General features: G+C 66.6%; 41 protein-coding genes and 1 tRNA gene. 27 read left to right on the forward strand and 15 right to left on the reverse strand.

The window, feature by feature from the left end:
• Nucleotides 1-305 precede the first annotated feature (305 nt).
• The gene (locus tag F6X53_RS26470; RefSeq protein WP_151003996.1) at nt 306-3755 is read right to left on the reverse strand and encodes a DUF4214 domain-containing protein; all 3450 of its coding nucleotides are present in this window, start codon (nt 3753-3755) and stop codon (nt 306-308) included.
• Nucleotides 3756-4211: 456 nt separating this feature from the next.
• Here F6X53_RS26470 and F6X53_RS26475 point away from each other — a divergent pair, with 456 nt between their 5' ends.
• The 3 genes from F6X53_RS26475 (at nt 4212) to F6X53_RS26485 (ending at nt 9296) form a co-directional block, all read left to right on the forward strand.
• The gene (locus tag F6X53_RS26475; protein ID WP_151003997.1) at nt 4212-6485 is read left to right on the forward strand and encodes a polysaccharide deacetylase family protein; all 2274 of its coding nucleotides are present in this window, start codon (nt 4212-4214) and stop codon (nt 6483-6485) included.
• A complete protein-coding gene (locus F6X53_RS26480) occupies nt 6482-7855 on the forward strand; it encodes a tetratricopeptide repeat protein (RefSeq protein WP_151003998.1) in 1374 nt (457 codons plus the stop codon). Before F6X53_RS26475 ends, F6X53_RS26480 begins: the two co-directional genes overlap by 4 nt.
• A gap of 103 nt (nt 7856-7958) precedes the next feature.
• A complete protein-coding gene (locus F6X53_RS26485; RefSeq protein ID WP_191971016.1) occupies nt 7959-9296 on the forward strand; it encodes a polysaccharide biosynthesis/export family protein in 1338 nt (445 codons plus the stop codon).
• Between the two features lie 13 nt (nt 9297-9309).
• On the opposite strand, the gene F6X53_RS26490 is transcribed toward F6X53_RS26485, so the two are convergent.
• The 3 genes from F6X53_RS26490 to F6X53_RS26500 form a co-directional block, all read right to left on the reverse strand.
• On the reverse strand, nt 9310-11412 hold the full coding sequence (locus tag F6X53_RS26490) for a carbohydrate porin (protein WP_373875856.1): 2103 nt from the start codon (nt 11410-11412) through the stop codon (nt 9310-9312).
• A gap of 288 nt (nt 11413-11700) precedes the next feature.
• On the reverse strand, nt 11701-12549 hold the full coding sequence (sseA, locus tag F6X53_RS26495) for a 3-mercaptopyruvate sulfurtransferase (protein WP_151004000.1): 849 nt from the start codon (nt 12547-12549) through the stop codon (nt 11701-11703).
• A gap of 127 nt (nt 12550-12676) precedes the next feature.
• Nucleotides 12677-13687 carry an NAD-dependent epimerase/dehydratase family protein gene (locus tag F6X53_RS26500; RefSeq protein ID WP_151004002.1) on the reverse strand — a complete coding sequence of 337 codons (1011 nt, stop codon included), beginning with the start codon at nt 13685-13687 and terminating at the stop codon, nt 12677-12679.
• A 558-nt stretch (nt 13688-14245) separates the two neighbouring features.
• Here F6X53_RS26500 and F6X53_RS26505 point away from each other — a divergent pair.
• Both F6X53_RS26505 and tcuC read left to right on the forward strand, forming a co-directional pair.
• A complete protein-coding gene (locus tag F6X53_RS26505; RefSeq protein ID WP_151004004.1) occupies nt 14246-14479 on the forward strand; it encodes a hypothetical protein in 234 nt (77 codons plus the stop codon).
• A gap of 136 nt (nt 14480-14615) precedes the next feature.
• Nucleotides 14616-15923: an MFS transporter gene (gene tcuC, locus F6X53_RS26510; protein WP_151004010.1), complete on the forward strand. Its 1308-nt coding sequence runs from the start codon at nt 14616-14618 to the stop codon at nt 15921-15923.
• Nucleotides 15924-15949: 26 nt separating this feature from the next.
• On the opposite strand, the gene F6X53_RS26515 is transcribed toward tcuC, so the two are convergent.
• Both F6X53_RS26515 and fdh read right to left on the reverse strand, forming a co-directional pair.
• Complete coding sequence (locus F6X53_RS26515; protein ID WP_238296044.1) at nt 15950-16297, reverse strand: hypothetical protein; 348 nt, start codon at nt 16295-16297, stop codon at nt 15950-15952.
• Nucleotides 16287-19538: a formate dehydrogenase gene (gene fdh, locus F6X53_RS26520; RefSeq protein WP_151004012.1), complete on the reverse strand. Its 3252-nt coding sequence runs from the start codon at nt 19536-19538 to the stop codon at nt 16287-16289. Before fdh ends, F6X53_RS26515 begins: the two co-directional genes overlap by 11 nt.
• 288 nt (nt 19539-19826) lie before the next feature.
• Here fdh and F6X53_RS26525 point away from each other — a divergent pair, with 288 nt between their 5' ends.
• Genes F6X53_RS26525 through nrfD form a run of 3 tightly spaced genes read left to right on the forward strand, consistent with a single transcriptional unit; the run spans nt 19827 to nt 22040 of the window.
• Nucleotides 19827-20045, forward strand: a complete 219-nt coding sequence (locus F6X53_RS26525) for a hypothetical protein (protein ID WP_151004014.1) — start codon at nt 19827-19829, stop codon at nt 20043-20045.
• 7 nt (nt 20046-20052) lie between these two features.
• Nucleotides 20053-20967, forward strand: a complete 915-nt coding sequence (locus tag F6X53_RS26530) for a 4Fe-4S dicluster domain-containing protein (protein WP_151004017.1) — start codon at nt 20053-20055, stop codon at nt 20965-20967.
• The gene (nrfD, locus tag F6X53_RS26535; protein WP_238296042.1) at nt 20964-22040 is read left to right on the forward strand and encodes an NrfD/PsrC family molybdoenzyme membrane anchor subunit; all 1077 of its coding nucleotides are present in this window, start codon (nt 20964-20966) and stop codon (nt 22038-22040) included. Before F6X53_RS26530 ends, nrfD begins: the two co-directional genes overlap by 4 nt.
• A gap of 41 nt (nt 22041-22081) precedes the next feature.
• Here nrfD and F6X53_RS26540 read toward each other — a convergent pair whose 3' ends face one another.
• Nucleotides 22082-22702 carry a hypothetical protein gene (locus F6X53_RS26540; protein ID WP_151004019.1) on the reverse strand — a complete coding sequence of 207 codons (621 nt, stop codon included), beginning with the start codon at nt 22700-22702 and terminating at the stop codon, nt 22082-22084.
• A gap of 481 nt (nt 22703-23183) precedes the next feature.
• Between F6X53_RS26540 and F6X53_RS26545 the strand changes: the two genes are divergently transcribed.
• The 4 genes from F6X53_RS26545 to F6X53_RS26560 all read left to right on the forward strand — a co-directional run bounded on the left by F6X53_RS26545 (nt 23184) and on the right by F6X53_RS26560 (nt 27145).
• Nucleotides 23184-24032, forward strand: coding sequence for a Crp/Fnr family transcriptional regulator (locus F6X53_RS26545; protein WP_191971017.1), 849 nt, complete (start codon nt 23184-23186; stop codon nt 24030-24032).
• Nucleotides 24033-24334: 302 nt separating this feature from the next.
• The gene (locus F6X53_RS26550; RefSeq protein ID WP_151004024.1) at nt 24335-24583 is read left to right on the forward strand and encodes a ferredoxin; all 249 of its coding nucleotides are present in this window, start codon (nt 24335-24337) and stop codon (nt 24581-24583) included.
• On the forward strand, nt 24580-25860 hold the full coding sequence (locus F6X53_RS26555; protein WP_151004025.1) for an NAD(P)/FAD-dependent oxidoreductase: 1281 nt from the start codon (nt 24580-24582) through the stop codon (nt 25858-25860). Before F6X53_RS26550 ends, F6X53_RS26555 begins: the two co-directional genes overlap by 4 nt.
• Nucleotides 25861-25906: 46 nt before the next feature.
• Nucleotides 25907-27145: a cytochrome P450 gene (locus tag F6X53_RS26560; protein ID WP_151004027.1), complete on the forward strand. Its 1239-nt coding sequence runs from the start codon at nt 25907-25909 to the stop codon at nt 27143-27145.
• 2 nt (nt 27146-27147) lie between these two features.
• On the opposite strand, the gene F6X53_RS26565 is transcribed toward F6X53_RS26560, so the two are convergent.
• The 3 genes from F6X53_RS26565 to F6X53_RS26575 form a co-directional block, all read right to left on the reverse strand.
• The gene (locus F6X53_RS26565; protein ID WP_151004029.1) at nt 27148-30321 is read right to left on the reverse strand and encodes a multidrug efflux RND transporter permease subunit; all 3174 of its coding nucleotides are present in this window, start codon (nt 30319-30321) and stop codon (nt 27148-27150) included.
• 72 nt (nt 30322-30393) lie between these two features.
• Nucleotides 30394-31656 (reverse strand): efflux RND transporter periplasmic adaptor subunit, encoded by a 1263-nt coding sequence (locus F6X53_RS26570; protein WP_373875955.1) that lies wholly within the window; start codon nt 31654-31656, stop codon nt 30394-30396.
• A 345-nt stretch (nt 31657-32001) separates the two neighbouring features.
• Entirely contained in the window at nt 32002-32310 is a 309-nt protein-coding gene (locus tag F6X53_RS26575; RefSeq protein ID WP_151004033.1) for a hypothetical protein, read from the reverse strand.
• Between the two features lie 465 nt (nt 32311-32775).
• Here F6X53_RS26575 and F6X53_RS26580 point away from each other — a divergent pair, with 465 nt between their 5' ends.
• Nucleotides 32776-33345 carry a L,D-transpeptidase gene (locus F6X53_RS26580; RefSeq protein ID WP_151004035.1) on the forward strand — a complete coding sequence of 190 codons (570 nt, stop codon included), beginning with the start codon at nt 32776-32778 and terminating at the stop codon, nt 33343-33345.
• A 516-nt stretch (nt 33346-33861) separates the two neighbouring features.
• A complete protein-coding gene (locus F6X53_RS26585) occupies nt 33862-34665 on the forward strand; it encodes a TSUP family transporter (RefSeq protein ID WP_151004037.1) in 804 nt (267 codons plus the stop codon).
• A 27-nt stretch (nt 34666-34692) separates the two neighbouring features.
• Here the strand turns inward: F6X53_RS26585 and F6X53_RS26590 are convergent, their stop codons facing one another.
• Together F6X53_RS26590 and F6X53_RS26595 are read right to left on the reverse strand one after the other, a co-directional pair.
• On the reverse strand, nt 34693-35736 hold the full coding sequence (locus tag F6X53_RS26590; protein WP_151004039.1) for a MaoC family dehydratase: 1044 nt from the start codon (nt 35734-35736) through the stop codon (nt 34693-34695).
• 79 nt (nt 35737-35815) lie between these two features.
• On the reverse strand, nt 35816-36118 hold the full coding sequence (locus F6X53_RS26595; RefSeq protein WP_151004041.1) for a YggT family protein: 303 nt from the start codon (nt 36116-36118) through the stop codon (nt 35816-35818).
• Nucleotides 36119-36234: 116 nt separating this feature from the next.
• On the opposite strand from F6X53_RS26595, the gene F6X53_RS26600 reads away from it, so the two are divergent.
• From F6X53_RS26600 to F6X53_RS26610, 3 genes are all read left to right on the forward strand, one after another.
• Nucleotides 36235-36310 (forward strand) — tRNA-Ala (locus F6X53_RS26600).
• 110 nt (nt 36311-36420) lie between these two features.
• The gene (locus tag F6X53_RS26605; protein WP_151004043.1) at nt 36421-37434 is read left to right on the forward strand and encodes a site-specific integrase; all 1014 of its coding nucleotides are present in this window, start codon (nt 36421-36423) and stop codon (nt 37432-37434) included.
• Between the two features lie 151 nt (nt 37435-37585).
• Nucleotides 37586-37801 (forward strand): DUF6894 family protein, encoded by a 216-nt coding sequence (locus F6X53_RS26610; RefSeq protein ID WP_151004045.1) that lies wholly within the window; start codon nt 37586-37588, stop codon nt 37799-37801.
• Between the two features lie 64 nt (nt 37802-37865).
• Here the strand turns inward: F6X53_RS26610 and F6X53_RS34065 are convergent, their stop codons facing one another.
• Nucleotides 37866-38582 carry a response regulator transcription factor gene (locus F6X53_RS34065; protein WP_151004047.1) on the reverse strand — a complete coding sequence of 239 codons (717 nt, stop codon included), beginning with the start codon at nt 38580-38582 and terminating at the stop codon, nt 37866-37868.
• Between the two features lie 354 nt (nt 38583-38936).
• On the opposite strand from F6X53_RS34065, the gene F6X53_RS26620 reads away from it, so the two are divergent.
• Both F6X53_RS26620 and F6X53_RS26625 read left to right on the forward strand, forming a co-directional pair.
• Nucleotides 38937-39209: a DUF6894 family protein gene (locus F6X53_RS26620; protein ID WP_306426614.1), complete on the forward strand. Its 273-nt coding sequence runs from the start codon at nt 38937-38939 to the stop codon at nt 39207-39209.
• A gap of 259 nt (nt 39210-39468) precedes the next feature.
• Nucleotides 39469-41094 carry a Tle-like phospholipase domain-containing protein gene (locus F6X53_RS26625; RefSeq protein WP_151004049.1) on the forward strand — a complete coding sequence of 542 codons (1626 nt, stop codon included), beginning with the start codon at nt 39469-39471 and terminating at the stop codon, nt 41092-41094.
• Between the two features lie 387 nt (nt 41095-41481).
• On the opposite strand, the gene F6X53_RS34070 is transcribed toward F6X53_RS26625, so the two are convergent.
• Nucleotides 41482-41661 (reverse strand): ribosome modulation factor, encoded by a 180-nt coding sequence (locus tag F6X53_RS34070; RefSeq protein ID WP_425324704.1) that lies wholly within the window; start codon nt 41659-41661, stop codon nt 41482-41484.
• A gap of 385 nt (nt 41662-42046) precedes the next feature.
• Here F6X53_RS34070 and F6X53_RS26630 point away from each other — a divergent pair, with 385 nt between their 5' ends.
• The 5 genes from F6X53_RS26630 to F6X53_RS26650 all read left to right on the forward strand — a co-directional run bounded on the left by F6X53_RS26630 (nt 42047) and on the right by F6X53_RS26650 (nt 46185).
• Nucleotides 42047-42667, forward strand: coding sequence for a recombinase family protein (locus F6X53_RS26630; protein ID WP_151004072.1), 621 nt, complete (start codon nt 42047-42049; stop codon nt 42665-42667).
• A gap of 471 nt (nt 42668-43138) precedes the next feature.
• Nucleotides 43139-43399 (forward strand): hypothetical protein, encoded by a 261-nt coding sequence (locus F6X53_RS26635; protein ID WP_151004051.1) that lies wholly within the window; start codon nt 43139-43141, stop codon nt 43397-43399.
• Between the two features lie 38 nt (nt 43400-43437).
• Entirely contained in the window at nt 43438-43713 is a 276-nt protein-coding gene (locus F6X53_RS26640; protein WP_151004053.1) for a hypothetical protein, read from the forward strand.
• 507 nt (nt 43714-44220) lie between these two features.
• On the forward strand, nt 44221-45621 hold the full coding sequence (locus tag F6X53_RS26645) for a hypothetical protein (protein ID WP_151004054.1): 1401 nt from the start codon (nt 44221-44223) through the stop codon (nt 45619-45621).
• A gap of 168 nt (nt 45622-45789) precedes the next feature.
• Nucleotides 45790-46185 (forward strand): hypothetical protein, encoded by a 396-nt coding sequence (locus F6X53_RS26650; protein WP_151004056.1) that lies wholly within the window; start codon nt 45790-45792, stop codon nt 46183-46185.
• A 350-nt stretch (nt 46186-46535) separates the two neighbouring features.
• Here F6X53_RS26650 and F6X53_RS26655 read toward each other — a convergent pair whose 3' ends face one another.
• The gene (locus F6X53_RS26655) at nt 46536-46772 is read right to left on the reverse strand and encodes a DUF6894 family protein (RefSeq protein ID WP_151004058.1); all 237 of its coding nucleotides are present in this window, start codon (nt 46770-46772) and stop codon (nt 46536-46538) included.
• A gap of 272 nt (nt 46773-47044) precedes the next feature.
• Between F6X53_RS26655 and F6X53_RS26660 the strand changes: the two genes are divergently transcribed.
• The 3 genes from F6X53_RS26660 (at nt 47045) to F6X53_RS34075 (ending at nt 48283) form a co-directional block, all read left to right on the forward strand.
• On the forward strand, nt 47045-47326 hold the full coding sequence (locus F6X53_RS26660; protein WP_373876028.1) for a hypothetical protein: 282 nt from the start codon (nt 47045-47047) through the stop codon (nt 47324-47326).
• A gap of 304 nt (nt 47327-47630) precedes the next feature.
• Complete coding sequence (locus F6X53_RS26665) at nt 47631-47864, forward strand: hypothetical protein (RefSeq protein WP_151004062.1); 234 nt, start codon at nt 47631-47633, stop codon at nt 47862-47864.
• A 116-nt stretch (nt 47865-47980) separates the two neighbouring features.
• Complete coding sequence (locus F6X53_RS34075; RefSeq protein ID WP_425324705.1) at nt 47981-48283, forward strand: DUF6894 family protein; 303 nt, start codon at nt 47981-47983, stop codon at nt 48281-48283.
• The last annotated feature ends 352 nt before the right edge of the window (nt 48284-48635 follow it).

The raw sequence follows: 48635 nt of genomic DNA on the forward strand, positions 1-48635 counted from the left end.
CTCGGCGCGCCGGCGCTCCAGGCGCCCGTCCTCCAGGGTCGCGATCCCGGCCGAGTCGTAGCCGCGGTATTCCAGGCGCCGAAGCGCCTCGGTGACCTGCGCCGCCACGGATTTCTGCCCGACGATGCCGACGATCCCGCACATGGCTTGATGCTCCACGGATGAGAGGATGGTTCGCCCCCGGGCATCGCGGTAATCACGGGCGACAGGCACGCGATCCCACCGAGACCGGTCTTCGGCCGCCCCGCGACGTGCCTGACGTCGTGGGGCGGCGAGGGTGGTTCGAGGGTCAGGCGGAGAGAGGCTCAGGCGACGAGATGCCAGCCGCTCTCGATCTGCGACAGCAGGTGGTTCTGCGCCTCGCTGCTCTCGGCGATCCCGACGGCGACCTCCGCCCGCGTGGCGCCGTTGGCGAGCGCGCTCGTCCAGCCCTGCAGGCCGTTCGCCTCCGCGTGACGGCCGAGCGCCCCGTCATAGAGCGCCTCGATGTAGGCCGCATCGGTGAGGCCGGCGAACTTCGCGGCGTACTCGCCCGAGGCAAGGAAGCCCTGCGCGATGCTGGCGAGCGCGGTGCCGCCCTCGAGCGCCGCCGTCCAGACGTGCAATCCCGATGCATCGGGCGCGCGGTCCAGGAGGCCGTAATACAGGCGGGCAACCTGGGAGGCCTCGAGGTCGGGCGTGAAGATGCCGATGTCGAGGGCCGACTGGATGCTCGCGACATTCTCGGTCGAGAGGGCAAATCCGCCGGCGAGGTCCGCCCGGTCGGCGCCGTGGTCGAGGGCGGCGAGCCAATATTGCAGGCCTTCCGAATCGGAGCCGCGGTGCAGAGCGGATTGGTAGAGGGATTCGATGAAGGCCACGCTGTCGGTCGCCGGCAGATGCGCCTGCCCTTCCGGCGAGGCGAGCAATGTCGCGGCCAGCTCATGCAGCGACATGCCGGTATTCAGTGCATTCGTCCAATATTGCTGGCCGACCGGGTCCGAGGGCCGATCGAAGATCGCATCGTAGAGGGCATAGACTTCGCCGGCCGGGCTTTGAACGTCGTGGCTGACGGTGCCGAACGAGCTGCGGTTGGGCAGATCGCCCGGGCTCCCGCCGCCACCGGGATCCGTCGTTCCGCCGCCACCGCCGGTGCCGCCGCCCGGATCCGTCGTGCCGCCCCCGCCGCCGGTGCCGCCGCCGGGATCGGTCGTGCCGCCACCGCCGCCGCCGGTCGAACCGACCATCGTCACCGCGACGGTGTGGGACCCGAGCCCGGTCAGCGTGATGGCGAGCTTGTCGCCGGTCAGCGTCTTGACGAGGTTCGGATCCGTCTCGCTCTTGACCTCGACGGTGCGGCCGGCCGGGTCGGCCAGGTCGATCAGGTAGGTGCCTTCGCCGACGGCCGTGAAGGTCAGGTTCGTCCCATCGCCGGACACGTTGACGAGTTCGGCCCGGTCGGCGATGTCGTAGAGATGCGTGACGTCGTCCTGGGTCGCCCCGAGGACGATCTTGTAATCCCCGCCGTCCCGGTCGACGAAGACGCTGTCGTCGTCGTAGGCATACCAGCCCGTGACGCCCTTGATCTTGCTCGTGCCGAGATCGCCGAGATTGAGGGCGAATTTTCCGGCATCCGGCGTGTGCACCGAGGCGCTCAGGGTGCTGGTGGCGGCGTCGTAGCCGTAGGTCAGGCTCGAGGCATCGAAGGAGGCGACGCGCTGTGCCAGATCGCCGAGCGTCACGAATTCCGATCCCGCCTCATAGGCGGTCTTGATCAGGTTCGTGTACATCGCCGTGTTGTAGCTCGGCACGATGTTCTCGTCCGTCACCCAGTTCGTCGGCCCGTAATCGTGCCAGGGCCAGACCACGACCGGCATGTCGGAATGCGAGATCAGGCTTTTGAACTCGGCCTGCCACTGGTCCGACGCCTCCGCGGCGGTCTTCTTCTGGAAGCCGACCAGGGTGAAGTCGAACGACATGTTCGGGGCGATGTAGACCTTGCCGTCATCCGGTGTCAGGTGGCCGATCGCCCCCGGATATCCCGCGCCGACGAGCGCCGCGCCGCCCGAAATGTAGGAATAGTACTGCTCGATCGCCTTCGACGCCGGCAGGAATTCCGGCGCGCCCGGAACGGCGGCGCCCTGGATGGTGATGCCGAGTTTCGCGTTGATGATGTCGCGGGACGTCCCGAATTCGGATGCGTATTTCTCGGACGTCAACCCGTTGGTGTTGTCGGGATGCGTGAGCGAGTGTGAGCCGATCTCGTTGCCGGCGGCGAGGAGCTGCTTGTAGAAGGGCCCCGAGACGTCCCAATTGGTCTCCCGGCCGTCGGTGCCGTCACCGACATCGACGTAGTAGGACCCGACGAAGTTGTAGTCCTTCTTCCACTGGTCGAGGATCGGCTGCAGCTTCTTGTAGATCCCGTCGGATCCATCCACCGGCGTCACGTCGGCGATCTCCATGGCCTGGTCCATGTCGGTGCGCGAGGCGACGATGGCCTTGTCGCGGCTCATGTGCAGGCTGAGATTCGGCCCGCTCGCCGGATCGACGATGTAGTCGATCGCGTGCTGCAGCATGTTGTTGTCGCCGAGGAAGCTCTCGCTGGCGAAGTGGACGTTCTTGGCGCCCGTCACGGTGCCGATCACGGCGTTATGGGCGCTGGTCGCACCCGCGAGGGTGACGTTCTGCGTGGCGATCTGGCTCACCGCCGCGCCGTCGGCACTGCCGTACCAGGAGGTGCTGAAATTGTCGTAGTGCCGGATCTGCTCGTTGGCGGTGTAGCCGTCGAGCATGGGATTGGTCAGGTCGCCCGCCTTGACGTCGACGCCGGCGCCGCTCGCCCCGTCGACGCGCGTCACGTCGAGCAACGTCTTCATGCGGATATAGGGATCGCCCGCGATCGGATCGCCGAGGGGATTGGCGGTCGTCGCGACGCCGTTCGTCATGAAGTCGCCGGCCGTGATCAGGCCGACGTGATACTTGTAGACCGCGTCGGTGAGGACGTCCTGGATCGCCGCCACCTTGTCGGCCGGAACGTTGCGGAAGGACGGGAAGACGAGCGCGTCGTAGCCGGAGATCTTGGCGAGGTTGGTGAGATCGCCCTCGGAGAGGACGTCGAAGGGAATGCCGGCCGCGGTGGCCTGGTTCTGGGCCGCCATGAACAGGTGCGAATAGGACATCTCGCCCGCATCACCCCCGCCGAAATAGGCCTTCGCCGAGGTCTCCGAGTAGACGATCCCGATCTTGAGCGGATGCGCCGTCACCGGCGGCAGGCTCGCCGGGTCTTTCACCGTCAGGGTGTTGCCGCCGTAGCTGAGCGGCAGCGTCGCGTTCGCATCGTTGTTGACGTCGATCTTCAGGTCGAGACCGATCACGGTCTGCGCGAGGGCCGCGGACGGGACCGAGAACTCGACCGTCGTCTCGTCCGCGCTGTAGGCCGCCGTCATGGCGCCGAGGAAGGTCTCGGCCCCGGCGGAATCGAGCTTGTAGAGATACGGGACGGGCTTCGCGGTGGCGGGGTCGTTGCGGAAATCGACGTAGAATTCGGCCCCCGTCTCGGCCCCGGCGAAGGCCTGTGCGCCGGTCGCGGCATTCCGGTCGGTGTTGAGCCAGAAGGTCGTTCCCGCCCCGATCGCGGTGCCGGTGCTGAGGCCGAACACGTACTGGCCGGCTTCGTAAGTTCCGTAGAGCGCGAGACCCGGCCGGCTGAGGCCCGGGAGATCGAGACGGTCCGCGCTGGTCCAATCCGTGAGGCTACCGTCAATCGTGTGCGTCATCTCGATCTCCCTCGGGCCGCCAGGCGCGAGGGCCGACACCGGCCTGGGCGGCGCGGACGCGGCCCATCCGGAGCGCTCTCGTCACGAACGGCGCATGGTTTGGGATCCGAGCGGCAGTTCCTCCGGAACAGGATGCCGCCCGTCTCGTGATTAGTTAAACAAAGCCAAGTCCAGCCGAGCGTATTAGGAGCGATCTGCCGAGGCTTTCGACGCATTAAAAGAATTGTATTTTGTCGGAAAGATCAATGTAGCTCTTTGGTACTAAGGTACGGTAATCACTATGATTTCTGGATCAGGGACAGTAACGCGCCGTATCTGTAGACTAACGGCAGGGAGGCAACCCGTTCACGCGGGCTGCGCGCATCGCTTCGGGCATTCGGTTCTCCGACCTGCTCCGTCGCGGCACGAAAGGGGGCAGGGGCGATGGAGGTCCGCACGGCGTTCCGACCGGGGTCGATGGCGCGGACCGTGCCGACGGAGCCTCACGGTGCCGGCTGGCCTGCGGCGCTGCGGATCGGCGTGCTCGCGCTCGCGGCGCTGCTCCTCGCCTCGCCCGCCGCGCAGGCGCAGCCGGTGGCGCGCACGGTCCTGGCCCTCTACGACGGAGGCATCGAGGCGAGCCCGGTCGAGACGCGGATCCATCGCTACGCGGAGTTCCCGCTCAACCATCTCGGCTACACGCTCGAATACCGCGACATCCGCGCGTTGCCGCCGCGCCCGGTCCTTCCGACGGAGGTCGAGCTCGCGCGCTATGCGGGCGTGCTGACGTGGTACTCCACGCCGCCCGCGACGCGGAAGACCTATCTCGACTGGGCCCGCACGACGCTGCGCGCGGCGCGCCGCCTCATCGTTCTCGGCTCGCCCGGAGGTGCCTTCTGGACCGACGAGGTCGTGGCGGTGGACGCGATCCTCGGCAGGATCGGATTGCGCCATGGTCACCGCGCGGTCGCGCTGACCCTCGGGGCCGTCGCGCAGGCGCGGATGCGCAGCGCCACGCATTTCGAGGGCCCACCCGACCCGGTTCTGCCCCCCTTCGAGGTTGTCGAGGCGGTGCGGCCCGACGTGGAGCCCTGGCTCGCGATCGGCCTGCCGCCGCGCGAGGGCGGGGGGCGCAGCCTCACGGTCGCGGTAAGCGATCGCGGCGGCTACGCGGCCACCGGCTACGAGATCGCGGAGGATCCGGCCTCCGGGCGGGCTCGCTGGCTCGTCGATCCCTTCGCCTTCTTCGCGCGTGCCCTGCGGACGCAGCCCTGGCCGGTTCCGGATGTCACGACGCTGTCGGGGCGGCGGATCTTCTTCAGCCACGTGGAGAGCGAGGGCCTGAACCACGTCGTGCTGACGAAGACCCGGGAGCCGATGCTGGTGGCCCAGCTCTTCCGCGACGCGGTCGTGGCGCGCTATCCCGATCTGCCCGCCACCTTCGCGCTGACCCCCGGGGACCTCGATCCGGCCCTCGGCGGCAACGAGACGCCCCGCGAGGTGGTTCGGACGATCTGGTCCTATCCCCAGGTCGAGCCGAGCATCGCCTCCTATACCAGGCCCTATCGATGGGGCTTCTTCGCGGATTACGACCGGACCCGCGAGGAGGAGCTCGTGGCGGACGCCCGTGCGCCGGGCCGCTTCAGCCTGCGCTGGCTCACCGACTATATCAGCCCGGATTCCCGGGCCTCCCGCTACGTGGCGAAGTCGCGTGAATACCCGCGCAACTACCTCCTGAGGCCCTTCGACCTGACCGAGGAGACCCGCACCGCCCTGAGTGCGGCGACGCAACTCGCGCCCGAATCCAAGCCGATCCGCCTCTATCAGTGGACGGGCGACGCCAACCCGAGCGAGGAGCAGATCGCCGCGACACGCCGGATCGGCCTCTTGAACATGAATGGCGGCGAGTCGCGGCTCGATCACCGCTATCCCTCGATCACCCACCTGCTGCCGCTCGCCCGCCCGGTGGGGTCGCAGCGCCAGATCTACGCCGCCGGCGCCGACGAGATCCCGCTCGCGCGAGCTTGGCGGCCCGCCGTCGAGGCCTTGCGCGCCGCCGCCACGACGGCGGCCAATACTGGCGCGCCCCGCCGGCTCAAGGGGCAGAACCTGCATTATCACCTGGCCTCGATCGGCAACCCCCAGGCCCTGCACCTCATCCAGAAGAGCCTCGAGGCGGCACGCGCGGCCCCGGTGATCCCGATCCGGGCGAGCGACTACGCCGCGATGGCCGACGATTTCTTCGACCTCACCGTCACGGCGCTCGCACCCGACCTCTGGTCGGTCGCGCACCGGGGCGCGGTGCAGACCCTGCGGCTCGACGAGGCCGAGGGCGTGCAGATCGATCTTGCCCGCTCGCGCGGCGTGCTCGGGCAGAGCCGGCACGCGGGTTCCCTCTACATCGCCCTCGATGACGCCGTGGAGGTCGCCGAGGTCGCGCTGAGCCGTGAGATGACTTCGGGTCCCGCGATCAGCCTCCACGACAGCCGATGGCGGGTTCGGCGCCTGGAGCGGAACGCGACCGCCTGGCGCTTCGAGGCCGAGGGCTACGGCGAGGGCGCCTTCGCCTGGGACGGGGTGGCGCCGGGCCGCTACCGCATCGCGGCCGAGCGCGCCGGCGCGCTGCTGTGGACCGCCGAGGCCCAGCCCGACGCGAGCGGCCGGCTCGCCTTCACGGTGCCGGTGACGGGGATCGAGCCCCTGCACCTGACGATTGCCCGCCGCCTCGAATCCGCCGAGGGCACCCCATGACGATCACCAAAGGCCTCGCCGTCATCGCGATCCTGATCTGCGCCATCGCGGGCTACGCGCTGCAATCGGGCCCGGAAGAGCGGATCGCGATGCTCGTCCGCGACGGGCGCCAGGCCGAGGCGAAGGTCGAGATCGAGGCCATCCTGCAATCGGGGCAGGCCAAGCCCCGGGTGCTGATGCAGCTCGCGCTGCTGCAGGAGGCCGCCGGCGACCCGGTTCGGGCGACCGAACTCCTCGAACTCTACGTGCTGGCCCGCCCCCACGACCGGGATGCGCTGGCCTGGCTCGTCAAGACCTACGACGCCTCGGACAATGCCCGCGGCCTCGTCGAGGCGTTGACGAAGCTCGCGGCGGTCGAGCCGACGCGCGAGCGCATCGCCCGCTTGGCCGGGCTCCACCGGTACGAGGGCCGCTACGACGAGGAGCGCTCCGTGCTGGAGCGGTTCCCCGCCGTCGTGGACAAGGAGCCGGAGATGCTGGAGCGGCTCGGCGGGCTTCTCGCCGCGGAGGGGCGGGCGCAGGAGGCCGTCGCAATCCTGCGGCGCGCGGATGCCCTGGCGGGGGACGACGGCGAGCGGGTGCGCAAACTGCTCTTCGAACTCCTGCTTCAGACCGGCGCCTACGACGAGGCCGCGCAGCGGGCGCAGAGCTGGCTGACGCAGTGGAGGAAGCCCTGGCTCGCGAGCCAGCTGACCCTGCGGCTCGCGGCCAAGGCCCCCTTCGAGGCCGGGCGCAGCCTCGGGGAGGCGAGCGCCGCCCTGCACCCGGATGCCCGGCTCTATCTCGCCCGGATCCTGGCGGAGCAGGGCAACCGCCGCATCGCCGGGGCGCTCCTGGCCGGCTGGCCCTTCGCGGACCAGCCGCTCAACAAGCAGGAGATCGAAGGCTACGTGGCGGCCTCGGTCGCTGCGGGCGACACCGCGACGATCTGGGCGACCTTCGCACGGCTGCGGGCGCGGCCCGACCTCGCGGAGGCCCAGGCGCTCTTTGCCGAAGCCGCGGCCTCGCATTTCGGGATGACCTCGATCGCCCTGCTGCAGCCGCCCCTGCCGCTGCCGGTGCTGCGGGCGCGCCCGATCTTCGCGGCCCGCCTCGCCCTCCACCGCGGCGAGACGCGGATTGCCAGGACGCTGCTCGCGAGCGCCGATCCGGCCGCGATGCCGGAGGCCGAGCGGAGTGCCTGGCTCGACCTCCTCCTGCGCACGAACACGGCCCGGGCCGCCTTTCAGACGCTCCATGGCCTGCGCCAGCGGCACGAGCTGCCCGCGACCCTGATCCCGGCCTATCGCAGCCTCGCGGCGCAGCTTGGCCTCATCGCATCCGGCGGAATGACGCTCGCGAGCACCCGCGATGACGCGACCGCCCATTGAGCCGGGAGGCCGAGGGCCGGCCCGGGACGAGAATCGATGCGCGGGCACGGCCCGCGGACGAGATCCGGCGCCCCAGCACGGCGGCGCGACGAGGAGGTGGGTGATGGCAAGGCAACGGTGGTTTCGGCCGGCATGGATCGGCGCACGGGGGCGGGCAGCCGGCGCGCTCCTGGCGCTCGCCGGCTTGCTGGGATGCAGCCTCCCGGCGGAAGCCGCGGGTGATTCCGTGCTCCGGCTCGGCGACCGTCTCAAGGTCACGATCTTCGAGATGATGGAAGTGCCCGACACCTCCGAGGCCGAGAAAGCCGGCCCGCAAGAGAGCAACCCGGGGCTCCTGCAGACCGTCTATCCCCGCGTCGACCTCTCGGGCGAGTACGTCGTCGAGCCGGGCGGCACCGTGATGCTGCCGCTATTCGGTGCCATCGAGGCGGCAGGCCGGCCGGCATCCGCCTTCAAAGCCGATCTCAGCGAGGCGTTCGACCGCCTGTTCCACCGCCGCTGCAACATCACGGTCTCGCTGCTGCAGCGGGCCCCCATCTACGTCGTCGGCGCGGTGCGCAATCCCGGCTCCTTCCCCTACGCCCCCGGCCTGATGGTGATCCAGGCGGTGGCGCTCGCCGGCGGAGACCTGGAGAACGGCGCGCCCGCGCAGGCCATCGAGAGCACGCGCGAGCAGGAGCGACGCGACGGGACGCGGGATCGGCTCAAGGGGCTGCTGGTCCGCAAGGCGGCCCTGATCGCCGAGCGCGACGGCACGCCGGTGAGCAAGGTGCCGGCGCTGCGCGATCTCGTCGGGGCCGAGGCCGCGGCCGCCCTCCTCGCCAACGAGCAACGCCTGGCGCTCCTGCGCGCGCAGAACCAGGCGAGCGCGCGCGCGACCCGCGAGCGCGCCATCGTGGCCATCCACGACGAGATCGAGTTGCTGCGCCAGCGGATGGGCAATTTCGACGCTCAGATCAAGGTTCGGGGGGAGCGCCTCAAGATGATGGAGGCGCTGTTTGCCCGACAGGTCGTCGAGAACGAGCGCGTGGCCGACGTGCGGCGCGACTATGTCGACATGGAAGGCCGCCGCCGCGACATCGAGATCAGCCTGCTGCAGGCCGAGCAGCGCCAGGAGAATGCCAAGAAGGCCCTGGACCAGAGCGAGATCGAGCGCCGCCTCAACCTGGAGCGCGACCTCACGCAGGTCGAGGCGGAGATCCAGCTGGCGGAGCGCGCCTACGGGGCCCTCAACGCCACCGTCGCCCTGATGGCCCGCACCGCCCCGCCGGCGAGCCGGGACGCTGGCATCCTCGTCTACGACGTGATCCGGCGGACGGGCGACGTGACGGAGGCCGTGCGCGCGGCCGAGCTCGATGGCCTCGAGCCGGGCGACGTGCTGCGCGTTCGCGTCCTGCCCCCCGAGAAGGTGAAGGCCACCGATCAGGTGGCCGAGAAGTAGCGGAACGATCCGCTCAGAAATCCGCGTGGATACGGGTGCCGAAGAAACTGGCCGGCCCCCGGTCCCGGTTGTAGCCTGGGTTTACAACGTACTGATAGTTGAAAGACACGGTCAGGGCCTTGGTGAGGCCGAGGGCGTAATAAGCTTCGACCGCGCGTTCCGGCGCGTAGTTCAGACGCCCGTCGCCGATGAGGAGGCCGAGGCCGCCATTGGCGAAATAGGCCCGGTGCGCGGGCGAGAGCCCGTTCAGCGTGGTGCCGAGGCCCACCGTGTCGCCCGGCCGGCTCCAGGCCGTGCCCTTCAGCGACAACCCGCCCGAGACGCTGCGATCGACATCGGTGAAGGATAGGTTCTCGTTGCGCCCATCGGCGGCGCTCGCGCGGGCGAAGAGGCCGAGATCGGCGGTGAGCGCCTGTTCAAGGTTCAGGTAGAGGCCGCTCTTGCGTCGCGGGCGCCGGGTCGCGGCGGCGGCATCGTTGATGTCGACGAACAGGCCTGCCTCGGTCAGCGCCACGACCTCGCGGTAACGGGCGGTATTGCCGACATTCGTGAACAGCCCGAGCCGGATCCGCCCCGGCTGATCGAGCCCAGGCAACACGTGGCGCTCCTCGAACTCGATCGTGGCCCCGCCCCGGCGGAGGATTCGGGGATCGAGCACGTCGCTCGAGGGCTCCTTCGGGACCTGCGTGTAGGCGGCGCGGATCGCGAAAGCGGCCTGGTTGTACTCCACCATCACGCCCTGGGTGAAACCCGGGAGGTTCGCCGGGAAATCCCAGGCCGTGGAGGCCCAGAGCGACCAGTTCATGAAGTCGACGCGGGGATCGTGGGCGTAGCTGTTGCCGTCGAAGAAATCGCCGAGCGCGAACTTGCCCGCCACCACCGTGATCCGCTCGATGTCGCGCCGGGTCGCCACCTGGTTCGGCCCGTCCGGCACATCCTCCGACTCGCCGCCGAGGCCGAAGGTCTGGCGCACGAAGTAGCGGTTCGAGCGCAGCTTCGGGAACGGCGCCCCGGCCTTCTGGGCCTCGCCGTTGACGAAGCCCGCGATGCCGAGGGTGCGGCTGAGGCCGAAGCCCTGCGAGAATTCCGGGTTGTAGTAGAGCTCGGTGCCCTCCAGGAGCTTGAACCCGACGAAGGCCGTGGCGGTGGTCGTCGCCTGCGCCTGGTTCGGCACGAGGCTGTTCTCGCCGCGATAGGGCGAGCGGAACCTCGGCACCGCCTGGTTGAAGAAGGTGGTCTGGCCGTGCAGCGAGAACCGGCCGGTCTCGCCCGGATCGGCATCGCGGGAGGCGGTCTCGTCGGACTCGGGCGGCAGGTTGAGCCCGCCTGGATACCAGGACAGGCGTGCCAGCATCTGGTTCGAGGTGAAGCTGGCCCGGGTCGAGACCGGGCCGCCGCCCGGCCCGGGGACGCTTCCGAGATCGAAGCGGTCACTCCGCCCGAGATCGACGTAGCGGTAGTCGAGACCGAGGGCGAGGCTGTCGCTGATCGCGTATTGGAACCCGGCGCCGAGGGTGAAGCTGAGGCGGCCGAGATCGCGGCGTCCGGTGGCGAGAGGCCCGGCGGCGAGCGGGTTGCCGGACAGATCCGGATAGCTCGCGAGCAGCCGCGTCTCGGCGCCCGCAAGGCCGAACGTGGCGTAGACCAGCGCGCGCTCGAAGCTGTAGCCAAGCCGGGCGCGCAGGGTTCCGAAGAGATCCGTCTTCGCTCGGATCAAACTGAAGGCGGGATCGACGCCCTCGTAGCCGAAGCCCGGCGCGCTCGAGGCGACGGGGCGCTTCAGATTGGCGGCGGAGAGATCGGCCTCGATCCCGTAGAGCCAGGGGCCGGATTGCCAATTGTAGCCGCCGAAGGCGCCCCCCACCGCCGTCGTGGCATCGCGGCCCCGGTCCGAGCGCCCGGTGGCATCGCCGGTCTTGAAGGCCGGGATCGTGCGGCCGCCGATCGTGGTCGGCCCGAATCCGAGGGCGCCGAAGGAAGCGCCCGCGCTCCCCTGGAGGCCGAGATAGGGGCCTGACCAATCGACGAAGCTCGGGAGGGCGCGCGGGGGCGCTGGGTCGGCGGCGCGGACGAGGGCGGGCGCCAGCGCGACCCCGACGACGGCTAGGCCCAGCAGGCTCTGCCCTGCCGCCGCGATCGGTTCGCGCTTCGCGCCGTGCCGCCCCAAGACTCAACCCTCCGCCCTCATCCGGAGGCGAGATATAGCAAAGGCTATAAAGCAGGCAATCGCCGGGACTGCCCGGCAAGGCCATGCGCCCCCCACGTTGCAAAAATGACCCGACGCGATCCCCGTGACAGGGCGATGACGGGAGGCACCCGGCCGGCGCGTGGCCTGTCCGCCGTGGCATCGGCGCCTCGTTGCGGGGGCGGAGAGGCACGGGCTCCCAGGCTCCCGTTCCGGCGGTCAGGCCGGGCCGGTGGCGACCGGGCGGCTCTCGTCGGCGCCCCATTCCGACCACGACCCGTCATACAGGGAACGGGCCGGGTGCCCGAGGGTCTCCAGCGCGAGCGAGATGATGGCGGCGGTGACGCCCGACCCGCAGGTGGTGATGATCGGCCGGTCGGGGTCGACGCCGCTCTCCGCGAAGACGGCCCGGAGCTCGCTCGGGTCCTTCAGCCGGCCGTCCCGCTGCAGGGCTGCATAGTGCAGGTTGCGGGCGCCCGGCATGTGGCCGGGACGGACGCCGGGGCGGGGCTCGGCCTCCTCGCCGCGGAAGCGCGGCGCGGAGCGGGCGTCGACGACTTGGGTCGTGCCGCCCGCGAGGGCCCGGGCGATGTCGCCCGCATCCGCCACCGCCCCCTGATCGAGGCGGGCGGTGAAGTGGCGCCGCTCGCGCGGATGCGGCTCGCCCTCCTCGGTCGGGTAGCCCGCCGCGATCCAGGCGGGCAGGCCGCCATCGAGCACCGCGACGTCGCGCACCCCGAAGGTGCGCAGCATCCACCAGATGCGGGGCGCCGAGAACAGCCCCATCCCGTCATAGACGACGACGTGCATGCCGTCGCCGAGGCCGAGGGCGCGCATCCGCGAGGCGAAGACCTCGGGGCGCGGCAGCATGTGGGGGAGGGGCGAGCCCTCGTCGCTCATGGCATCGATGTCGAAGCGGACCGCCCCGGGGATGTGGGCGGCCCGGTACTCGGCCGCCGCATCCCGCCCGGCGGCGGGCAGGTACCAGGACCCGTCGAGGACGACGATATCCGGCGCATCAAGGCGCTCGTGGAGCCATGCGGGCGTGACGAGGGGTGATGGCGCCATGTGCGATCCGTCCTGAGGCATCGGGGGCGGCACTCAACCACATCCCGCGCGCGGTTGCACGAGGCAGGGTTGCGGGGGGCAGGGTTGCGGGGGCAGGGTTGAGGGGGCGGGAGAGCGTGGGATCCGCTCAGACGCCGTAATAGCGCCGGTACCACGCCACGAAGGCCGGGATGCCGACCTCGATCGGGGTCTCGGGCACCCGGCCCACGAGGGCCTGAAGCAGCGCGGTGCTGGCCTCGGTGCGCGCCACGTCGCCGGGGGGCAGGGGCTTGAGGATGCGCTCGGCCCGAGCGCCGAGCGCCCGCTCCAGCGCGTCGATCATCGCGTCGAGGCGCACCGGGCGCCCGCCGCCGATATTGACGAGACGGTAGGGGGCGCTCGTGCTCAGCGTGTCGAACGCGCCGACCGGCCCACCCCCGCCGGGCGAGGGCGGGGGCACGTCGGCAAGCCGCCGGATCGCGTCGACGAGGTCGTCGATATAGGTGAAGTCGCGCTCGGCCGCACCGCCCGCGAAGACCTCGATCGGCTCCCCGGCGAGGATCTTCCGGGTGAACAGGAACAGGGCCATGTCGGGCCGCCCCCAGGGGCCGTAGACGGTGAAGAAGCGGAACGCCGTCGTCGGAATCGCGAAGAGGTGGCTGTAGGAATGGGCCATCGCCTCCATGGCGAGTTTCGAGGCCGCGTAGAAGGTGAGGGGGCTCACGGCGCGGTCCGTCTCGCGGAAGGGCAGGGTGGTGTTGCCGCCATAGGCCGAGCTCGTCGAGGCGAGGAGCAGGTGGCGCACGGGATGCGCCCGCACCGCCTCCAACAGGTTGAAGCTGCCGATGAGGTTGGAATCCGCGTAGGCCTGCGGGTTCTCCAGGCTGTAGCGCACGCCGGCTTGCGCCGCGAGATGAACGACGATGTCGGGCCTCGCTTGCGCGAGCAGATCCCGCAGGAGGCCGGGGCTCTCGAGCCGGCCCTCCACGGGCTCGAAGGCCGGATGCGTCGCGAGTTCGGCGTGGCGGGCGCGCTTCAGCCCGACATCGTAGTAATCCGAGAAGCCGTCGAGGCCGATGACCGCGTGGCCTTCGGCGAGGAGGTGCCGGCCGAGATGGTAGCCGATGAACCCGGCCGAGCCTGTGATGAGGACGCGCATCCGGTTCCCTTCCGCCAGAGCGCTTCCGCGCCAGGAAAACTCGCCCGCCGCTCGACGAAACGCGATCACCCGAGAATGCCGGAGCCGATCCCGCCCGGACGGATCACGGCTCCACGGCCCAGACCCGCCCTACACGGTTCGGCCGGGCGCCTCAAGGAAGCCCTCGCGACACCACGGACGAATACGCAGGGAGGCAGGCGGCGGGCGCGGCGATCGGGCATGAGCCGGGTCGGCGCAGGTCGAGCGAAGGCAGGATCGCGAAAAATTCCCGCGAACGCCTGCAAAACCCAAGTTCCGGCAAGCTCGACGAACCAAAATGTCTGTGCGCGGTTGCGTCATGTGCATGCGGGACTTGTTTCGCGCAGGAAGAACCCCAGTTATAACAGCACGATGACGCTGTTGCGCCTCGTTCCCGCGAGGATCGCTCGGGTCAGGTTCTCGCGAGCGTGCGCTGGCGCGCGATCGGGAGCCGGCCCACCGGACGCACCACGCGCAAGACCGCAACGCCTGCCGGGTCTCGGGCCCGCGCACCCAGAACAGTTCACGAGCCGCCCCTTCATGAATCAACTCGTCCGCATGTCTCAGATCGGCGATGCCGAGCAGGTCGCAGAGCCGTCCGCCGAACTGCGCGTGCCGTTCGCGCAGTCGGGCGCCTTCGTCTGCAAGTTCATCATCGGCGAGCCCAATGACCGGGCCGTCTGTTGCGGCGCGCCGGTGGCCGACGGCAAGAGCTGGTGCGCCTTCCATCGCCGCATCGTGTTCGAGCCGGCCCGGCCGAGCCGGATCCGCTAAGACCCGGTCACAATCGCGGGATCACCGGGCTTCGCGCCCCGCCGGCCTGGACCGGCGGGGTCTTTGTCGTATGGTCGCACGAACGAGGATCCCGGCGTAATCCCGCGCAACGGGTCCCGATCTGCAAGAGACCCCGATGACCGACCCCGCAGGATCGCCGGCGCGCCGCTCGCAGCTCGCTACGGTGCTGCGCGTCACCGGCGGCAACTTCCTCGAAATGTACGACTTCTTCGTCTTCGGCTACTACGCCGCGGCGATCGGGCGTGTGTTCTTCCCGAGCGAGAGCGAGTTCGCCTCGCTGATGTTCTCCCTCGCGACCTTCGGGGCCGCCTTCCTGATGCGGCCCCTCGGGGCGATCGTGCTCGGCGCCTATATCGACCGGCACGGGCGCCGGGCCGGCCTCCTCCTCACCCTGGCGCTGATGGCGATCGGCACCCTCTCGATCGCCATCGCGCCGGGCTACGGCAGCATCGGCCTGATCGCGCCCGTGATCGTGGTGCTGGGGCGGCTCGTCCAGGGCTTCTCGGCGGGCGCGGAACTCGGCGGCGTCTCGGTCTACCTCGCCGAGATGGCGACGCCGGGCAACAAGGGCTTCTACGTGGCGTGGCAATCGGCCAGCCAGCAGGTGGCGGTGATCTTCGCCGCAGCCCTCGGCCTCGGCCTCCAGAAGAGCCTGACGCCGGCCCAGATGGACAGTTTTGGCTGGCGCATCCCGCTGCTCATCGGCTGCCTGATCATCCCGTTCCTGTTCGTGATCCGGCGCTCGCTGCAGGAGACGGAGGCGTTCCAGCACCGCAAGGCCCCGGCCTCCATGCGGCAGATCTGGGCCACCATGCTGGCCAATTGGCGTATCGTGCTGATCGGCATGATGCTCGTCACCATGACGACGGTCTCGTTCTACCTGATCACCGTCTACACCCCGACCTTCGGGCGCCAGGCGCTGCGTCTCGACGCCGTCGACGTCCTCATCGTCACCGTCTGCATCGGCGTCTCGAACCTGTTCTGGCTTCCCGTGATGGGCGCCGTCTCGGACCGGGTCGGGCGGCGCCCGCTGCTCCTGCTGTTCACGACGCTCGCGCTGCTCACCGCCTATCCGGCGATCTCCTGGCTCGTCGCGGCGCCCAGCTTCGGCCGGCTCCTCGGTGTCGAGCTGTGGCTGTCCTTCCTGTACGCGAGCTACAACGGCGCCATGGTGGTGCATCTCACCGAGATCATGCCGCCGGAGGTGCGCAGCGCCGGCTTCTCCCTGGCCTACAGCCTCGCCACGGCCATCTTCGGCGGCTTCACCCCGGTGATCTGCACCGGCCTGATCGAGTGGACCGGCAACCCGGCCATGCCGGGCCTCTGGCTCTCGGCCGCCGCGCTGATCGGGCTCATCGCCGCCTGGCTCGCGCGCGGAGCCGCCGTGCCGGTCCCGACCCGGGTGGCGGCACCGGCCGAGTGAGGGTAGGGTGCCGAGGCGCCGGGCCCCTATTCCGGCTCCACCGCCTCGACGAGGGCTTTCAGCCAGTCGCGCGCCTTGTCGAGTTCCCCCCATGGCACGTCGCCGAGCGGGAAGTGGCCGGCCAGCACGACGCTGATCACGCCGTTGAGATGCACGAGTTGTTCGCGGGTGCAGGCCTGGCGCCTGTGCGCGCCGATCAGCTCGTCGCGGAAGGCCGAGAGGCACTGGGTGGCTTGGCTGAAGCCGTGGTCGTCCTTCTGGGGGCGTTGCGCCAGCACCCGGTCGAGGGCGGCGAGCGCCCTGCGCCCGGGCCTGTCGACCGCCTGTCCGCCATGGCGATCGCCGGCAGGCGCCCGCGCCGGGTCACCCGCCATGGCGCGCCTCGCGTTTGAGCTGCGTGAGGCGCCCGGCCCGCAGGTTCACCGTGAGGGCCTTGGTGGTGTGGATGCTGGTATTGGCGTCGCCCGTGATGGCCAGGAGCACGTTGGCGATCGCGCCGCGCGCGTAGCCCTCGCGCCCGAACACCCAGGGCATGCCGATCTGGTGCACGACCCGGCCGGCCACCGTGAACGGCCGCACCCGCTCGGTCACCATCGCCCGCACCTCGATCTCGCCGCGCAGCGACGAGAGCACCGTCCAGTCGCGGTGCCGGATGCCGAGCTCGGCCGCAAGCTCCGGTGAAACCTCCACGAAGGCCTCCGGCTGCAGCTCGGCGGTGTGGGGCATCGCCCGGGTCGAGATGCCGCCGCAATGGAGCTCGGTCAGCCGGAAGGTGGTGAACACGTAAGGGAAGCGGGGGTCCTCGGGCGGGTGCAATTCATTGCCCGGCCGGCCCCAGAGCTTCGCCGTCGGGTTGAATTGCTGCCCGTAGAGTGGGTTCTTCACCGGACTCTCGATCGGCTCGTAATGGGTCGGGAGCGGCCCGTCCTTCAGGCCCGTCGGCACGAAGAGCTGGCTCTTGCCGTCCGCCTCCATGATGAACGGGTCGTTGCCCCCGAGCGCGTCCATGCCGTGCGGGCGCTTCGACCAGTCCGGGCGGTAGTCGGGCCGCTTGGTCTCGACGAAATCCGGCACGTCGAGACCCGTCCAGGTCTCCTTCTCCTCGTCCCACCAGATCATCTTCTTGCGCTCCGACCAGGGCTTGCCGGAGGGATCGGCGGAGGCGCGGTTGTAGAGGGTGCGCCGGTTCGAGGGCCAGGCGAAGGCCCAGCCGAGATGGGAGCCCGGCCCATCCGGTCCGTCGGGCTTTCGCGAGCGGGCGACGTTGTGGCCCTTCTTCGGCATGACGCCGCAATACATCCAGCCGCCGCAGGCGGTGGATCCGTCGTCCTTCAACTCCTTGTAGCTCGCCACCGGCTCCCCGTCCGAGACCGTGTAGCCGTTGATCTCGGCGAGCACCGCCTCGGCCTTCGGCTCCTGGATCTCGCCCTCGACCGGATAATCCCAGGTCAGCGCCTGGATGGCGCCGTCGCGGGTCTCGCGGCTATCCGCGTAGAGCTGCTTCAGGCGCCGGCCGAGGTGATAGATGAACCACAGGTCCGAGCGGCTGTCGCCCGGCGCCTCGCAGACCTTGTCGTGCCACTGAACGAGGCGGCTCGTATTCGTGACCGTGCCCTCCTTCTCCCCCGGCATCGCGGCGGGCAGGAAGAACACCTCCGTCTCGATGTCCTCCGGGCTCAGCTCGCCGCCCGCGACGAGGCGGCCCTTCGACCAGAAATTCGCCGTCTCCGTCATGGCGAAGTCGCGCACCACCAGCCAGTCGAGCTTGCCCAGGCCGCGCTCCACGAAGTCGGCGTTGACGGCGCCGACGAGGGGATTCTGCCCGAGAATGAACTGGCCCCGCATCACGCCGTCGACCATCGCCATGGTCATGGGCTCCTGGCTGAGATCGCCCGTGAGCTTCGGCAGGAACGGGTAGCCGTAATCGTTCGCCCTGGTGGCCGCCTCGCCGTACCAGGCCTTGAGCAGGCTCACGACGTATTTGGGCATGTTCGCCCACCAGCCCGTCGTCGGCGTCTCGGATTCCAGGTAGCGGTCGAGGGTGGCGTGGTCGTGGAACACGTTCGGCTGCGGCAGGTAGGTCGGCAGCATGTTGTAGAGGGTCGGAATGTCGGTCGAGCCCTGGATGCTGACATGGCCGCGCAGGGCCATGATGCCGCCGCCCGGGCGCCCGACATTGCCGAGGAGCGCCTGGACGATCGTGCAGGCGCGGATGATCTGCACCCCCGTCGAATGGTGCGTCCAGCCCACGGCGTAGGTGAAGGCGCCGGTGCGCTCGCGGCCCGAGTTCCTGGCCAGCGTCTCCACCACCTTGAGGAAGGTCTCCTTCGGGCAGCCGGTGACCCGCTCGACCATCTCGGGCGTGTAGCGCGCGTAGTGGCGCTTCATGATCTGATAGACGCAGTTCGGGTGCTGCAGGGTGCGGTCCTGCGGCGGCGGACTCTCGGTCATGCTCTCGAAATCGCCGCCGGCCTGCTCCTCTGTCTGCTCGCGGTGCTCGGCGATGGAGGAGGGCACCGTCTTGCCCTTGTACTGCCAGGTCTCCTGCTTGTAGGCGCGCGTCTCCGCGTCGAAACCCGAGAACAGCCCGTCATGGCTCTCAGGGTCGGCATAGCCATCCTCGATGATGTGGGCGAGATTGGTGTATTCGAGGGCGAAGTCCCGGAACCAGAGATCGTTCTCCAGGATGTGGCGGATCATGCCGCCCAGGAAGGCGATGTCCGAGCCGGAGCGGATCGGTGCGTAGATGTCTGCGAGCGCGCTCGTGCGCGTGAAGCGCGGATCGACATGGATGATGGTCGCGCCGCGCCGCTGCGCCTCCGTGACGAAGCGGAAGGCGATCGGATGGTTCTCCGCGATGTTGGAGCCCATCTCGATGATGCAGTCCGAATTCGCGAGGTCCCACAGCGCCATGGTGGCGGCGCCGCGCCCGAAGGAGGTACCCAGACTGGGCACCGAGGACGAGTGTCAAATCCGGGCCTGGTTCTCGATGTTCAGCATGCCGAGGCCGCCGCCGAACAGCTTCTTGATGAGGTAGTTCTCCTCGTTGTCCATGGTCGCCCCCCCGAGCGACCCGATCCCCACCGTGTGGTTGATGATGCGGCCATCCGGCAGGGTCTCGGCGAAGGTCTCGTCGCGGGCCTGCTTGGTGAGCTGGGCGATGCGCTCCATCGCCCAGTCGAGGGGCTTCACCTCCCACGCGGTCGCGCGGGGCGCCCGGTAGAGCACCTTGGTGACGCGCTCCGGTGACAGGAGCATGCCGAGGGTGCCGGCGCCCTTCGGGCAAAGGGTGCCGGCATTCACGGGCGAGCGCGGATCCCCCTCCACGTGGATCGGACGGCCGTTCTTGGCGTAGATGAGCTGGCTGCAGCCCACCGCGCAGAAGGGGCAGATGCTGGTGCCGACCCGGTCGGCCTGTTCCAGCCGCGGCCGCAGGCGCTCGGAGGCGGAGGATCGGGCGGCGGTCGACTGGACGTCCTCGCCAGCGAGTTGCCGCGGCAGAGACCAATCCTTCAAAAAGCCCGACAGACGCGCCCCGACGCCCTTGCCGACGATCCTGCCCACGGCCTTGCCGCGCTTGCGCCAGGGTTCCGGTCCATGCCCATCCCGCGCCATCTCGCCTCCGCTGCCCGAACGGGCCTTCGCCGCCGGCCGACGCGTGAAACGCCGCTCCGCAGGCATCGTGCCTGTCCCGGCAACCGTGAGAGGCCCGCAGGGTTCCTGAGGCCGGCTCTCGGCGCCGATGCGTCGCAGCGGTTCCGGGACGACGCGGGCCCATGCCCATGCCCATGCGGGGCGGCGTCGGCGCGATCGCACCCGGAACGGAAACATGCGCGTGCCTGGAACGTTTCGAAGCTGTCGGGCCGGTCGGTCACGCCATCCTGAACGCAAGGCCGGAACCGAATGCCCAAGATGCGCGGCGTCATCACCATCGCACAGGAGAGCCGCTTCCAGCTCACGGACGCGGACGGCGTCTCGCACCTCTTCGTCCTGTCCCCGCACATGCTAGCGGAGAACGACGACCTCGAGCCGCTGCAGCAGAGCCAGGCACCGGTTCAGGTGACCTATTCCCGCGCCCGCAACGTCATCGGCTACTTGGCCGAGCGCCTCGAGCGGATCTGAGGGCGCGATGAATATCCTGCACATGCATCCCCGCGCGGCGGAGCATCATCAGTCGAACCTGGACCGCCTGATTCCGGACGAGTCCGAACTGACGGCGGGCGTGAAGATCGAGGCCGGTCGATCCTACGGGTTCTTCACCGACACCACCGTCTGCATCGGCTGCAAGGCCTGCGAGGTCGCCTGCAAGGAGTGGAACAACCTGCCGGCCGACAATCTCGGCATGACCGGCCAGAGCTTCGACAACACGGGCGCCCTCTCGGCCAACACCTGGCGCCATGTCGCCTTCGTGGAGAAGTCCGGTGCCGGCGGCATCCGGGATGGGGTCGAGCAGCCGTTCCAGAGCGGCTGGCTGATGATGAGCGACGTCTGCAAGCATTGCCACCACGCGCCCTGCATGGAAGCCTGCCCGACGGGCGCGCTGTTCAAGACCGAGTTCGACACCGTCGTGGTGCAGCAGGACATCTGCAACGGCTGCGGCTACTGCGTCCCGGCCTGCCCGTTCGGGGTGGTCGAGGTGAGCAAGCTCGACGGCAAGGCCCACAAATGCACCCTCTGCTATGATCGCCTGAAGGGCGGCCTGGAGCCGGCCTGCGCCAAATCCTGCCCGACCGACTCGATCCAGTTCGGCGAACTCTCCGACCTGCAGGAGCGGGCGGCACGACGGGTCGAGGATCTGCACGCGCGGGGCGTTCCGTCGGCCTATCTCTACGGGACGCCGGGCGCGCCCGGCGCGACGGGGGGCATGAGCCACCTCAACGCCTTCTTCCTGCTCACGGACCGGCCCGAGGTCTACAACCTGCCCTCCGCGCCGACGCGGCCCTCGCGCCGGGTTGCGCCGAGCCTGTTCTCGGGCCTCGCGACGGTGGCGGGCCTGACGCTGGCCGCCGCCTTCCTGTTCGCCGAATCGGAGCGCCGTCCGTGACCGCCTCCTACACAGTGCTCGAGCGCGGGCCGGTCGATCCGCCGGACCGTCCGGATTCCGCGGCCGAGCGCGACATGCCGCGCCCGGCCGGCACCGACGCGGTCTGGCGCGGCCCGACCTATTACGGACGGCAAGCGCTGAAGCCCGCGCCCTTCGAGGCGAACGTCGTCGGCGGCTACGTCTTCCTGGCAGGATTGTCGGGGGCGAGCGCGCTGATCGCGACGGTCGCGGATCTCTCGATGGGGCGGCGGGCCGAGGCGCTGGTGCGCCGGGGCCGCTACACCGCGATGCTGGCGCCGACGCTCGGCTCGGCCCTCCTCGCCTACGACCTGCACACGCCGGAGCGCTTCTACAACATGTTCCGGGTCGCCAAGGGCACCTCGCCCATGTCGATCGGCACCTGGATTCTCATGAGCTTCTCGGGCGCCGCGAGCCTCTGCGCGGCGGCTCAATTCGCGGCCGATCGCGGCGTCGGGCCCGCGCGGGGCATCGCCCGCGCGGCGAGCCTGCCCGCGGCGCTCGCGGGGGCGGGCCTCGCGACCTACACGGCGGCGCTCTTCGCCGCGACCTCGACCCCTCTCTGGGCCGCGGCCCCGCGGGCGCTGGCGGTGCGATTCGGCTCCTCGGCCATCGCCAGCGGAGCCGCGGCCCTCTGGCTCGGCGAGCGCGACGGGGGCCTGACGCGGCGCCTCGAAACGCTGGCCGCCGCCGCACTCGCGGTCGATCTGACCGCCGACGCGGTCTCGGCTTTGATCTATCGGCGCACCGGCGTCGCACCGGCTCTGTCGGGCCCCGCCGGGATGGTGGAGAAGGTTCTGGCGACGGGGCTCGGCGCAGCCTTGCCCCTCGGCCTCTACGCCGCGTCGCGCCTCGCCGGGCATCGGCCCACCCGCGGCCAGGGCGCCCTCGCGGCGCTCGCGGTGCTGGCAGGCGGCGCTCTCCTGCGCATCTCGATGATCAAGGCCGGCGAGACCTCGGCCCGCCGGCCCGACATCAGCTTCCGCTTCATGCAGCCCGACAACCTGCCCGAGGCTGACCCGGCGCGGGACCGGCCGACGATCGGGCGCGGCTGAGACTCGCGCCTCCGGGCGGGTGCGGGACCCGCCCGGCCGGCTCAATCCTCCTCGTCCGGCTCCTCGTAGGGCCGGTAGGTGCGAAGCGTCCGCCCATCCGGGAACTGGACCGAACGGCTATGGACCACGATGTAGCCGGCCCGCTGCGCCGCCTCGATCCGCCGCGCGCGGTCGTCGCTGAGCGTGTAGCCATAGACCGGGGGAGCGACGCGACCGACCGGGTAGGCACCCGGATACGGCGTGGCGTAGCGGCCGGGCAGGGGCGTGACCGCATAGGGACCGAAGCGCGGCACCGCGAGGGGCCGGACCCGGGTCGGGTGCAGGGTCGCAACGCGGGCGCGCCTCGCCTCGCGGCGTGCCACGCGGGGGCGCGGGCGGGCCTCGGCCGTGACGGTCCGGCGATTCGCCCGGCGGGCGGCCCGAATCCGTCGCGGAGCCTCGGCCCGGGCGGCGGATTTCTCGGCAGCGGCCTCGGCGGCCCGGCCGGCGGGGGCCCGCTCCACGGGATTCGTGCTGCCGCGGACCGGGGGATCGGTCCAGGGGCGCGCGGCCTGGGGGGCGGATTCGGGCGGGGTCGGGTCCTGTGCGCGGCTTGCCGGCGCGCCGAGGGCAAGGCTCAGCACCAGGGCGGCGCCGAGGCCGCAACGCGCTCCGATCAGCATGACGCTCTCCCGGCTCCTCGGTGCAGGGCAATTCCCGGATGGCACGGCCCTCGGGATGGCAGGCAACCCCGACGACGATCTCGTCGGGACCGCGGCTGCGTGCGCAGAAGCGTAACCGAGCGGGGTTCGGGCGTCTAGAAATCTCCGGAAGGACGGTTGCCGAAAATGCAGCCTTGGGTGGAATCATCGCCAGAGATCGGCCGATTGGACCGTTATCGCGCCAAACCCTGGATGTACATCGGCAAACGTTCACCCCTGAAAAAGTACTAGAAATCAAGCTTGAATCATTAGTACCATCATATGTTATTGGCGTAGCGCCCAACCTGCGCCGAAATCGCACACTGAGGAAGAGCAGGGAGATCGGCAGGCACCCGTAGGCTGCGCAAGCTGAACTGCAGGGGCTCAGACCGATTGCCACGCGTACTCTGCGGATGCTTGCGGGCATCCTATGCGTGCCTGTGGGGACGGGAGTCACAGTGAGATGAACGAGACCAACATCAGGTTGTGCATCCCGGAGGTGAGCGCCACGCTCCTGAACGGTGCCGCATTGGTCGCTCCGCGGGACGTGCAGGGCGTCGCGCATCGGCCTCCACCCGGGAGCAACGGCCTCCTGGATGCCCTCTTGCGCGGCGCGCCCCAGAACTGGGTCGAGGAACTCGAGGCCGTGACGATGACGGCCGGCGAGGCGCTGGTGCAGACGGGGACGAGCCCCGCCTACGTCACCTTCCCGACCGGAGGCCTCGTCTCCGTCCTCGTGCGCAGCGGCCCGGCCGCGAATGCCGAGGTCGAGGTGGCGATGGTCGGCCGTCACGATCTCGTGGGCGCGTCGGCGCTCCTCGGGACCGATCCGGCCTCCCACCGGGCCGTCGTCCAGGTCGGCGCGCCGGCCTACCGGGTCTCCGCGGCCGCGATTCGGCGCCTGATGGAGACGTGCCCGCCGGCCCGGGCCCTGCTCCTGCGCTACGTGCGCATGGGCCTGGAGGAGGCCTATCAGATCGCGGCCTGCAACAGCCGCCACTCTCTGGAGAAGCGCCTGTGCCGGTGGCTGCTCCAGGCTCACCAGCGCCTCGAGAGCGACACGCTCCCGTTCACCCACGACCATATCGCGCAGATGCTCGGTGTGCGCCGGGCGAGCGTGACGGTCGCCCTCCACATCATCGAGGGCGAGCGGCTGATCCGCTCGACGCGCGGCCGGGTCGATCTCCTCGACCGGACGCGGCTGCAGAACGCCGCTTGCGATTGCTGCGGCGCCATCGCGCATAATCGTCGCGTGCTGAGCCTCGATGGCAGCCTCGAACGGGCCGCGGCTCCCTCCTGCACGCCCTGCTGAGGCCGAGCGGGGGCGGGACAACCCCCGCTCCGGTCCCACCGGGGCGATCGCGAACCTGATCTGAACCGCGCCGGGCGCTCGCGACGCCCGGCGCGGTTCCGTTTGCCGCACGATCCTTGGCGGCACGGGATCCAGAGCCAGGCCGGGCGCGCCTGCCGGGTCTCCGACGGCACCGGGCGGCGTCGTCCGCGAGCCAGTCCATACCCGGCCTGACCCGGGCGCGGCCCCAACGCCGATCGAGAACCGCGGCCTCTCGGGAAGGATGGGTGGAACCGCCGAGGCTGGTTCGGCTTTCCGCATCCATGCCCGATCCTGACAGCCAAGCCACCCCCGACCCTTCCCCGCTCCGGGTCTTGGTCGATCTCAATCGCTGCCAGGCCTACGCCCAGTGCTGCTACGCGGCGCCCGCGCATTTCGCGATCGAGGGCCGCGAAGCCTTGTTTTACGACCCTGCGCCGCCCGCCGGGATGCGCGCCGAGATCGAGCGGGCCCGCATCTCCTGCCCGGTCCAGGCGATCCGCGTCGAGGTTCCGGGGCAGGGGCTCCTGTGAGCGCCGCCGCATCGCCCGACCGCGCCGTCGTGGTGGGATCGGGGCTCGCGGGGCTGCGGGGGGCGGAGGCTATGCGCAGGGCCGGGTTCACCGGGTCCCTCACCCTCGTGGGCGCCGAGGCGCACCGCCCCTACGACCGGCCGCCGCTTTCCAAGCACGTTCTCACCGGAGCGGTCGCGGCGGACGCCACCACCCTGCCGAGCCTCGTGCCGCTCGAGGCGGAGTGGCGCCTCGGCACGGCCGCGACCGGGCTGGACCGGAAGAACGCCCGGGTCCACCTCGCCGACGGATCGAGCCTGCCCTACGATCGGTTGCTGATCGCCACGGGCACCCGGGCGCGCGCCTGGCCGAACCCGCATGAGGGGCGGCTCGCGGGGGTCCACACGCTCCGCAGCCGCGAGGATGCGGCGGCCTTGCGCGGGGCGCTCGCGGCTGGTCAGCGGCGCGTCCTCGTCATCGGGGGCGGCTTCATCGGCTGCGAGATGGCCTCGGCTTGCGCCGCGCTCGGTATCCCCGTCACCCTGGTCGAGCCCTCCGCGACGCCGCTGGCGCGGGTCCTCGGTACGCATCTCGGCGACGTGATCGGTGCGATGCACGCCGCGCGCGGCGTCGAGATGCGCTGCGGCACCGAGGTCGAGTGGCTGGAGGATGACGGCCGGGGCCGCGTCGTCCGTGCCCATCTCGCGGGTGGCGGGCACGTCGAGACCGATCTGGTCGTCGTCGCGCTCGGCGCCGTGCGCAACACCGAATGGCTCGCGGATTCTGGCCTCGGCGCCGATGCGGGCGGCCTCGATTGCGATGCGGACGGCCATGCCCTCGACAGTGAGGGCCGGGCCGACACGCGGATCGCCGCGGCCGGCGACGTGGCGCGCTTCCCGCATCCCCTCTACGACGGGCGCCGCGTCGCCCTGGAGCATTGGGGGCATGCCGTCGCGCAGGCCGAGCATGCCGGGCGCCTCCTCGCCGGCCGGAGGCCCGACCGGCCCTACGCCGCGGTCCCGACCTTCTGGTCGACGCAGCACGGGATCAACATCAAGTCGGTGGGCCTGACCGAGGGCGCGGATGGATTCGTGATCGCGCAGGGATCCCCGAAGGAGGGGCGCTTCCTGGCGGTCTATGGCCGCGCCGGGCGCTGCATCGCGGCCCTGTCGATCGATTGCGCCCGCTGGCTTCCCGCCTACGCCGCGCAGGTCGCGGCGCGCGCGCCGTTCCCGCCGATCCGCGGCGCCACCGACCAGCCCGCGGATCTCGCGGTGCTTCCGCCGGGCTTTCCCTGAGCTCCGACCCCGCACTTCGCTGATCCCGCGCGCCCCAAGGACCAAGATGGCCGACGCAACGCTCCTCGATCAGGTCAAGGACCCGAAGAACCGGGCCGATCCCTACCCGATCTTCGCCCGCCTGCGCGCGAACCCGGTCTCGCGCCAGCATGACGGAACCTACGTGGCCGCCACCCACGCGGCCGTCGCGAGCCTCATCTCCGATCCCCGGATCAGCTCGGAGACCCTGCCGCCCGCCAAGCGCCCGCTCACCGGAAACCCGTTCACCGACTGGGTGGTGAAGCCGATCCGCGAGCACATCACGGACACGCACCGGCCCTTCATCTTTCGCGATCCCCCGGACCACGACGCCCTGCGCGCCTCCGTGATGCACCAGTTCACCCGCGAGCGCGTGCAGGCCATGCGCAAGCGCTCCGATCGCCTGGTGGCCGATCTCCTGAACGAGAAATGCGGGGCGCGGGAGATCGATATCGTGGACGATCTCGCCTACCCGCTCCCCGTGACGGTGATCTGCGAGCTGTTCGGCGTGCCCCGGGAGGACGAGCCGAAGTTCCATGGCTGGGCGACGCAGCTCGCCACCGCCCTCGAGCCCGACAGCCTCGACGACGACGCGGTCCGCGCCAAGAACAGCCGCTGCTTCGACGCGATCTCCGCCTACATGGCCGAGCTCATCGCGGAGAAGCGCCGCCACCCGGTGGACGACATGCTCTCCGGCCTCGCCAATGAATCGGCGCCGGGGATCGGCCGGATGGGCCAGTACGACCTCATCGCGACCTCGATCCTGATGCTGGTGGCCGGGCATGAGACGACCGTGAACCTGATCGCCAACAGCGTGCTGACGCTGATGCGCCACCCGGAGGCGCTGGAGCGGCTGCGGGCGGAGCCGGGCTGGGCGCCCCGCGTCCTGGAGGAGGTGCAGCGCTTCGACCCGCCGGTCCAGTTCCGGACCCGCAAGGCGCTCGCCGAGATCGAGATCGACGGGATCACCATCCCGGAGGGGGCGCCGGTCGTGCTGCTCTTCGCCGCCGCCGGACGCGACCCGGAGGCCTATGCCGAACCGGACCGCTTCGATCCGGACCGGCACGACAACCGCCATTTCGGGTTCGGCGGCAGCCTGCATTACTGCGTCGGGGCGCCGCTCGCCCGGTTCGAGACCGAGGCCGCCCTCGCGGCGCTCGCGGGGCGGCTGCGGAACCCGCGGCTCGCCGGCACCCCGCCCTACCGGCCGGGCGCCGCCCTGCGCGGGCCGCAACATCTGCGGCTCGCCATCGACGGGATCGCCTGAGCCTACTCGGCCGGCACGCCGTGGTGGTCCCGGGCCACCTGGACCGCACCCGGCTCCGCCTCGCCGTTCAGCCCAGCCTCGACCGCCTTGCGCTTGAACACGCGCATCACGACGACGAAGAACACCGGCACGAAGAACACCGCCAGGACGGTGGCGGAGATCATGCCGCCCATCACGCCGGTGCCGATCGCCTGCTGGCTCTTCGAGGCCGCGCCCGAGGCGATCGCCAGGGGCACCACGCCGAAGATGAAGGCGAGGGACGTCATCACGATCGGGCGGAAGCGCAGGGTCGCGGCCTGCACCGTCGCGTCGATGATCGAGGTCCCGGGCTTCCACAGGTCCTTGGCGAATTCCACGATCAGGATGGCGTTCTTGGCCGAGAGGCCGATGATCGTGATCAGGCCGATCTTGAAGTAGACGTCGTTGGGCATCCCCCGGAGATACACGGCCGCCACGGAGCCGATGACGCCGAGGGGAATCACGAGCAGCACCGAGAACGGGATCGACCAGCTCTCGTAGAGCGCAGCGAGGCACAGGAACACGATCAGGACCGAGAGGGCCAGCAGCAGGGAGGCCTGGCTCCCGGCCTGCTTCTCCTGCAGCGACTGGCCGGTCCAGGTGTAGCCGAAACCCTTCGGCAGCTGCGTCATCAGCCGCTCCATCTCGGCGATCGCGTCGCCCGACGTGTAGCCGGGATTCGGCTCGCCCGTGACGCGCACCGACTGGTAGCCGTTGAAGCCGACGATCTGGGTCGGCCCGACGCTCCATTTGAGGTCGGCGAAGGACGACATCGGCACCATCGTGCCCTGCGCGTTCTTCACGCCGTAATTCAGGATGTCGGCCGTCTTCAGGCGCTGCAGCTGCTCGGATTGCACGATCACGCGCTGCATCTTGCCCCGGTTGGGGAAGTCGTTGGTGTAGATCGACCCGAGATTGACCTGGATGGTCTCGTTGATGTCCTCGAAGCTGACCCCGAGGGCGGCGGCCTTCTCGCGGTCGATCACGAGTTCGGCCTCCGGCGCCGGGGGCAATCCCTCGATCTTCACCTTCTGCAGGATCGGGCTGCGCTTGGCGAGCGAGAGCAGCTGCTCCTGGGCGGCGAGCAGGGCGGAATAGCCCTTCTGGGCCCGGTCCTGCAGGCGGAAGCTGAAGCCGGCCGCGTTGCCGAGATTGTCCACCGGCGGCGGCTCCTGCGCGTCGAAGGTGGCGTCGCGGTAGCCGGCCAGCGCCTTGTTGGTGCCGGCCACGAGCTTGGCCGCCGAGTTCTCCGCATCGCGCTCGCTCCAGGGCTTGAGCGTCACGAAGGCCTGCGAGGTCATCTGGCCCTGGCCCGAGAACGAGAAGCCGTTGACGATGGTCACGGTGCCGACACCCGGCTGCGCCAGGAGGTGATCCTCGAGTTTCTTCACGGCCGCGAGCGTCCGGTTGAACGAGGAGCCCGGCGGCGTCTGCACGTCGACGGTGAAGAAGCCCTGGTCCTCCACCGGCAGGAAGCCCTCCGGCATCCGCACGAAGGCGTAGGCCACGCCGATGACGAGGACGAGGTAGACCAGCATCACGCGTCCGGACTTCGCGATGAGCCGGGAGACGCCGCGTCCGTAGCGGGCGGTCTCGCGATCGACGAAGCGGTTGAACCAGCCGAAGACGCCGCCCTTGGCGTGGGCATGGCCCTTCTCGACCGGCTTCAGCAACGTGGCGCAGAGCGCGGGCGTCAGCGACAGCGCCAGGAAGGCCGAGAAGGCGATCGAGGTCACCATCGCGATCGAGAACTGGCGATAGATGATGCCGACCGAGCCCGGGAAGAACGCCATCGGGATGAACACCGCGATGAGCACCAGCGTGATGCCGATGATGGCGCCGGTGATCTGGCCCATGGCCTTCTTGGTGGCCTCCTTCGGGGAGAGGCCCTCCTCGTTCATGATGCGCTCGACGTTCTCGACCACCACGATGGCGTCGTCGACGAGGATGCCGATGGCCAGCACCATGCCGAACATCGTCAGCACGTTCACGGAGAAGCCCGAGAGCAGCATCACCGTGACGGTGCCCATCAGGGCGATCGGCACCACGATCGTCGGGATCAGGGTGTAGCGGATGTTCTGCAGGAACAGGAACATCACCAGGAAGACGAGCACCACCGCCTCAACGAGGGTGTGGAGCACCTTCTCGATCGAGGCCTCGACCGCCGGCGTGATGTCGTAGGGGATGTCCCATTTCAGGTTGTCGGGGAAGAACTGGGACAGCTCCTCCATCTTGGCCCGGATGGCCTTGGCGGTCTGCAGCGCGTTCCCGTCGGGGGCGAGCGTCACGGAGATGCCCGCCGCCTCGCCGCCGTTGAGGCGCGTGGTGAACTTGTAATCCTCGCCGCCGAGCTCGATCCGGGCGATGTCGCGGACGCGCACGTTCGAGCCATCGGGATTGGCCCGCAGCACGATCGCCCCGAAGGCCTCGGGGGCGGTCATCTGGCCCTTGACGATGATGGGGAAGTTCACCGGGTTGCTCGACGGGCTCGGCTGCGCACCGACCGCGCCCGAGGCGATCTGCACGTTCTGCCGCTGGATCGCCTTCGTCACGTCGGAGGCGTTCAGCGAGAGCCCGCGCAGCTTGTCGGGATCGATCCAGACGCGAAGGCTGCGCTCGGTCGAGTAGAGCGTCGCGCGCCCGACGCCCGGGATGCGCCGGATCTCGTTGATGACGTTGCGGATCAGGAAGTCGCCGAGGCCGACCTCGTCCATCGTGCCGTCGGTCGACACGAGGGTGATGATGTTGAGCGTCGCCGCGGAGGCTTCCTCCACCAGGATGCCCTGCTGGCGCACCTCGGCCGGAAGCCGCGCCTCGACGCGCTTGAGGCGGTTCTGCACCTCGACGCCCGCGTAGCCCGGATCGGTGCCGGGCTGGAAGCTCGCGGTGATCTCGACGACGCCGAAGGAGTCGCTCGCCGATTCGAAGCTCTGGATGTTGGCGGCCCCGTTCAGCTCGTCCTCGATGAGGCGCGTCGTGCCCGTGTAGAGATTCTCCACGGAGGCGCCCGGATAGGCGGTCGAGAGCGCGATCGAGGGGGGCGCGATGATCGGGTACTGCGCGACGGGCAGTTGCGGGATCGCGAGCGCGCCGCCGAGGCAGATGAACAGGGCGACGACCCAGGCGAAGATCGGCCGGTCGATGAAGAAGCGAGCCATGCGGGAGTTCTTGTGACCTCGGAGCGCTGAAGGCGCCGCGCGCTCGATGCGCGGCGGGTTCTTGAATTCGGGTTAGCGGACCTTCGCGGCGGCCTGCTTCGCCGCCTCCGCCTCGGCCTCGGCCTCGGCGTCGCGCGGCTTCAGCTCGGCCTGATCGGCCGGCGGGCTGAGATCGAGCGGCTTGACCTGCATCCCCGCGGAGATCTTCTGGAAGCCCTCCACCACGACGCGCTCGCCGGGCTTCAATCCGTCGCGGATCAGCCAGTTCTGGCCGACCACCGGGCCGACCTCGACGGGCTGGAGCATGACCTTGTCGTCCGCCTTCACGACCCAGACCTCGGACTTGCCGTCGTTCGTGCGCTGGATCGCCTGCTGCGGCACCGCAATGGCATCCGAGTCGATGCCCTGCTTGATGCGCGCCCGCACGTACATGCCGGGAAAGAGCTCGTCATGCGGGTTCGGGAACTGGACGCGCAAGGTCACCTGGCCGGTGCTCGGGTCGGCGGTGACGTCCGAGAACAGGAGGCGGCCGGCGAGCGGGTAGAGCGCGCCGTCATCCATGATCAGGTGGACGTTGGCGGTGTCGTTCTCGAGCCGGGAGAGCTCGCCGCTGGCGAGATCCCGGCGCAACTTGTTCAGCTCGCCGACCGATTGGGTGATGTCGACGTAGATCGGGTCGAGCTGCTGGATCGTGGCGAGCACCCCCGTGGTGCCCGACTCGATCAGGGTGCCCTCCGTGAGGAGCGCCCGGCCGATGCGGCCGGAGATCGGCGCCCGGACGTCGGTCCAGCCGAGGTTCAGCTTGGCCCGGTCGCGGGTCGCCTTGGCGCCGGCCACCTCGGCCTCCGCCTGCTTCTTGCCCGCATAGGCCGTGTCGTACTGAGCCTGGCTCGCGGTCTGCTTGGTGAGCAGCGTCTCCAGGCGGTCGGCCTGCTGGTTGGCCAGCACGAGGGCGGCTTCCTGGCGCGCCAGCGCCGCCTCGGCGCTGGCAAGCTCGACCTCGTAGGGCGCCGTGTCGATCTTGTAGAGGATGTCGCCTTCCTTGACCTGGCTGCCCTGCTCGAACAGCCGCTTCACCACCAGGCCGGAAACCCGGGAGCGCACCTCGGCGATGCGCATCGGCGCGACGCGCCCGGGTAGATCCCGGACATACGGGATCGGCTGCGGCGCCACGGTCACCACGCTCACCTCCGGCGGCGGCGCAGGCACCGGCGCCGCAGCCTGCTGCTTCTGATTGCAGGCCGAGAGGGCGACCAGCACGGCACCGGCGGTCAGCGAGACCGGCCAGGTGAGCGCGGCCCTGGGCCAGCGGACGGGGTGGCTGGATGACGTCACGATGAATTCGCTCCTGCGACACACGGATCGGTGTGGACGACCGGTCCCCGTTTGCGGGCGTCCCGGGCGGAATTCGTGGCTCTCGGTGAACGGGTCGGCCCGTCCATCCAGGCGCAATCGCGCGGCACATGCAGGGCCGGGACCCACCAATCGCGGATCGGCGGGGCGACGGCGACGCGTGCTGGCGCCTCACGTTGCGAGGAACGGCCGCTCCGGGCGGCATGGCGTTCCGCGACCGATCCTAACGGGGAAAGGCAGCGTGATCCCGCGACGCAGACACGTTTTTCGCCACCGCAAGCCTCACGTCCGCGTGAGAATCACCGGGACGGCACGGCCTGCGGCTGGTCAGCCGACGGATTTCGGGGGTCGCTCGAGCAGGCGCACACCGGCGAAGGACAGCACCATCCCGGCCTCCGGGGGGAAACCGGACAGGACGGGCAGGCGGTGGAAGCGCGGCGGATCGGGCACGAGACGTCGGTCGTCGGCCGGCGGGTCGTCGGCCTCGACGGAGGTCGTGAGGGCGGCGTGCCGGCCGCCCAGCAGGATCACCGGAGCCGACTTGGCGACGGCCCGATTCGTGATGCCGGGCTCGGCCCGACGCGGCATCAGATCCGCGAAGCGGTCGTCGGGCAGGCCGGCGAGCACGAGGAGCAACAGGGCGAGAACGCTGGCCAGAATGCCGACGCGGCTCGAGCGAACGGGCTCGGGCGAGCGTCGAACGGCCGCTCGAAGGCGCGGCCTGTCTGTGGCGAGAGGGGCGATCACGAGGCGACATTAGGTGCAGTGCGACACTCACCGCAATCACCTGCGACAACCTGACATCGGCTTTCGCCCAGCAGGGTACGGAACCATTTCCAACGCAAGCTCCCGCAGGCACACCATTTTTCGGCGTCGATCCCTTTACCGCTGCGCTGCCGAGATTGTACCGGCGAGGTCGAGTCAAGGGAGAGTTGCGCATTTCCCACAGGATCGGCCGGACCGTCCGGGGCGGGTTGACCCACCGGGACGTCCCCGCCAAGCCTCAACCGAACGCGTCGGACAGCGCTCCCCAGAGGCCTCCGCGGACCCATTCCGCCGCAGGTCGGAGCCCTCGCCCGATGCCCCTGGAGGATACGATCCATGACGAGGCGTCGCTCCCTCGCGGCTGCCGCCTTCGCGGCTTTCACCCTGACCGTCGGCACCGCGCAAGCCGCAAATCCCTTCGACAGCGGTCCGCTCGCCGACTTCATGAACATCTTCCGGACCCAGGCGATCCCGCGCGAGACGGTGGCCTGGAAAGGTTCGGAGAAGGCCGGCACCATCGTGGTCTCCACGAGCCAGCGCCGGCTCTATTACGTGCTCGGGCGCGGCGAGGCGATCCGCTACGGCGTCGGCGTCGGCCGGCAGGGTTTCTCCTGGTCGGGCCAGAAGACCGTGACCATGAAGAAGGAATGGCCGGCCTGGCGCCCGCCGGCGCAGATGCTCGCCCGCCGTCCGGACCTGCCGCGCTACATGGCGGGCGGACAGGACAACCCGCTGGGCGCCCGCGCCATGTATCTCGGCTCCTCGCTCTACCGCATCCACGGTTCGAACGAGCCCGAGACCATGGGGGCGGCGGTCTCGTCGGGCTGCATCCGCATGACGAACAAGGACGTGGTCGATCTCTACGACCGGGTTCGCGTCGGCACGGTCGTGATCGTCCGCAACTGACGCCGGTCCCCGTCGCGCCCCTCCGGCAGGCAGGGCGCGCGGGAACGCGGCGAGGAAGCGACCGCGGGAGGCGCCCTTCGAGCGGACGAGCGTTCGCGGGCGAACTCGCCACGCCCTCACCCGAGGGACAGGCCGGCGCGTGCCGGCCCTGGCCAAGCGTGTCGATTGCGCCTACGGGAGCAGCTTCCACGGCTGGCCGCTGCCGGAATCGATTCTCGGCGCCGGCCTACCATCCGGGATCCGACGCGGCAGGGCTGCGCGCCATCCTAACCTCCTGTCCGTGATGCTCTCCTGCCACCTGATCGAGACGCCGATCCTCGGCCCGCATCGGCCCATCTTCGTCATGGCTCGTGTTCCGGCTCATGCCCCGGTCCATGCCCTGGCCCATGCCCTGGCCCATGCCCTTCTTGGCCCGCAAACGGCCGGAGGGCGAATCGGCGGCGCCCGCCGTGAGGGCTGGGGCAGCCTGTTCCGAGCAGGTCGGGCCCTGTACGCGGAATCTTCGGCGAGGGTCGCGTGATCTTCGGTGTCGATGTCAGCCTGATCGTCACCCTGTTCGGGGTCGCGGTCGCGGCGGGATGCGTCGATGCCATCGCGGGCGGCGGCGGACTCATCACGATGCCGTCCCTGATCCTGGCGGGTCTCGACCCCGTCAGCGCCATCGCGACGAACAAGCTGCAAGGCAGCGCGGGCGCCTGCTCGGCCACCTACGCCTTCGCCCGGCGCGGACTGATCCGCTGGCCGGAGGCCTTGCCGATCGCCCTCGCGGCGGGGCTCGCCTCGATCCTGGGTGCGCTCTGCGTCAGCCTGCTGCCGCGCGCCGTACTCGATGCGGGGGTCCCGCTCCTGCTCGTGGGGATCGCCCTCTACTTCGCTACCGCCAAGCGCATGAGCAGCGAGGACGCCGCCGCCCGCATGAGCCCGGGCCTGTTCGCCCTCGCGGTCGCGCCCGCGATCGGCTTCTATGACGGCGTGTTCGGGCCCGGCGCCGGGGCGTTCTACATGGTGGGCTTCGTCACCCTCCTGGGGCTCGGCGTGGTGCGGGCGACAGCCCACACCAAGCTCGCGAACGCCGCGAGCAATCTCGGCAGCCTCGCCTTGTTCGCGGCTTCCGGCCACGTGATCTGGCCGATCGGACTCACGATGGCGCTCGGCGCGTTTCTGGGGGCGCAGCTCGGCTCGGTCCTGGCCATGCGCCTCGGGGCCCGCCTGATCCGGCCGCTCCTCGTCACCATCGCGTGCGCGATGGCGCTGCGGCTCCTGTCGGACCCGGCCAATCCCCTGCGGCAGGCCGTGCTCGGGCTCCTCGCGGCCGGCTGAGCCCGCTCGCCAGGACGCCGCTCCGCCTCACTTCGGCATGAAGGCCCAGTAGTCGAGATCGAGGATCACGGCGGGGTCGTAGCCCTCGCCCTGCTTGTCGGGGAAGCGTCCGCAGGGCTGGTTCTTGGTCGCCACGGTGCGCAGCCGCAACAGGCCGACATCGTCGCGACCCGCATCGGCGGTCTCCAGCACCTCGCTCCAGGCATAGACCGTGTCGCCGGCAAAGAGCGGGCCGACATGGCGCCCGGCATTGATGCCGGCGATCGAGAAGGCGTTGGCGAGCCCGTTGAAGCTCAGGCAGCGCGCCAGCGAGATCACGTGTCCGCCATAGATCAGGCGGCGGCCGAAGCGCGTCTCCTTGGTGGCGAAGGCGTCGAAATGCACCTTGGCGGTGTTCTGGAACAGGCGGGTCGCGATCTGGTGCTCGGCCTCCTCCACGGTCATGCCGTCGACATGGTCGATGCGCTCGCCGACCTGATAATCGCCGAACCGGTGCGGGCTTCCGGCGAGGTCGAGATCGTAGGCGGAGGCGTCGAGGCGGGGCAGGGCGCCCGCGAGGTCGGCGGGGTTGACCACCTTGGCGAGGCTCGGCACGTGCTCCTGCTCGATCTTGGCCTCGGGATCGCGCTTGCGCACGAGAACCCAGCGGCAATAGCTCAGCACGGTCTCGCCCTTGGCGTCGGAGCCCACCGAGCGCACGTAGACGACGCCGGTCTGGCGGTTGGAGCTCTCCTTCAGGCCGATCACCTCGGAGACGGTCGAGAGGGTCTCGCCCGGATAGACGGGGCGCCGGAAGCCGCCCTCGGCATAGCCGAGATTGGCGAGCGCGTTCAGGGAGATGTCCGGGACGGTCTTGCCGAAGACGACGTGGAAGGTGAGCAGGTCGTCGAGCGGGCTCTGCGGGTAGCCGATGGCCCGCGCGAAGGCATCGGAGGATTGCACGGCAAAGCGCGGACCGTAGAGCGCGGTGTAGAGCGCCACGTCGCCGGTCGTGACCGTGCGGGGGGTGGCATGACGGATGGTCTCGCCGAGGCGGAAATCCTCGAAGAAGCGGCCGGGATTGGTCTTCATGGGCGCGGGTCGTCTCGTTCTTCGATGTCTTGTAGCTCGGAGGTCCGGAGCGTGCCGACCGTCGGGCGCGGCCGAAACCTCAGCGGGTGTAGACGTAGGTCTGGGCCGGGACGAATTCGTGCAGCAGCCGGCTCACGAAGAGCAACAGCAGGATCAGGATGATCGGCGAGATGTCGACGCCGCCGAGATTCGGCAGCAGGTTGCGGATCGGGCGCAGCACCGGCTCCGTGATCCGGTAGAGCACCTCGCCGATCTGGGCGACGATGGGGTTGCGCACGTTCACCACGTTGAAGGCGACGAGCCAGCTCAGGACCGCACTGGCGATGAGGACGTAGATGAAGAGCTGAACAACGGTATCGAAGAGCCAGATGAGGGCGTTCATGCGCGGATCTGATGTCCTCGTCGGCCCGCGGCCGGATCCGCGCAAGCGCGCGTCGGCAACGGGATTCGGGAATTGACAGGCTGAGGGGCCTAAGCCTACAAGGCCGGCGCCTCGACGGGGCTGTAGCTCAGATGGGAGAGCGCCGCAATCGCACTGCGGAGGTCAGGGGTTCGAATCCCCTCAGCTCCACCAGGCTTTCCTCAAGCTTGGTGAAGGGGTTAGGCCCGAAAGTGGCTGATCCTCGATAGCCTTGAAAATCGACCTGTCACGCTGGTGTCACACCGGATGACGGGGAACGAGGTATGGCTACGATCCGTAAGCGAGGTTCATCCTGGCAGGCCCAAGTGCGCCGCCAAGGCTCGCCACCGATTTCTAAAAGCTTCACCATCAAGGCTGACGCGGTCCTATGGGCCAGGGAGAAGGAGCGCTCCATCGACAGGCAGGAGCTTCCGGCGACCATCAAGGATCTTCAGAGCGTCACTGTGGGTCACCTCCTGGTACGTTATGAGGCGGAGATTACAGCCAAGAAGCGGGGGGCAGACCGGGAGCGTTACAAGCTCAAGGTGATCCGGGCCCATCAGCTCTCCAGCCTCACCCTTGCCAAGCTAACCTCGGTTGCCGTGGCCCGGTACCGTGATGACCGATTGGCGATTGTGCAAGGAGGTACGGTCAGGCGAGAGCTAGCCATCCTCCAGCACTGCTTCGAGGTGGCAAGGAAGGAGTGGGGGACACCGCTATCCTCCAACCCGGTTCAAGGTGTCACCCTCCCGGAGCCATCCCGGGCTTGTGACCGGAGGCTTGAAGACGATACGGGCCAGAAGCTCCGTGCTGCCATCGGGTCAGCCCACGCTTGGTACCTGAGGCCGCTGATCGAGCTAGCGATCGAGACCGGGATGAGGCGAGGTGAGTTGCTGTCCCTGGTATGGCCGAATGTCAGCCTTGAGCGTCGCACGGCTCACCTCCCGATGACCAAGAACGGTCACGCCAGAACGGTGGCGCTTACCCCCAAGGCCATGGAGGTCCTGAAGGCTCTTCCTCGGACTGATCCCCGCGTCTTCCCCAAAGTCAGCGGCAATGCCGTGAGGCTCGCCTGGGAACGGCTCAGGGAGAGGGCAGGGGTCCAGGGGCTCCGCTTCCACGATCTCAGACACGAGGCTGTCAGCAGGTTCTTCGAGGCAGGCCTGAGCGTCCCTGAGGTGGCGCTGATGAGTGGCCACAGGGATACCAGGATGCTCATGAGGTACACCCACCTGAGGCCGGAGGCAGTGGCAGAGAAGCTGGCCAGGGCTACAGCGGGAGAGGCTAACTCAGGCTGACCTTTGTTGGACTGCGGCTGGGCAGGGTTGGTCCATCTTAGTGTCTTGAAGCTATACCAGCCGCAGTTCGAAGGTGGTAGCGTACGATACGGCACCGTGTTAGCCTCGTACTCTCGGATGCTTACCGCAAGGTATTGGTGAGGAGAGCCGTGTGACGAAGCGCTTCTACTTCGATCTTACGGATGGCTACCGCACCTTAAGCGACGATGAAGGAGTCGAAACCCTCAACTTAGATCAAGCAATATCGCAGGCCCTACTCGCCATGAAGGAGATGAGTCAGAGTGGGGAGCTTGATCGGCTGGGAAATGGCTGGCGCATGATCATCAGAGATGAGGCCGGTATTATTAGGCAGGAATTTGTGATCTAGCAGAAAGAGTCAATGTCCTGCCGGACGAACCACCCTTATAACAATTAGACGTCTTCTATTCGAGTCAGCTTGCCATAGTAGGAGCTTGCGAAGACGTAGGGACCCGAGCGCAAAAACCGTTCTCCCTAGCCCAGATGGCCGCCTGTGTCCTATTCTGAGCTTTGAGCTTCCGAAGCACGTTCTTGACGTGAATTTTTACAGTCGCCTCAGCCAGCTCATAGTCGCGAGCGATCAGCTTGTTGGAGGCGCCGACCGAAAGCGCTCTGAGGACATCTTTCTCGCGAGGCGACAAGCTCTGCGCTGAAAGACCGGTCATCTCATGCTTTGACTGACAGGGTGACCCGGTCTGATAACTAGGTGTCTCGTATCCCACGCTAGCGTCGGCAAGACGCGGCATCCGAATGCTCAGACCGGCTAATACGAGGTCAAGAGCACTCACTAGCACCTCGCCACTCACGTTGATGTCAAGAATGCCTGACGCAATCTCAGGCAACCTATGCGGCAACAAATCGCCCGATCCTGGTCTGAGAAGGAGCACAAGCTTGAAATCCGGATTAGACTGCGTCAGCCCTAGAAGCATATGTCCTTGTTCCAGCGACTCAATGGACGCGATAATCAGCCTGACACCTTGAGTGCTGCAGCTTAATTCGCTAGTGCAATCGACGTATCCCGTTGCTGAGACGATCGTGAATCTTGTTTGCTTCAGGACTGCAGCTAAGCCCTCACGCACTAACCCACTCGATACAATGAGTGCCGTCTCGATCCCATACCCGTCAAGCATGTCACCGCCCCTTCTCGATGAGTCTTGGTTAATCCCTTGTTTCCGAACATGGCACCATTTGATGAGTGTGGAAAAGGGGAAATGTTAACGTTTGGTATAAATTTCACTCAATGACTTAACTGGTTTTAATCGTACGGAACTCCCAATGTCCGAGTCCAGAGTGGTTCCAGCTGCCCTGCTTGGAGCCAAACCACCGAACTCAGTACAAAGTGCGTACTGGCACAAGTTGGGACGGTCTTACACCTTCTTACGTATCGTGTGAAATGAACACGCTTCTGGTAGGGTTGCGCAACACTGTCGATCGAATGCACCGTCTCCGTTTATGAAATAAATCGAGCTTCCCAGGCAACCAGATTGCGACTTATCTTTCAGCTTTTGCTTGCCGCAGCGGTCACCAAGGGGTGCGAGTTGGCAAGTAATTTCTATTTTGACCTGAGGGGCAGCCGGACGGTCATCATCGACCAAGAAGGTATCGTTGCGAAGGATCTCAACGAAGCCATCGTAGAGGCACTCGCGGCTCTGCGTGAGATGCGTGCAAGTGGAGAACTGGACGAGTTCGGCGACGGCTGGAAGCTGGCCATTCGTGACGACAAGGGGGTTGTGCAAAAAGCCTTCTCGATCTGGTGACGTTCAGTCACGCGCTGCGACCTGATCTTGGCTTCCTGCCCTATGTTGAACGCACCTGCAGCGCCTACAAAAACTCCTTCATGGAGCCTTAGTCCTTCTCTGTCAGCAAAACCGCTGCCCACGGAGACCATCCATATCGACGGCGAAACGGCGAGCGCAAATCAACAGCAGCACTATTCATAAGATAGGGACGTGGCGGGCCGCTTCCTGTTAGCCTGGATGTTCGGCCGAATCGGTGCCGTTCATGGGAGGGTATTTGATGGCCGCCTCTGTGCTCCAAGAGTACTACGATGTCTCCCGTTGGATGTATGGCTATCCGACAGTCTTGGACCCTGCGACCCCACCGGACGGCTTCAGCATCCTTGCGGACTCAGGGCTGAAGGGAAGCGGGTTCCACGGCACGGCCCTGCTAACCAATGAGGCAAACCCACAAGTCATCATTGGATTTGAGGGGACCGACACCGCAGGATATAACCAGCGCCCTCTGTTTCTCCTTGCTCAGATTGAGGCCGATTTATACTTGTATCGCGGCGTTGTCCCCCAAGCCCTGCGAGATGCCTTCGACTTTACCCAGCAAGTCCTCTCCCTCACAGATGCACAACATATCTCGCGGAACAACATTTCAATCACCGGGCACTCTCTTGGTGCTGGCGAGGCAGCCTATGCCTCAGCTTGGTATACCCTTGATGGTGTGACCTTCGCTGCTCCAGGTCTGCCTCCAGAATCAATTCCGTCAACTGCACGCATTCCGACAACGAACGAGTTGCAGAACTACGTCGAGTATGGCGATCCAGTCGCAAATTACAGTGCAACTCCAGAGAACTATGAGGGAGCTTTCCTCTTTAATCCTGGTATCAGCCGCTACGGTAGCCCTACGTACATCGGAGATCCGCTTGCCCGAATTGCTCTTGAAGCGGCAGGTGACCTCTACGGCTCAAGCAACCCAGCCGATAAGGCAACTGCGCTAGTGGCTCTTGGAACCTTGGCCCTCGTATATCATCCATTGACTACCTACGGGGGTGACCTCAATCTAAACGTGAACTCGCCACCTGGGCCATTGACCACTTCTCTGAGTGTTAACCAGATCCGATTGCTCTATGATGACATTGCTGACAAAAACGTCCTCGTCAGTGACGCATACTACCAAATCACAAATTCTGATGTCCTCGGCGCTGAGCTAGATGCTGAAGCGCACTACAATCAATTCGGCTGGAAAGAAGGTCGAAACCCGGACGCATTCTTCTCTACGACTGGGTATCTGGCTGCAAACTCTGATGTCGCAAAGGCAGGCCTCAACCCTCTGAATCACTTTGATCAATCTGGTTGGAAGGAGGCGCGTGATCCTTCGAGCGGATTCGATCTCGAACTCTACGTTGCTCACAATCCAGACGTGAAGGCGGCGGCTGTCGATCCTTTGACCCACTACCTGGCGTTTGGGCGTGGAGAAGGCCGCGAGGCTTTTACAGCCATCGGACGACCGTCAGACATTGGGCAGGCTCGCGGATTCGATGCTGAGTTTTACCTTCTGTCGAACTCAGATGTAGCAAAGGCTGCGCTTACTGCGGGCGGCGATAGCTACTCCTACGCTCTGCAACATTTCAATCAGTTTGGCTGGCATGAGGGACGCAACCCAAATGCCGTGTTCGACACGAAGGCGTATCTGACGGCCTACAGCGACGTGGCGGCAGCCGGGGTCAATCCTCTACAGCACTATGATAAAAATGGCTGGAAGGAGGGCCGCGACCCGTCGGCGAACTTCGACACCACGGATTATGAGGCTGCCTACTCCGATGTGAAGGCTGCCGGCATTGATCCCTTGATGCACTACCTCCAATCTGGAGCCCTTGAGGGTCGAAGCTCGTTCGCTGATGGCCACCTTGGGTAAACCTGGAGGTGCGCTGAGGGCAGGGCAAGGCGAAGACGTTAGACGCAATGTCTGCCCTCCGAACTGCCCCCCTTATTTCGCTGCAAAAATCTGAGACCCTATCCGTTCACCCCGTTTGCCCAAGTTCCCCCCATGCCCGGCCTCCGGTCCTTCCAATCGGTCCAGCGGGAGGGTGGGCACCCTTGTTAGGCCCGAGGGCTAGCCTCAGGTTGACCAAGAGGCAGGCCCCACTACGACGATCCAACCATCATCCGGTGGGCAGCAAGTACGGCCTCGCTCAGAGGCTTGCCGAGGTCAGCACCGAGGAGGAGACTAGGCGCTCTCCCACCTCAACCTTGCGCCCTGCCGATCAGCGGTGGGGCTTCTCTTTGGGGGCTGAGGCGACTGTCAGCACCACAGCAAGGCTTTCGGCTCAAGGTAGTGGTCCGACCAAACGGCTTCTCGCCATCCCATGACCCACATCAGATGCGAGATCGTTCCGGCGTGATAGGGGCAATCCTCTATTGGGCTCTCTTTAGCGGCAGCCTGGACACCCTCTTGGAAAGCAGTTGGGCTCTCGACGCTCATCACTGCGTCCTCTCACAGTCAGGCTATCAGCCTACCGTGGATCGTCAGAGCGCAGTGGCACGGTGCGGCCTCAAACCGATCTCCTCCTTCAGACCTGCCAAGGGGACGTCTCCCGTGAGAGCGGTGGCGTGATCGCAGGGAATGATAGGTGAGGACCACGCCACCGGCGGCCCTTCAGGACCCCACCCAAAGGAAGCCCAATCAGCTTAGCTGGCCCCGGGCTCGCAGGAACCGTTGATCACTACGCATCCATGCGCTCACGTCGGTTCACTTTGGGTATACCCCTGGCGAACCATCGTTTGACCGGTGCAATTAAGCCCTCTTGACCATTCAAAATGAACCAAGCATCATTGAACCATCCTAAATGAACTGGATGGGAGTCGTGATGTTCGTTCGAGCCTACCTCAGGGCTTCCACTGATGAGCAGGACGCTAGCCCTGCCAGGGAGACGCTGGAGGCTTTCGCGGAAGAGCGAGCGCTGAAGATCTCCAGCTTCTACGTGGAGAATGAGAGCGGATCGACGCTAGCCCGTCCTGCCTTGTTCCGGTTGCTGGCTGATGCTCGCCCTGGTGACATGCTCCTGGTTGAGCAGGTGGATCGCCTCTCCCGGCTGACTTCAGGCGATTGGGAGAAGCTGAAGGCCGAGATCGCTTTGCGACGGTTGCGGGTGGTGGCCCTCGATCTCCCTACCTCGTGGATGATGGCGACGGGCAAGGCTGACGAGTTCACCAGTCGGATGTTCGAGGCCATCAACGGCATGATGCTGGATATGCTCGCGGCGGTGGCGAGGAAAGACTACGACGACCGAAGGCGCAGGCAGGCTGAGGGGCAGGCCAAGGCGAAGGCTGAGGGCCGCTACAGGGGCAGGCAGGAGGATACGGCGAGGAATGCCGGGATAGCCTCGATGCTGACGGCGGGGCTATCATGGACGGCGATACAGAACGCCACTGGATGCAGCCGGGCGACCATCGCCAAGATCGCGAAGGGCACCAGGGTCACAAGATGATCTTCAGGAGGATCGTTGGGCCATGCTGACGAATGACGCTAGGGCCAAGGGCAACGCTGCAAAGGCCGTCAAGGCTAATGCCAGAGCGGCTAACCTAGAGCCGATCATCAGAGAGCTTCAGAGCGAGGGCTGTAGGTCCGCGGGAGACTTGGCCTGGGCCCTGAACGATATGGGTATCCCAACGGCGTGGGGTGGACGCTAGCGGACCAATCAGGTTCAGCGGGTGTTGGCCCGGCTGTGAGGTTCTGGAAGGATAAAATCAGTCCATTCGACAGACTGAAGGCTTCCTCTACCGTAACTATTTGTGGTTTGAAATCGACCATTAAAGCGGCATAAAAAAACTGCCAAGAGGCTGTAATTATTCGTACTCTTGTCCTTGATCCACGCAAAATCCTTCGGTAATAAGCTTGTTGGCAAGAGCAAGAACGCCCTGCCTTAGACACACAATAGGCTCGCGGGGGCCAAAAATCAATGAACAACCTCTCGCCTCACTGTGAGGCTGCGGCTGCTGTCGTTTGGGATAAAGACAAACAGCGCATCAACCTCAGTTTCTCGCATCCGCTCAGCAGCTTAGACCTGATCCACTTCCTGATGGATCTCAGGCGAGACGCCCTGCGCCTCTTAAATGGGGCTGCCGAACGGCTCTGTCCTGAGTTCTGGTCGCTGGTTGAGGAGGACCTTCTCGACGAGGAATTTAAGGCACCAGAGCCGTCCGTTGAGATAGTCGTATAAATGAACCCTCAACAACTCAAGCAACGAGGAGCCTAGACATGAGCGACCGTCAACCCGCTTCATTCCCAAGTAGCCCGACGAAGCTTTACGAAGACGTGAAGTCCAATCTGCTGACCAAAAAGGAGATGGCGGAACTAATCGGCGAGGATGCTGCTGACCTTTGGTACAGGCATCAGACGCTGAAATTGAAGCTGCTTCGGCTTGCCTGCGAAAGCACAGGAGACTCACCGGAAAGCACGGAGCGCAACACGCTGCTTAAGGAAGTTGCGGAATATATTGAGTTAGCGGAGCTTTATGAGAACCTGCCTATCTAATTCTCCGCGTTCCCACCAAGTACAGGCGGTTCTCTCTAAGCTACCCCAGTCCATCCAGAGGCTTCCCTGCCGTTCCTGAAGCCCGCCCTCCGGCTGGAAACGCCTTCTGACCGGGGAGGAATCTGCCAACAAGCGGGCGCCCAACCACGGGGCCAAGGCTGACCTCAGAACACCTCACCGTGCGGGAAGAACGAACACGCGTCACTCGGTCAAGCTGACAAGGTTTCTCGCACCAAGAGAGCGCTGATCGCCCCTGCAAGCAGCCTCCGTGGCCCCGGTTCAGCGTCGGAAATTCCTCAACATCTTCAGTGCTCTGAAAAGTCACCCTCATAAACAGAAAGTGAGGCTCAATCGCTCGCAGCACCGAAGCGTCACCGTCTGCCCCCCTCGATCAAATCAGGAGCAACAGTAGGAGAGCCATTTCCGAGAGCATTCGTGTGTCTGTGTTCTTGATGCATCGGGGGTTTTCCATCTAAATCAAAACAATAAGGAGATACAACAAGAACAATGCAACAATCGGAAATCGAGTTCACTTCATCCTATCCAAGCGCTTTCGGCAGTGCCCAGCAGGGACCAGCCTTACCGGAGGACGACGACTCAGACTGGCTCACCTCGGAGAAGGACCGCTTCTTCGAGTCCTGGCGAGTCCCTGTAGGCAAAGCAGCCAATGCCGTGGTTCGGCGGGTGTTGAATCAGATCCAGCGATACGAGGAGATGAACCAGCTTCGAGACCGCAAGCGAACCCAAGTCGTGCAGTCAAACTTCGAGACAACCGTCCGAGCCATCGTGTGTGACATGCTTCACTGCGTCATCACCGGGCACACTGATGGGGTCGCAATCTCTCGCTCTCACCGCCAGACCACCGCCAAGTCACGCTACAAAGCAGCATTCATCGGGAAGACCCTCCCTGACATCCTGGATCTCATGGCCAGCCCTGAGTTGAGCTTGATCACGCAGGAGATCGGCTACAGGGATCCCCATGCTACCCGGGACCAACTCACCAAGATCTGGCCAGGAGAAACCCTGGAGAGGCTCGCCACGGAGCATGACGTCCAGATCGGAGACATCAGATTCAGGGCTCCAGCGGAGTGCGTCATCCTGAAGTCAACCAAGAAGGGCTTCTGGGATAGCAGCCAGCTCATCGACTACACAGACACTCCGGAGACGAAAAGGAAGCGACTGGAGGTAAGGCAGATCAACGAGTGGCTGAGCGGGGCTCAGATCGAGTTCGACTACAAGCGAGCCCCTGTTGAGCAACCTGTTGACATCTATGACCGACACCTCAGACGGATCTTCACGCGGAGGAGCTTCACCTCAGGTGGACGCTTGTTCGGAGGGTTCTGGCAAAGGCTCAAGAGGGAGCACAGGACCGGGCTGCTGATCCAAGGGGAGCGGGTCTGTGAGCTAGACTATGGCCAGATCGCCCCTCGACTCTTGTACAGCTATGCAGGGCGCAAGCCTCCCGAGGCAGACATCTATACACTTCCGGAGTTTGCCAATGATCCGAAGAAGGAAATGTGGAGGAAGGGAATTAAATCTCTGATGAATGCCGTGACGTTCATGGAGAAACCTATCACCAGAAAGCCCAAGGGCACAAAGGACAGCCTGCCTGCTGATCATTCAGCCGAGGAGCTAGTCGGTATGCTCAGAAGGCTTCACCCTGGTATCGCTCCTTACTTCGAGACGGGGATAGGACATCACCTTCAGTTCCTGGAGAGTCAGATCCTGGTGGAGGTGCTGATGCTTGCAAGAACCAGGGGCATCATCGCTCTTCCCATTCATGATGCTGTGATCATTCCATCCTCAAGAACAGAGGAGGTGAAGGAGATCATGCTCTCTGTCTCCGAGAAACAGACAGGTCTCATTGTACCGGTATCGAAGAAGGAATGGGGTATCGGGCTACACTGAAGGTAGGATCATAGGTAATACACACAACAGACCAACTCCAAGTACATATCCATTATTGGGTCCCGTAAGCCTCACAAGATCAGCAGGCTTTGGCACCTAACCTCCTCACATCACATCGTAAATCATCATCAACACAGCGGCTCACCCCCGCTCAGTGAACGAGAACCCATGCCCGCAATCATCGAAATCATCGTCCGACCTAACCCGAGGGGCTACGGCCCATTCTCGGTCTACCTCGGTGAAACCCTGGCCTGCCGAACGGAGCAGCCCTTCTTTGCCGGAGCCAGAGCCCTGCTGAAACTCGGCTACTCCCCCGATGCTGTCTACCTGATGCGTCACCAGGGCAGCGCTCATGTCTCCTTCGTCCCGACCACTCTGGGCAAGGCTGCGAAGCTCACCGCCTACGAGAACGACATGGATGGGCTCAGGGTGAGAGCCTATGAACCCCGACCACCCAAGGCGAATCGAAAGAGGGAAGGGCTGTCATCCCACAAGATCGATTCCAAGCCGGAGGGCGGCACTGTACACGGCAAGGAGATCGTTCTGGGTACATTCGCAGCCTGAGAGCAAGCTGAGGCTTTCTGGGCGAAGCTACGCGTGACTATCAGGAAGAGTGTTCGGCATTGCTTTGCACTCTCCTCGGTGCGCTCAAGCCAGCATGCCTGTGAACCCAGGGCTCCAACTGTCCTGTTACACCCCGGGTGTCGATATCCTCACAGAATGGCCTTTGAGCCGGAGGGCGGCCTCACCAACGGCAACGAAGCACTCGGGGGTACTTCCGCTGCCTAACGGGCTAAACATGTCTCCCCTATTCTTGTCCGAAGGAGAGAATGAGGGCGACGGCAATGGCCTGGCTAGGATGGAAAGCTCAAAGCCCAGCAAAACAGGGCTGATCAAACAGCTGGGCTCATTCCTTAAGTCAGCCATTCTGGGGTGAGTGACAGGCGAGCACGAAACACGATCCTCCCGCTTTCATCGCTTACATCCGCGATGCAATCCCGCCGATCACCCGCCCGTCTCTCGTCCCTAGCAACATCGAAAAGGGCCCCTATTGCCTCATCACGGGCCATTTTGATGTCGGGAAACTCCTGACCATCATCATCGAAGGAGTGCCGAGGGCCGTCGTGGAAGTCGAAATAGTAGAGCGGCATGTACGCCTCCGCTTTCAACGAGCGAGACGAAGCCGACCTTACGCTTACGCTCACGCATGTAGAAAGTGCTGGAGTAGACCGACATCTATAATGACAATGCGACAACATGGATTTGCATCTTGCCATGCGTACGAAATGCGCAGTTGTGTTTTACTCTACCTAGGCCACTGACGGGAGATGCGGGTCATTCGGTCAGACACTCAAACTGCCACACGGCCTGCACAAAGCCCTGCGATCACACTGCCCATCTCACAACAATGAGGAAGTGCAGAATGAGCAACGGAGGGCGCATGCCTATGAGCGAGTCGGTCGTGGCTTTCACACCTCGCGTAGCGCTCGTAGAGGCTGATGAGAATGTCGCCTCCATCATCGAGGTCCTTCAGGATCAGCTCGCTCTTGCGCGTGAGGGAAAGCTACGATCTCTGGCGGTTGTCTCTGTGACCGCAGATGGCGGGGCGATTGGCACGCAGTGGTCCTGCAAGCCGAGCGACGTGACCACCCTGATCGGTAAGCTCACGGTGTTGACGCACGACCTAATGTCGGAGCGACAGTAGCGCCAAAACTCAACCGCACGCATTGTCGCGGCGGGCAGCGGGGCTGACGGCCATGCGCAAGTCGGACTGGTATCTGGGCGCATAATCCCGCTTGTGCCCGGCGACTACAACCGTGACAGTTGATTCACTCAGGCTGGTTCTTTTATCTAGCGAGTGCGTTCTGCACCGCTATGCAGCACTTCCTACTGGCCACAGAACGGAGTAGGAACATACTAAGGGTGAGGCTGGCTTGGTCAAACCGCCTCAGCTTCCGTTCAGGCGCCCCTTGTCATCACTGAGGGCGGACCCAGAAGGGGGCAGGGGAATGTCAGAAGCCATCGTCCACGGCAGGATCCTGCCGGAAGGCGAGAGTCCGAGCCGCTACCGCGCGTTCATCCTTGATGCTGATCAGACGGTGCTCCGGATTGAGCATCTCCCGGCACAGGACGACGATGCGGCCCTGGAACTCGCTCGCAAGCTGCTGGATGGACGCCCCATCGAACTCTGGGACGGTCTGCGCTTCATCGAGCATCTCGACCCCGGTGCCGAAGCGAACTAGCACGCTCGATGGCGGAACCTTAATCCAGGTTAGCCTTTGATTACCTTATCACGTAGGCGCCGGTGCAGATGCAAGCGTTGGCCGTCTCCGCTTGCCTCACCAGTATGGTCGAGCCCATGCCACGATACTTTTTCGACTTACATAGCGACTGTCTGACTGAATGGGACGATGACGGTACGGAGTGCGACGGGAGCGACGGTGTTTTGCATCACGCCCTTGAGCTGCTCCGAGAATCATCAGGTGCCGAACCCGGCCAGCAATCTGCGCCAACTGTGACGGCCCGCGACGCTGCTGGTCATGTCGTACTTACCGCGACCATGAAGCCCTGCACTGGAGCCAGCGTGCGGTGGGCAGGCGAGCAGCTTTCTTCTACTGCGCCCATCTTTCCACTACCCTCAGGCTCGGCCTCAGCACCGTAGAGCGTCGCAAGCGGTGACTGAGATCAAATGAGGCTGCCCCTCTGAGCCGCTGGTGAGCCTAGGGCTACACCCCAGGTGGCACATCGTGAGGCTTCCCGCTCACCAGATCCGTGTACCAGACCTGACACCGATGAACGTACTGGTTCGCTCTCACGTACCGCCTCGGGCAATCCCGGCTGATCTCGTCTCTCACGTGGTCCAGGGTGGCCTCTGCGCCGAACCTCTCGGCTAATCGGGCAAGCCGGTAGCGGCCCTTACGCCACGGGCAGAAGATGCAGTCGAAGCGTGGAGTTGCCCCCATCAAACCGGACACGGGGCTGGTTGGATCTGAGCACGAATGAACTCGCGAGGC

Source organism: Methylobacterium soli (genome assembly GCF_008806385.1).
GTDB lineage: Bacteria > Pseudomonadota > Alphaproteobacteria > Rhizobiales > Beijerinckiaceae > Methylobacterium > Methylobacterium soli.

Excerpts from the sequence above, each read along its gene's own strand:
- F6X53_RS26470 (WP_151003996.1), bottom strand. The coding sequence starts at position 3,755 with ATGACGCACACGATTGACGGTAGCCTCACGGATTGGACCAGCGCGGAC.
- F6X53_RS26475 (WP_151003997.1), top strand. The coding sequence starts at position 4,212 with ATGGCGCGGACCGTGCCGACGGAGCCTCACGGTGCCGGCTGGCCTGCG.
- F6X53_RS26480 (WP_151003998.1), top strand. The coding sequence starts at position 6,482 with ATGACGATCACCAAAGGCCTCGCCGTCATCGCGATCCTGATCTGCGCC.
- F6X53_RS26485 (WP_191971016.1), top strand. The coding sequence starts at position 7,959 with ATGGCAAGGCAACGGTGGTTTCGGCCGGCATGGATCGGCGCACGGGGG.
- sseA (WP_151004000.1), bottom strand. The coding sequence starts at position 12,549 with ATGGCGCCATCACCCCTCGTCACGCCCGCATGGCTCCACGAGCGCCTT.
- F6X53_RS26500 (WP_151004002.1), bottom strand. The coding sequence starts at position 13,687 with ATGCGCGTCCTCATCACAGGCTCGGCCGGGTTCATCGGCTACCATCTC.
- F6X53_RS26505 (WP_151004004.1), top strand. The coding sequence starts at position 14,246 with ATGAATCAACTCGTCCGCATGTCTCAGATCGGCGATGCCGAGCAGGTC.
- tcuC (WP_151004010.1), top strand. The coding sequence starts at position 14,616 with ATGACCGACCCCGCAGGATCGCCGGCGCGCCGCTCGCAGCTCGCTACG.
- F6X53_RS26515 (WP_238296044.1), bottom strand. The coding sequence starts at position 16,297 with ATGGCGGGTGACCCGGCGCGGGCGCCTGCCGGCGATCGCCATGGCGGA.
- F6X53_RS26525 (WP_151004014.1), top strand. The coding sequence starts at position 19,827 with ATGCCCAAGATGCGCGGCGTCATCACCATCGCACAGGAGAGCCGCTTC.
- F6X53_RS26530 (WP_151004017.1), top strand. The coding sequence starts at position 20,053 with ATGAATATCCTGCACATGCATCCCCGCGCGGCGGAGCATCATCAGTCG.
- F6X53_RS26540 (WP_151004019.1), bottom strand. The coding sequence starts at position 22,702 with ATGCTGATCGGAGCGCGTTGCGGCCTCGGCGCCGCCCTGGTGCTGAGC.
- F6X53_RS26545 (WP_191971017.1), top strand. The coding sequence starts at position 23,184 with ATGAACGAGACCAACATCAGGTTGTGCATCCCGGAGGTGAGCGCCACG.
- F6X53_RS26550 (WP_151004024.1), top strand. The coding sequence starts at position 24,335 with ATGCCCGATCCTGACAGCCAAGCCACCCCCGACCCTTCCCCGCTCCGG.
- F6X53_RS26560 (WP_151004027.1), top strand. The coding sequence starts at position 25,907 with ATGGCCGACGCAACGCTCCTCGATCAGGTCAAGGACCCGAAGAACCGG.
- F6X53_RS26565 (WP_151004029.1), bottom strand. The coding sequence starts at position 30,321 with ATGGCTCGCTTCTTCATCGACCGGCCGATCTTCGCCTGGGTCGTCGCC.
- F6X53_RS26580 (WP_151004035.1), top strand. The coding sequence starts at position 32,776 with ATGACGAGGCGTCGCTCCCTCGCGGCTGCCGCCTTCGCGGCTTTCACC.
- F6X53_RS26590 (WP_151004039.1), bottom strand. The coding sequence starts at position 35,736 with ATGAAGACCAATCCCGGCCGCTTCTTCGAGGATTTCCGCCTCGGCGAG.
- F6X53_RS26595 (WP_151004041.1), bottom strand. The coding sequence starts at position 36,118 with ATGAACGCCCTCATCTGGCTCTTCGATACCGTTGTTCAGCTCTTCATC.
- F6X53_RS26605 (WP_151004043.1), top strand. The coding sequence starts at position 36,421 with ATGGCTACGATCCGTAAGCGAGGTTCATCCTGGCAGGCCCAAGTGCGC.
- F6X53_RS34065 (WP_151004047.1), bottom strand. The coding sequence starts at position 38,582 with ATGCTTGACGGGTATGGGATCGAGACGGCACTCATTGTATCGAGTGGG.
- F6X53_RS26625 (WP_151004049.1), top strand. The coding sequence starts at position 39,469 with ATGGCCGCCTCTGTGCTCCAAGAGTACTACGATGTCTCCCGTTGGATG.
- F6X53_RS34070 (WP_425324704.1), bottom strand. The coding sequence starts at position 41,661 with ATGAGCGTCGAGAGCCCAACTGCTTTCCAAGAGGGTGTCCAGGCTGCC.
- F6X53_RS26630 (WP_151004072.1), top strand. The coding sequence starts at position 42,047 with ATGTTCGTTCGAGCCTACCTCAGGGCTTCCACTGATGAGCAGGACGCT.
- F6X53_RS26635 (WP_151004051.1), top strand. The coding sequence starts at position 43,139 with ATGAACAACCTCTCGCCTCACTGTGAGGCTGCGGCTGCTGTCGTTTGG.
- F6X53_RS26640 (WP_151004053.1), top strand. The coding sequence starts at position 43,438 with ATGAGCGACCGTCAACCCGCTTCATTCCCAAGTAGCCCGACGAAGCTT.
- F6X53_RS26645 (WP_151004054.1), top strand. The coding sequence starts at position 44,221 with ATGCAACAATCGGAAATCGAGTTCACTTCATCCTATCCAAGCGCTTTC.
- F6X53_RS26650 (WP_151004056.1), top strand. The coding sequence starts at position 45,790 with ATGCCCGCAATCATCGAAATCATCGTCCGACCTAACCCGAGGGGCTAC.
- F6X53_RS26655 (WP_151004058.1), bottom strand. The coding sequence starts at position 46,772 with ATGCCGCTCTACTATTTCGACTTCCACGACGGCCCTCGGCACTCCTTC.
- F6X53_RS26660 (WP_373876028.1), top strand. The coding sequence starts at position 47,045 with ATGAGCAACGGAGGGCGCATGCCTATGAGCGAGTCGGTCGTGGCTTTC.
- F6X53_RS26665 (WP_151004062.1), top strand. The coding sequence starts at position 47,631 with ATGTCAGAAGCCATCGTCCACGGCAGGATCCTGCCGGAAGGCGAGAGT.
- F6X53_RS34075 (WP_425324705.1), top strand. The coding sequence starts at position 47,981 with ATGCCACGATACTTTTTCGACTTACATAGCGACTGTCTGACTGAATGG.